Origin of the sequence: Streptomyces sp. NPDC018019, from assembly GCF_044327805.1 — a bacterium.
Lineage (GTDB): Bacteria > Actinomycetota > Actinomycetes > Streptomycetales > Streptomycetaceae > Streptomyces.
This window is the reverse complement of record NZ_JBIRGD010000015.1, coordinates 113,490-168,693: the sequence shown is the minus strand read 5'-3', so window position 1 is coordinate 168,693 and position 55,204 is coordinate 113,490. Positions and strand designations below refer to the sequence as shown.

The 55,204-nt window shown below is 72.5% G+C and carries 56 protein-coding genes and 1 pseudogene (2 of these 57 only partly in view); 25 read left to right on the top strand and 32 right to left on the bottom strand.

Annotated features, from left to right (window positions below; genetic code table 11):
- Window positions 1-1,606, bottom strand: the 5' portion of a protein-coding gene (gene dacB, locus ACH4FX_RS24705; RefSeq protein WP_398482338.1) for a D-alanyl-D-alanine carboxypeptidase/D-alanyl-D-alanine-endopeptidase. It extends 35 nt beyond the left edge of the window; 1,606 of the gene's 1,641 nt are visible here — the first part of the coding sequence; its start codon is at window positions 1,604-1,606; the stop codon falls past the left edge of the window.
- Window positions 1,607-1,692: 86 nt separating this feature from the next.
- Here dacB and ACH4FX_RS24700 point away from each other — a divergent pair, with 86 nt between their 5' ends.
- Entirely contained in the window at window positions 1,693-2,190 is a 498-nt protein-coding gene (locus ACH4FX_RS24700) for an inorganic diphosphatase (RefSeq protein ID WP_242587483.1), read from the top strand.
- 108 nt (window positions 2,191-2,298) lie between these two features.
- Here ACH4FX_RS24700 and ACH4FX_RS24695 read toward each other — a convergent pair whose 3' ends face one another.
- Both ACH4FX_RS24695 and ACH4FX_RS24690 read right to left on the bottom strand, forming a co-directional pair.
- The gene (locus ACH4FX_RS24695) at window positions 2,299-4,026 is read right to left on the bottom strand and encodes a threonine/serine exporter ThrE family protein (protein WP_398482464.1); all 1,728 of its coding nucleotides are present in this window, start codon (window positions 4,024-4,026) and stop codon (window positions 2,299-2,301) included.
- Window positions 4,027-4,325: 299 nt separating this feature from the next.
- The gene (locus ACH4FX_RS24690; RefSeq protein ID WP_398482336.1) at window positions 4,326-5,045 is read right to left on the bottom strand and encodes a DedA family protein; all 720 of its coding nucleotides are present in this window, start codon (window positions 5,043-5,045) and stop codon (window positions 4,326-4,328) included.
- Window positions 5,046-5,348: 303 nt separating this feature from the next.
- Here ACH4FX_RS24690 and ACH4FX_RS24685 point away from each other — a divergent pair, with 303 nt between their 5' ends.
- Window positions 5,349-5,720 carry a YbjQ family protein gene (locus ACH4FX_RS24685; RefSeq protein ID WP_398482462.1) on the top strand — a complete coding sequence of 124 codons (372 nt, stop codon included), beginning with the start codon at window positions 5,349-5,351 and terminating at the stop codon, window positions 5,718-5,720.
- Between the two features lie 78 nt (window positions 5,721-5,798).
- Here the strand turns inward: ACH4FX_RS24685 and ACH4FX_RS24680 are convergent, their stop codons facing one another.
- Complete coding sequence (locus ACH4FX_RS24680; protein ID WP_398482334.1) at window positions 5,799-6,557, bottom strand: MerR family transcriptional regulator; 759 nt, start codon at window positions 6,555-6,557, stop codon at window positions 5,799-5,801.
- Between the two features lie 117 nt (window positions 6,558-6,674).
- On the opposite strand from ACH4FX_RS24680, the gene leuE reads away from it, so the two are divergent.
- The 4 genes and pseudogenes from leuE to ACH4FX_RS24660 all read left to right on the top strand — a co-directional run bounded on the left by leuE (window position 6,675) and on the right by ACH4FX_RS24660 (window position 9,743).
- Window positions 6,675-7,346, top strand: a complete 672-nt coding sequence (leuE, locus tag ACH4FX_RS24675; RefSeq protein WP_398482332.1) for a leucine efflux protein LeuE — start codon at window positions 6,675-6,677, stop codon at window positions 7,344-7,346.
- 366 nt (window positions 7,347-7,712) lie between these two features.
- Window positions 7,713-8,561, top strand: a pseudogene (locus ACH4FX_RS24670) (DUF5753 domain-containing protein).
- Between the two features lie 412 nt (window positions 8,562-8,973).
- Window positions 8,974-9,231: an ATP-binding protein gene (locus ACH4FX_RS24665; protein WP_398482330.1), complete on the top strand. Its 258-nt coding sequence runs from the start codon at window positions 8,974-8,976 to the stop codon at window positions 9,229-9,231.
- Between the two features lie 383 nt (window positions 9,232-9,614).
- A complete protein-coding gene (locus ACH4FX_RS24660) occupies window positions 9,615-9,743 on the top strand; it encodes a hypothetical protein (RefSeq protein WP_398482328.1) in 129 nt (42 codons plus the stop codon).
- Window positions 9,744-9,828: 85 nt separating this feature from the next.
- Here the strand turns inward: ACH4FX_RS24660 and ACH4FX_RS24655 are convergent, their stop codons facing one another.
- Complete coding sequence (locus ACH4FX_RS24655; protein ID WP_398482327.1) at window positions 9,829-10,878, bottom strand: methyltransferase; 1,050 nt, start codon at window positions 10,876-10,878, stop codon at window positions 9,829-9,831.
- Between the two features lie 329 nt (window positions 10,879-11,207).
- On the opposite strand from ACH4FX_RS24655, the gene wrbA reads away from it, so the two are divergent.
- From wrbA to ACH4FX_RS24640, 3 genes are all read left to right on the top strand, one after another.
- Window positions 11,208-11,876 carry an NAD(P)H:quinone oxidoreductase gene (gene wrbA / locus ACH4FX_RS24650; RefSeq protein WP_398482325.1) on the top strand — a complete coding sequence of 223 codons (669 nt, stop codon included), beginning with the start codon at window positions 11,208-11,210 and terminating at the stop codon, window positions 11,874-11,876.
- Between the two features lie 15 nt (window positions 11,877-11,891).
- Window positions 11,892-13,307 (top strand): glutamate decarboxylase, encoded by a 1,416-nt coding sequence (locus ACH4FX_RS24645; RefSeq protein ID WP_398482323.1) that lies wholly within the window; start codon window positions 11,892-11,894, stop codon window positions 13,305-13,307.
- 113 nt (window positions 13,308-13,420) lie between these two features.
- A complete protein-coding gene (locus ACH4FX_RS24640) occupies window positions 13,421-14,047 on the top strand; it encodes a Uma2 family endonuclease (protein ID WP_398482321.1) in 627 nt (208 codons plus the stop codon).
- 52 nt (window positions 14,048-14,099) lie between these two features.
- On the opposite strand, the gene ACH4FX_RS24635 is transcribed toward ACH4FX_RS24640, so the two are convergent.
- On the bottom strand, window positions 14,100-14,762 hold the full coding sequence (locus tag ACH4FX_RS24635; protein ID WP_398482320.1) for a PadR family transcriptional regulator: 663 nt from the start codon (window positions 14,760-14,762) through the stop codon (window positions 14,100-14,102).
- A gap of 95 nt (window positions 14,763-14,857) precedes the next feature.
- Between ACH4FX_RS24635 and ACH4FX_RS24630 the strand changes: the two genes are divergently transcribed.
- Both ACH4FX_RS24630 and ACH4FX_RS24625 read left to right on the top strand, forming a co-directional pair.
- Window positions 14,858-15,574 (top strand): bleomycin resistance protein, encoded by a 717-nt coding sequence (locus ACH4FX_RS24630; RefSeq protein ID WP_398482318.1) that lies wholly within the window; start codon window positions 14,858-14,860, stop codon window positions 15,572-15,574.
- A 241-nt stretch (window positions 15,575-15,815) separates the two neighbouring features.
- Window positions 15,816-16,178, top strand: coding sequence for a hypothetical protein (locus ACH4FX_RS24625; protein WP_398482316.1), 363 nt, complete (start codon window positions 15,816-15,818; stop codon window positions 16,176-16,178).
- A gap of 148 nt (window positions 16,179-16,326) precedes the next feature.
- Here ACH4FX_RS24625 and ACH4FX_RS24620 read toward each other — a convergent pair whose 3' ends face one another.
- The 3 genes from ACH4FX_RS24620 to ACH4FX_RS24610 form a co-directional block, all read right to left on the bottom strand.
- Window positions 16,327-16,875 (bottom strand): DinB family protein, encoded by a 549-nt coding sequence (locus ACH4FX_RS24620; protein WP_398482314.1) that lies wholly within the window; start codon window positions 16,873-16,875, stop codon window positions 16,327-16,329.
- 179 nt (window positions 16,876-17,054) lie between these two features.
- On the bottom strand, window positions 17,055-18,512 hold the full coding sequence (locus ACH4FX_RS24615; RefSeq protein WP_398482313.1) for an aldehyde dehydrogenase family protein: 1,458 nt from the start codon (window positions 18,510-18,512) through the stop codon (window positions 17,055-17,057).
- A 91-nt stretch (window positions 18,513-18,603) separates the two neighbouring features.
- Entirely contained in the window at window positions 18,604-19,467 is an 864-nt protein-coding gene (locus ACH4FX_RS24610; protein WP_398482311.1) for a helix-turn-helix domain-containing protein, read from the bottom strand.
- A gap of 320 nt (window positions 19,468-19,787) precedes the next feature.
- On the opposite strand from ACH4FX_RS24610, the gene ACH4FX_RS24605 reads away from it, so the two are divergent.
- Window positions 19,788-20,288 carry an ATP-binding protein gene (locus tag ACH4FX_RS24605; RefSeq protein ID WP_398482309.1) on the top strand — a complete coding sequence of 167 codons (501 nt, stop codon included), beginning with the start codon at window positions 19,788-19,790 and terminating at the stop codon, window positions 20,286-20,288.
- A 114-nt stretch (window positions 20,289-20,402) separates the two neighbouring features.
- On the opposite strand, the gene ACH4FX_RS24600 is transcribed toward ACH4FX_RS24605, so the two are convergent.
- The 5 genes from ACH4FX_RS24600 to rpmG all read right to left on the bottom strand — a co-directional run bounded on the left by ACH4FX_RS24600 (window position 20,403) and on the right by rpmG (window position 22,995).
- Window positions 20,403-20,642 (bottom strand): DUF397 domain-containing protein, encoded by a 240-nt coding sequence (locus ACH4FX_RS24600; RefSeq protein WP_398482307.1) that lies wholly within the window; start codon window positions 20,640-20,642, stop codon window positions 20,403-20,405.
- A 354-nt stretch (window positions 20,643-20,996) separates the two neighbouring features.
- A complete protein-coding gene (rpsR, locus tag ACH4FX_RS24595; protein WP_398482305.1) occupies window positions 20,997-21,233 on the bottom strand; it encodes a 30S ribosomal protein S18 in 237 nt (78 codons plus the stop codon).
- Between the two features lie 135 nt (window positions 21,234-21,368).
- Window positions 21,369-22,568 carry a GTP-binding protein gene (locus ACH4FX_RS24590; RefSeq protein WP_398482303.1) on the bottom strand — a complete coding sequence of 400 codons (1,200 nt, stop codon included), beginning with the start codon at window positions 22,566-22,568 and terminating at the stop codon, window positions 21,369-21,371.
- The gene (locus ACH4FX_RS24585; protein ID WP_003984634.1) at window positions 22,568-22,822 is read right to left on the bottom strand and encodes a type B 50S ribosomal protein L31; all 255 of its coding nucleotides are present in this window, start codon (window positions 22,820-22,822) and stop codon (window positions 22,568-22,570) included. Before ACH4FX_RS24585 ends, ACH4FX_RS24590 begins: the two co-directional genes overlap by 1 nt.
- Before the next feature lie 8 nt (window positions 22,823-22,830).
- A complete protein-coding gene (gene rpmG, locus ACH4FX_RS24580) occupies window positions 22,831-22,995 on the bottom strand; it encodes a 50S ribosomal protein L33 (RefSeq protein ID WP_398482301.1) in 165 nt (54 codons plus the stop codon).
- Between the two features lie 50 nt (window positions 22,996-23,045).
- On the opposite strand from rpmG, the gene rpmB reads away from it, so the two are divergent.
- A complete protein-coding gene (gene rpmB / locus ACH4FX_RS24575) occupies window positions 23,046-23,282 on the top strand; it encodes a 50S ribosomal protein L28 (protein WP_398482299.1) in 237 nt (78 codons plus the stop codon).
- Window positions 23,282-23,587, top strand: coding sequence for a 30S ribosomal protein S14 (gene rpsN / locus ACH4FX_RS24570; RefSeq protein ID WP_398482297.1), 306 nt, complete (start codon window positions 23,282-23,284; stop codon window positions 23,585-23,587). Before rpmB ends, rpsN begins: the two co-directional genes overlap by 1 nt.
- A gap of 53 nt (window positions 23,588-23,640) precedes the next feature.
- Here the strand turns inward: rpsN and ACH4FX_RS24565 are convergent, their stop codons facing one another.
- The 3 genes from ACH4FX_RS24565 to ACH4FX_RS24555 form a co-directional block, all read right to left on the bottom strand.
- A complete protein-coding gene (locus tag ACH4FX_RS24565) occupies window positions 23,641-24,237 on the bottom strand; it encodes a Uma2 family endonuclease (RefSeq protein ID WP_398482295.1) in 597 nt (198 codons plus the stop codon).
- Window positions 24,238-24,340: 103 nt separating this feature from the next.
- Window positions 24,341-25,186: a nitrilase-related carbon-nitrogen hydrolase gene (locus ACH4FX_RS24560; protein WP_398482294.1), complete on the bottom strand. Its 846-nt coding sequence runs from the start codon at window positions 25,184-25,186 to the stop codon at window positions 24,341-24,343.
- Between the two features lie 173 nt (window positions 25,187-25,359).
- Window positions 25,360-26,127 carry an alpha/beta fold hydrolase gene (locus ACH4FX_RS24555; RefSeq protein WP_398482292.1) on the bottom strand — a complete coding sequence of 256 codons (768 nt, stop codon included), beginning with the start codon at window positions 26,125-26,127 and terminating at the stop codon, window positions 25,360-25,362.
- 272 nt (window positions 26,128-26,399) lie between these two features.
- Between ACH4FX_RS24555 and ACH4FX_RS24550 the strand changes: the two genes are divergently transcribed.
- A complete protein-coding gene (locus tag ACH4FX_RS24550) occupies window positions 26,400-28,028 on the top strand; it encodes a bifunctional 3'-5' exonuclease/DNA polymerase (protein WP_398482290.1) in 1,629 nt (542 codons plus the stop codon).
- 122 nt (window positions 28,029-28,150) lie between these two features.
- Window positions 28,151-29,086 carry an alpha/beta hydrolase gene (locus ACH4FX_RS24545; protein ID WP_398482289.1) on the top strand — a complete coding sequence of 312 codons (936 nt, stop codon included), beginning with the start codon at window positions 28,151-28,153 and terminating at the stop codon, window positions 29,084-29,086.
- Between the two features lie 28 nt (window positions 29,087-29,114).
- On the opposite strand, the gene ACH4FX_RS24540 is transcribed toward ACH4FX_RS24545, so the two are convergent.
- A complete protein-coding gene (locus tag ACH4FX_RS24540; RefSeq protein ID WP_398482287.1) occupies window positions 29,115-29,495 on the bottom strand; it encodes a hypothetical protein in 381 nt (126 codons plus the stop codon).
- Between the two features lie 42 nt (window positions 29,496-29,537).
- Here ACH4FX_RS24540 and ACH4FX_RS24535 point away from each other — a divergent pair, with 42 nt between their 5' ends.
- Window positions 29,538-30,419 (top strand): DeoR/GlpR family DNA-binding transcription regulator, encoded by an 882-nt coding sequence (locus ACH4FX_RS24535; protein ID WP_398482285.1) that lies wholly within the window; start codon window positions 29,538-29,540, stop codon window positions 30,417-30,419.
- A gap of 214 nt (window positions 30,420-30,633) precedes the next feature.
- Complete coding sequence (locus ACH4FX_RS24530; RefSeq protein ID WP_398482460.1) at window positions 30,634-31,017, top strand: RidA family protein; 384 nt, start codon at window positions 30,634-30,636, stop codon at window positions 31,015-31,017.
- 54 nt (window positions 31,018-31,071) lie between these two features.
- On the opposite strand, the gene ACH4FX_RS24525 is transcribed toward ACH4FX_RS24530, so the two are convergent.
- From ACH4FX_RS24525 to ACH4FX_RS24475, 11 genes are all read right to left on the bottom strand, one after another.
- A complete protein-coding gene (locus ACH4FX_RS24525) occupies window positions 31,072-31,911 on the bottom strand; it encodes an arylamine N-acetyltransferase (RefSeq protein ID WP_398482283.1) in 840 nt (279 codons plus the stop codon).
- Between the two features lie 74 nt (window positions 31,912-31,985).
- Window positions 31,986-33,608 (bottom strand): hypothetical protein, encoded by a 1,623-nt coding sequence (locus ACH4FX_RS24520; protein ID WP_398482281.1) that lies wholly within the window; start codon window positions 33,606-33,608, stop codon window positions 31,986-31,988.
- Window positions 33,605-34,483 carry an ABC transporter ATP-binding protein gene (locus ACH4FX_RS24515; RefSeq protein WP_398482279.1) on the bottom strand — a complete coding sequence of 293 codons (879 nt, stop codon included), beginning with the start codon at window positions 34,481-34,483 and terminating at the stop codon, window positions 33,605-33,607. Before ACH4FX_RS24515 ends, ACH4FX_RS24520 begins: the two co-directional genes overlap by 4 nt.
- A complete protein-coding gene (locus ACH4FX_RS24510) occupies window positions 34,480-35,019 on the bottom strand; it encodes a hypothetical protein (protein WP_398482278.1) in 540 nt (179 codons plus the stop codon). The genes ACH4FX_RS24515 and ACH4FX_RS24510 overlap by 4 nt, the downstream gene beginning before the upstream one ends.
- A 217-nt stretch (window positions 35,020-35,236) precedes the next feature.
- Window positions 35,237-36,655 carry a sensor histidine kinase gene (locus tag ACH4FX_RS24505; protein ID WP_398482276.1) on the bottom strand — a complete coding sequence of 473 codons (1,419 nt, stop codon included), beginning with the start codon at window positions 36,653-36,655 and terminating at the stop codon, window positions 35,237-35,239.
- Window positions 36,649-37,335, bottom strand: coding sequence for a response regulator (locus ACH4FX_RS24500; protein ID WP_398482274.1), 687 nt, complete (start codon window positions 37,333-37,335; stop codon window positions 36,649-36,651). The genes ACH4FX_RS24505 and ACH4FX_RS24500 overlap by 7 nt, the downstream gene beginning before the upstream one ends.
- 76 nt (window positions 37,336-37,411) lie before the next feature.
- The gene (locus ACH4FX_RS24495) at window positions 37,412-38,305 is read right to left on the bottom strand and encodes a glycerophosphodiester phosphodiesterase (RefSeq protein ID WP_398482272.1); all 894 of its coding nucleotides are present in this window, start codon (window positions 38,303-38,305) and stop codon (window positions 37,412-37,414) included.
- A gap of 152 nt (window positions 38,306-38,457) precedes the next feature.
- The gene (locus tag ACH4FX_RS24490) at window positions 38,458-39,024 is read right to left on the bottom strand and encodes a GNAT family N-acetyltransferase (protein ID WP_398482270.1); all 567 of its coding nucleotides are present in this window, start codon (window positions 39,022-39,024) and stop codon (window positions 38,458-38,460) included.
- Between the two features lie 23 nt (window positions 39,025-39,047).
- Window positions 39,048-40,214 (bottom strand): alpha-hydroxy-acid oxidizing protein, encoded by a 1,167-nt coding sequence (locus tag ACH4FX_RS24485; RefSeq protein WP_398482268.1) that lies wholly within the window; start codon window positions 40,212-40,214, stop codon window positions 39,048-39,050.
- A complete protein-coding gene (locus ACH4FX_RS24480) occupies window positions 40,211-41,488 on the bottom strand; it encodes a serine hydrolase domain-containing protein (RefSeq protein ID WP_398482266.1) in 1,278 nt (425 codons plus the stop codon). Before ACH4FX_RS24480 ends, ACH4FX_RS24485 begins: the two co-directional genes overlap by 4 nt.
- Window positions 41,489-41,504: 16 nt before the next feature.
- A complete protein-coding gene (locus tag ACH4FX_RS24475) occupies window positions 41,505-42,461 on the bottom strand; it encodes an MBL fold metallo-hydrolase (RefSeq protein ID WP_398482264.1) in 957 nt (318 codons plus the stop codon).
- Between the two features lie 186 nt (window positions 42,462-42,647).
- Between ACH4FX_RS24475 and ACH4FX_RS24470 the strand changes: the two genes are divergently transcribed.
- Window positions 42,648-42,872 (top strand): hypothetical protein, encoded by a 225-nt coding sequence (locus ACH4FX_RS24470; RefSeq protein ID WP_398482263.1) that lies wholly within the window; start codon window positions 42,648-42,650, stop codon window positions 42,870-42,872.
- The gene (locus ACH4FX_RS24465; RefSeq protein ID WP_398482261.1) at window positions 42,869-44,311 is read left to right on the top strand and encodes an amidase; all 1,443 of its coding nucleotides are present in this window, start codon (window positions 42,869-42,871) and stop codon (window positions 44,309-44,311) included. The genes ACH4FX_RS24470 and ACH4FX_RS24465 overlap by 4 nt, the downstream gene beginning before the upstream one ends.
- A gap of 3 nt (window positions 44,312-44,314) precedes the next feature.
- On the opposite strand, the gene ACH4FX_RS24460 is transcribed toward ACH4FX_RS24465, so the two are convergent.
- From ACH4FX_RS24460 to ACH4FX_RS24450, 3 genes are all read right to left on the bottom strand, one after another.
- Window positions 44,315-44,839: a TetR/AcrR family transcriptional regulator gene (locus tag ACH4FX_RS24460; protein ID WP_398482259.1), complete on the bottom strand. Its 525-nt coding sequence runs from the start codon at window positions 44,837-44,839 to the stop codon at window positions 44,315-44,317.
- 161 nt (window positions 44,840-45,000) lie between these two features.
- Window positions 45,001-46,488 carry an L-lactate permease gene (locus ACH4FX_RS24455; RefSeq protein WP_398482257.1) on the bottom strand — a complete coding sequence of 496 codons (1,488 nt, stop codon included), beginning with the start codon at window positions 46,486-46,488 and terminating at the stop codon, window positions 45,001-45,003.
- A 96-nt stretch (window positions 46,489-46,584) separates the two neighbouring features.
- Complete coding sequence (locus ACH4FX_RS24450) at window positions 46,585-47,400, bottom strand: AraC family ligand binding domain-containing protein (RefSeq protein ID WP_398482255.1); 816 nt, start codon at window positions 47,398-47,400, stop codon at window positions 46,585-46,587.
- Window positions 47,401-47,745: 345 nt separating this feature from the next.
- Here ACH4FX_RS24450 and ACH4FX_RS24445 point away from each other — a divergent pair, with 345 nt between their 5' ends.
- The 5 genes from ACH4FX_RS24445 to ACH4FX_RS24425 all read left to right on the top strand — a co-directional run.
- The gene (locus ACH4FX_RS24445; protein WP_398482253.1) at window positions 47,746-48,033 is read left to right on the top strand and encodes a hypothetical protein; all 288 of its coding nucleotides are present in this window, start codon (window positions 47,746-47,748) and stop codon (window positions 48,031-48,033) included.
- Window positions 48,034-48,231: 198 nt separating this feature from the next.
- Window positions 48,232-49,587, top strand: coding sequence for a type VII secretion integral membrane protein EccD (gene eccD / locus ACH4FX_RS24440; RefSeq protein WP_398482251.1), 1,356 nt, complete (start codon window positions 48,232-48,234; stop codon window positions 49,585-49,587).
- Window positions 49,588-49,642: 55 nt separating this feature from the next.
- The gene (locus ACH4FX_RS24435; RefSeq protein ID WP_398482249.1) at window positions 49,643-50,815 is read left to right on the top strand and encodes a MinD/ParA family protein; all 1,173 of its coding nucleotides are present in this window, start codon (window positions 49,643-49,645) and stop codon (window positions 50,813-50,815) included.
- 38 nt (window positions 50,816-50,853) lie between these two features.
- Window positions 50,854-54,894: a type VII secretion protein EccCa gene (eccCa, locus tag ACH4FX_RS24430; RefSeq protein ID WP_398482247.1), complete on the top strand. Its 4,041-nt coding sequence runs from the start codon at window positions 50,854-50,856 to the stop codon at window positions 54,892-54,894.
- An 82-nt stretch (window positions 54,895-54,976) separates the two neighbouring features.
- Window positions 54,977-55,204, top strand: the 5' portion of a protein-coding gene (locus ACH4FX_RS24425; protein ID WP_398482246.1) for a DUF6177 family protein. It continues 1,191 nt past the right edge of the window; 228 of the gene's 1,419 nt are visible here — the first part of the coding sequence; its start codon is at window positions 54,977-54,979; its stop codon lies off the right edge, out of view.

Here is a 55,204-nt window from a genome sequence, read left to right as displayed (position 1 = left end):
GGCGGTCCAAGGCCTGTTGGGCCGCTTGTGGGTCGGTGGTGTCGTTTGTCATGAAGGCGAAGACCAGGAGGCGGCCGTCGGTGTCGACGACCGTGCCGGCCAGGGTGTTCACGCCGGTGAGGGTGCCCGTCTTGGCCCGTACGGTGCCCGCGCCCGCCTTCTCGCCCGCGTAGCGGCCGCTGAGGGTGCCGGTGAAGCCGGCTACCGGGAGGCCGGTGGTGACCGGGCGCAGTTCGGGGTGGTCGGCGGAGGTGGCCAGGGCGAGGATGCGGGCGAGCAGGCCGGCCGAGACCTTGTCGTCGCGGTCCAGGCCGCTGCCGTCCTCGAAGACGGCACCGTTCAGGGGCAGCCCCAGCTTCGTCAGTGTCTTGCTCACGGCCCGGCCCGCGCCCTCGAAACCGGCCGGTTCGCCGGCGGCCAGGGCCGTCTGGCGGGCCAGCGCTTCCGCGATGTCGTTGTCGCTGTGGGTGAGCATGCGTTCGACGAGTGCGGCGAGGGGCAGCGAGCGGGTGGTGGCGAGGCGGCGGGCCTCGGCGGGGGCGGTGGTCCTGGCGGGGGTGCCGTCGACCGTGATGCCGCGGTCCTTGAGGAGCCGGGCGAAGGTACGGGCAGCGGCGGCGGCCGGGTCGCCGTCGCGGGGCGCGGGCCCGTACTCGCTCTCGTCGAGGCGGCCCTCGTCGGCCATGAGGGGCGTGACGGGGGCGATGTTCTCGTTGGGGCTTATGGGGTGCAGGACCGGTCCGGTGTAGGCCGAGGTGTCGTAACCGAGCCGTACGGTGCCGGTGCCACGCTTCTTGAGCGCGCGGGCCGTGTCGTCGGCCAGCGCGCGCAGGTTGGCTGGCTGGTCCTGCGCGTCCTGCTTCGGCGCGCGGGCGGTGAGGGTGGGGTCGCCGCCGCCTACGAGGACGATGCCGCCGTCCCCGGCTTCGACGACCGTGGTGTCGATGCGGTGCTCGGGGCCGAGGGCGGAGAGCGCCGCGGTGGCGATGGCCAGCTTGACCGTCGAGGCGGGCGTCGCGCTGCGCGCCGGTTCGGCGCCGAAGAGCTCACGGCCGGTGGCGGCGTCCACGACGGAGGCGGTGCGCAGCGGGCCGAGCGCCGGGTCCTTCATCAGGGGCGCGAGCACGTCGGCCAGGGCCTTGGTGCCGGGCGCGGGCGGCGTCCCGTCGTCCCCGCCGCGCGCGGGCGCGCCGACCGCGGCCAGCACGGGCGGTGCGCTGGGCACGGTCGCGGCACCGTCCGGGGCGTGACGCTCGCCACCCCTGCCGTCGGCCGCCGCGGCGCGGGCCCGCTCGGCCGTACGCTGCCCGGAGTCCCAGGGACCGGCCACCGTCACCGCCCCGGCCGCGACCACCAGGCCCAGGACGGTGGAGCTGGCCGTCAGCCGTACGGTCTGCCGCTGCTGCTTGGAGGCGGACCACCAGGCGGTACGGGTGGTGTCCACGGCGGACCGGTAGGCCGTACGCGCCGATCCCGCCGCCGAACGGGTCACGGCCGCGGCGGTGGACCCCGCCGACCGGGCCGAGCCCGCCGCCCGCCGGGCGGAACGTTGCGCCAACCGCTGCGCGGCCTGCCACCTGACCTGCCACGACCTGGTCTCCGGCACTTACGACCAGCCCCTTTCGCCACCACACACCTGCGTGGGGGACACTTAATCACCAGACGTATGTGTTGATCATGGAGGAGCCACCCGTGGAGTTCGACGTCACCATCGAGATCCCGAAGGGTTCGCGGAACAAGTACGAGGTGGACCACGAGACCGGACGGATCCGTCTGGACCGTCGACTCTTCACCTCGACCAGCTACCCGGCCGACTACGGCTTCGTCGAGAACACCCTCGGCGAGGACGGCGACCCGCTGGACGCGCTGGTCATCCTGGACGAGCCGACGTTCCCCGGATGCCTGATCAAGTGCCGCGCCATCGGCATGTTCCGGATGACGGACGAGGCCGGCGGCGACGACAAGCTGCTGTGCGTCCCGGCGTCCGACCCGCGCGTGGAGCACCTGCGCGACATCCACCACGTGTCGGAGTTCGACCGCCTGGAGATCCAGCACTTCTTCGAGGTCTACAAGGACCTGGAGCCGGGCAAGTCCGTCGAGGGTGCGAACTGGGTCGGCCGCGCCGAGGCCGAGGCCGAGATCGAGGCGTCCTTCAAGCGCCTGGAGGCGCAGGGCGGCGCCCACCACTGAGCCTGCGGCTCGTAGGTCCATGACAGGGGCGGCATCCGGTTGGCCGGGTGCCGCCCCTGTGCTGTCCGGGGGCGGCCCGCACGGCCGCGTGCCCCGGAGGAGGCCGGGTCAGAAGCCCCGCGTCCGCTTCGCCGCCCGCCGGTCCCCCGGCTCCTCCTGCGCCGCGCCCGGCGCCTTCATGAAGAGGCGGGCGACCTCGCCGCCGAGGTTCACGCCGACCGCGATGGCCAGCGCCAGGGAAGCGGCCTTGATCAGGGACGAGACGCCGGGGCCGATGTCGCCCTGGGCGAAGTTGAGCAGGCCGAAGTAGGTGGCGCTACCGGGCAGCAGCGGCCCGATCGCGGCCGTGACGTACGGCAGCGCGGAGGCGTACCGGTAGCGGCTCAGGAGCTGGCCGAAGAGGCCGACGAGACCGGCCGCGATGGCCGTGGCGGGCACCGCGTTCATGCCGCTGACGTTGGCGAGCGCGCCGTACACGACCCAGGCGACGCCGCCGTTGAGCGTGGCGAACAGCACGGTGTGACGTTCCTGCTGGAGTAGTACGCAGAAGGCCAGCGCCAGCAGCATGGCGGCCACGATCTGCACCGGCGGGTCGTTGAACAGCGCGAACCCGGCCGCCGGGTAGAGGTACTCCGGGTTGAGCTGGAGCCCGATGTAGAGCGCGGCGAGCACGCCGATGACGATGCCGACGATGAGGTAGCCGACCTCCAGCAGGCGCGCCGAGGCGGTGATGTAGTAGCCCGTCAGGCCGTCCTGCACGGCGGCCACCAGTGCCCGTCCCGGGATCAGCGCGAAGAGGCCACCGGTGATCACCGCGGACGCCTGTACGGCCACGTGCGAGAAGCTCAGGGCCACCCCTATGGCGGCCGGCGGCATCGCCGCGACCACGAACTGGTAGAACTCCGGCAGCCCGCGGCTGGAGGCGAGCCAGGCCAGCCGGTCGCCGAGCATCGAGCCGACCGCCGCCGCGATGAAGACGATCAGCCCGCCGCCGACCAGCATGCTCGCCGCGCCGGACAGCAGCCCGGAGGCCAGGGTGAGCGCCCAGCTCGGGTACGGGTGGCGGTTGCGGCGTATCTCGGCCAGGCCGCGGTACGCCTCCTCCAGGGTGATGCCCTCGGAGGTGATGTCGTCGACGAGGCGGAAGACCGCGGAGAGCCGGGTGTAGTCCACACCGCGCCGCCGCACCGTGCGGCTGGCCGTGACCGGGTCGTCGACCAGCGACGGCTGGTAGGAGATCGACAGCAGGGTGAAGGTGACGGTGGGCTCGACCCGCTCCAGCCCGTACGCGTGGGCGACGCCGAACATCGCGGCTTCCACGTCCTCCGCGCCCTCGCCGCCCGCCAGCAGGATCTCGCCGATACGCAGCGTCAGGTCCAGGACGCGCGGTACGGCGGGCCCGCTCTCCTCGGCGCGCTCCGCCCGCTCGGGCACCGGCCGCTCGCCGACCGGCATGCGCAGCATCGTGCGCATCCGGTCCTGCCAGGGCGTCTGCTTGGTGAGGTTGATGACGGGAATGCCGTGCGGCGGCGTGAAGGCGGGCCAGCCCGCCGGGGTCCGGTCGGGCAGCTGGTGCTGGCCGGTGGTGCTGCCGGTGCCGCCGGGCGGCGTGAAGGCGGAGCCCTCCGGTTCGGCCGGCGCCTCGGTCTTCAGGCCGTCCGGGAGGGCGAACTCGGAGGTGGGGTGCTCCTCCTCGGGCACCGGCGGGTACGGCACGCCGAGCGGCGGGGTGAAGGCGCTGCGCGCCTCGTCCGACTGGGGCTTGCGGTCCTCAGCTGAATCGTTTCCGCCATTCGTACCATTGCTGGCGCCGTGCGCGCCTTTGACGCCGTTCACGCCGTTCTTCCCGTTCGTGCCGTTGGTTCCGCGCCGGCCCCGCTGTGCATCCGACGCCACGTCTCTTCGCTCCTCGTACGCCTCCTGCCGACCATCAAGGACACGATGCCTGATGGTCGGCAGGGGCGCGCGGGGCGGGGCCCTTACCGAGGTTCTTCTGGGCTGCGAGTTTCCCCTGCGCAGCGAGAGAAACCCGGGACTTTTGGTACGAGGATCACCGTGGCGGGGCTGTGCGGCGGGCGTCCCCAGGGCGAGGCCCGTCCGCGAGGCGGGGCGCCCCCGGTGCCCGGAGGTGCCGGCTAGCGCTTGGCGTGCCGGCCGCGACGGCCGTCGTTGCCCGGCTGGCGGGGCGGCTGCACGGCACCGACCGGGTCGTACCCCGCCTGGGCCGCCGCCTTCTTGTTCTTGCCGCGGGCGCGCAGGTACTCGATGACGATCGGGACCACGGAGATCAGCACGATCGCGACGAGGATCAGCTCGATGTGCTTGTGCACGAACTCGACCTTGCCGAGCGAGGCGCCGAGCAGGGTCACGCCCGCGCCCCACAGGGTGCCGCCGATCACGTTGAAGGTGATGAACGAGCGGTAGTTCATCCGGCTCACGCCCGCGATGATGGGGGTGAACGTCCGCACGATCGGCACGAAGCGGGCCAGGATCAGCGACTTCGGGCCGTGCTTCTCGAAGAACTCGTGCGCCTTCTCCACGTTCTCCTGCTTGAACAGCTTGGAGTCCGGGCGCTTGAAGAGCGCGGGCCCGACCTTGCGGCCGAAGAGATAGCCGGCCTGGTCGCCGAGGACCGCCGCGAGCACGATCAGCAGGCACACCAGCCACAGCGGCTTGTCCAGCTTGTCGGTCGTCACCAGCAGGCCGGTGGTGAACAGGAGCGAGTCGCCCGGCAGGAAGAAGCCGATCAGCAGGCCGGACTCCGCGAAGACGATGATCAGCACGCCGATCAGCCCGAACGTGCCGATCAGGTAGTCCGGGTCCAGCCACTGGGGGCCGAGCGCGAGAGTATTCACGGGGTGAAGGCTCCTGGGTCGAGGGCGCCGGATCGTGCGGTGCGACGGGGATGAAGGCGCAGTGTGCGGCCCAAAGCTATCAACGCCGGACGACGTGCCTTGGTTCCAGCCGCCTGCTACGGCCTCCGGCGGCCCGCGCCACCCTCCTCCGGACGCCCCCGCCCGCGCCCCGTCCGCGCGCCGACGGCCACCCGCCGGCCGGACACCGGCGGCCGCCTCCCCCGGAACCACCCCGCCCCCGTGAGACGCTCCCGCGAGGAGCCGGCCTCCCGGCGGGCTCACCGTACGGAGGGACAGGACACGATGGGCATCGAGGAGTTCGGCGGCGGCCAGACCGCGCAGGCCGACGTGCTGGTGGTGACGACCAACGACGTACCCGGATACGAGGTGCAACGGGTCATCGGCGAGGTCTTCGGCCTGACGGTGCGCTCGCGCCACCTGGGCAGCCAGATCGGGGCCGGGCTGAAGTCGATGATCGGCGGCGAGCTGAAGGGCCTGACCAAGACGCTCGTGGAGACCCGTAACCAGGCGATGGAGCGGCTGGTGGAACAGGCGCGGGTGCGCGGCGCGAACGCGGTGCTGATGTTCCGCTTCGACGTGACGGAGGCGGCGGACGTGGGCACGGAGGTCTGCGCGTACGGCACCGCCGTCGTGCTCGCCCCGAAGGCCGGCTGAGCCTGCCGGGCCGCCCGGAGGACGCGTACAGAGCACGGCCGTACGGGCCAGGGGGCGCGCTCCCCTGCCCGTACGGACTCAGCTGTTGCGGACCGCGTTGGCCAGCATCGCGTCCCGCATGTAGACGGCCAGTCCGGGCCGGATGGCCTCATAGGTGGCGGTGAAGCGCTCGTCCGCGACGTACATCTCCCCGAGACCGGAGTGCATCTCGTACGAGCAGTCGTAGTAACCGGACGAGATGAACCGGCGGTGCTCCTCGGCCACGTCCATCGCCTCGGCCGAGTCGGCGGGCAGCCCGCGCTCCATCACCCCGGCCATCTTCCGGTGCACGGCGTCGAACTCCGCCGTCAGCCGCTTCCAGTCCTCCTTGGTGTACGCGGCCGTGCGGCGCTGCGACTCCTTGTACGCGTCGGTGCCGCCCCACCGCTCGCGCGCCTCATCGGCGTGGTCGTCCGGGTCGAAGTCCCCGAAGACCTCGAACTTCTCCTCCGGGGTCAGATTGACGCCCATCTTGCGTGCCTCCATCGCGTGTTCGACGGCGGCGGCCATGGCCCGGAGCTTGTCGATCCGGGCGCTCAGCAGCGCGTGCTGCCGCCGCAGGTGCTCCCGCGGGTCGGCGTCCGGGTCGTCCAGGAGGGCCGCCACCTCGTCGAGCGGGAAGCCCAGCTCCCGGTAGAACATGATCTGCTGGAGCCGGTCGAGATCGGCGTCGCCGTAGCGCCGGTGGCCGGCGTGGCTGCGCCCGCCCGGCACCAGCAGCCCGATCTCGTCGTAATGGTGCAGGGTGCGCACCGTCACACCGGCGAATCCGGCGACCTGTCCCACGGAGTAGCCCACGGTTCCCGCCCTCCTTCTCGGTACGCGCTCCACGATGGGTCCTCACGCCACGTGAGGTGCAAGTCCGGATACCGGAAACCTGTGGGGCGGACGGGACACCAGTGGCATCCTGCCGCCATGCTGGGCATAACCGATCTCCCGACCTACCTGGCGGGTCTCGCACTCATCATCCTGCTGCCGGGTCCGAACTCGCTGTACGTCGTCTCCGTCGCGGCCCGCCGCGGCCCGCGCACCGCCTACCGGGCGGCGGCGGGGGTGCTGTGCGGCGACACGGTGCTGATGACCCTGTCGGCGGGCGGCGTGGCCTCCCTCCTCCAGGCCAGCCCCGTCCTCTTCGCCATCGTGAAGTTCGCGGGCGCGGGCTATCTGACGTGGCTCGCGGTCGGCATGCTGCGCGGCGCCTGGTCACTGTGGCGCAACCGCGAGGCCGCCAAGTCCCTCCGCAAGAAGGCCACGGCCGACGGACCGGACCCCAAGGCGGCCCGCGAACGCCCGTACCGCCGGGCCCTGGTGATCAGCCTCCTCAACCCGAAGGCGATCCTCTTCTTCATCTCCTTCTTCGTCCAGTTCGTCGACCCCCACTACGCCCACCCCGTCCTGTCCTTCCTCACCCTCGGCGCCTGGGCCCAGCTCTTCAGCCTCACCTACCTCTCGGTCCTCATCTTCAGCGGCACCTACCTGGCCGCCACCTTCCGCCGCCGCAAGCGCCTGACGGCGGGCCTGTCGGCGGGGGCGGGGGCCGCGTTCCTCGGGTTCGCGGCAAAGCTGTCGCTGGCGAGCGCGGGGTGACGGACGGGCCGAGGGCCACGCATCCACGCGACCTGGCACTGGGCACTGGGCCGTACGGCTCAGCGCCCAGCCCTCACCGTTGTCGTCACCGGGCCCGCCCCGCTGGTCCCGCGTAGCGCCCTTCGGGCAGACGTCATCGCCCGGCATACCAGGCATGCACGACCGCATCGGCCGTCCCGCCGTCCGGCTCGGCCACCATCATGCGGACGCCATCGAGCACCACCGTGGCTACCTCTCCGCACTCGCGTAGTCGAGGTGAAGAACGCTGCCGGGCTAGGGCAGTTGTACGTATTTGTACAACGCGTGAGACCTGGTAGACCCCCGTAGGTACACGGGCCACACTGAGACCCGAGAAAAGGGGAGCGGATGCCACCCAGGAAGGCGCCGACAGCGCGCCAGCGCCGTGTAAGCACCGAGTTGCGCAAGATGCGCGAGCACGCCGGCCTCGCGCTGGCCGAGGCCGCAGCCCTGCTCAGCACCGACCGGACCACCATCAGCAACACCGAGTCGGGGCGCTTCGGAGTGAGCAGGGAGCGCGTGCGCGCATGGCCGACGCAATATGCCTGCCCCGACAACGTCTACAACGACGCCCTGGCCACCATGGCGGAAGAGCGTGTCAGCGGCTGATGGGAGGACTACCGGGGAGACCTGTCCAGCGGCGCGCTCGACCTCTCCGAGCTGGAACATCACGCCGTTGCGCTGCGCACGGTGCAAATCATGCACATGCCCGGCCTGCTCCAGTGCGAGAAGTACGCCCGGGCCGTCTTCGCGGAAGCCGTGCCGCCCCTCGATCCCACCGCCCTCCGCCGCCGGTTGTCCCACCGGCTGAAGCGTCGTGACGTGCTCGACCGCCCAACACCCCCGGCCTGTACCTTCCTGATCCACGAGGCCGCGCTGCGCATGGAGTTCGGCGTCCGGTCGGTCACCCGGACGCAGCTCGGACACCTGCTCAAAGAGATGGAGCGGGACAACGTCGAGGTGCGCGTCATTCCCTTCGGAGCCGGGTTCCCGAATGCCGGAAGCTCGACGCTCTACGCGCACGGCCCCGTGCCGCAGCTCGACACCGTGCAGACGGACACGCCAACAGGGCCGGCATTTCTGGACGCCGAAACCCGGCTGGCCAACTACCGGGCCGTTCTCGACCGCACCCAGGAAAGAACCCGCACCCCCGCAAAGTCGTTCGACTTGATACATGAAATGGCACAACAAGCATGAAGGCTGAAGAGAGTGGACATTGAGTGGAAAAAATCAACGAAATCGACCGACGCGGAGGGAAACTGCGTAGAAATCGCGTCTCATGGCTCGTATCACTCTTTAGACGTACAACAGTTGATACGCACTGCTGCCGGGCGCTACGTTCCTCAGGCACCACCGTCCTCCGACCATAACCCGCGCGATTCAACGCGCCCCTGCCTGCCGCCGGAGACAGGGAAGCCGTTAGAACCGTCGATTGCTTCCCCTGGCAGCGTGGCGACGTGATTCACAACACCGCCCATCTCAATGCCGAGCGAACGGTGATGCGCAGACGAACATCACCGAGCTCGCCCTTTCCTGAGCGCCTACGTAGCGAAATCCGGTCATAGTCACCGAATTGCCGGAATGACAGGAAGGCGAAGGCGACGAAAGGTTGCCGAACCATGCGGCACATCGCGCACGGGCCGTCCGACCCCAGAAAGTACTTGCGCCCGCCCCACCGCGCACATGGCCCAGTACGTCCAGAACCGCAGGACAGGCCCGTGCGTACGCCCGGAAAATCGTCGAGCAAGCCACTCCCGGTATCACTGAGGAACGGCTCGCCGACGTCGAACTCATCGTCAGCGAACTCGTCATCAACGCCTGCCGTTACGGGGCCGAGCCAGGCGACTTGGCGGCTGTGGCCGTGTAAGCCGGAGTCGGCGGGGCGCGGATCGAGGTTCATGATCCGTTCCGGCGTCGCCCCCGTCGCAAACCCGCGAATCCGGATCGCCAAAGAGGACGCGGCCTGCTCATCGTTGAGGCCCTGGCGAGCAGTTGGGACGTGGCCGACCGGCCGCTCGGGAAGGTCGTGTGGGTGGAGCTGACGTGGTGATCCGCGCCCGGCCGCTCCCGGGGCCCGGTTTTCTCGCGGGGCTCGTGATCAGTACACCTTCGGGACGCGTTCCCGTTGTCCGCGACCGGCTGTCCGTCCGAGGCCCGCACCTCGTTCTGGACTACGGCCACCCGGCCTTCTGTTTGCGGGTGCCAAGGCCGTCGGTCCGGTGGATCGCGCACGTCCTGGGTGGTGGGCACGTGTGTCTCGTGCTCGGCCTCGACGCGACAGCGCCCGGAGCGGGCCCTGATGTGATCGAGCGGTACCTGCGCCGCGCCACCTCCCGTGGCCGCACCCTCCTGGGCGCCACGGCCGTACGCCACCGGTAACGGCACCCCGGCGCCGCCCGGCCGGGCAGGTTGCCGGGCGGCGCCTGGGGGCCCGGCCGGGTGGAGCCGGCCGGGCCGTACCGGCTCAGACCGCGGCGGCCTCGATGAGGACGAAGGGGTCCGGGGCCGGCAGTGGGGTGAGGCCGGTGATGGTGAAGCCGGCCTGGGCGCACAGGGCTTCGAAGTCGGCGCGGGTGCGCTCCCGGCCGCCGACGTTGACCAGCATGTTCAGGTCGCTCATGTAGATCACGGCGGGCGCGTCGGGCCGCACCGCGTCGGCGAGCACCGGCTCGATGATCAGGACGCGGCCGTCCGCGGGCAGCACCTGCCGGATGTGGCGCAGGATGCCCGCGCACTGCTCGTCGTTCCAGTCGTGGATGACGCTCTTGAGGAGGTACAGGTCGCCGCCCGCGGGGGCGGCGGCGAAGAAGTCGCCGGTCTCCAGGGTGACGCGGTCGGCGACCCCTTCGGCGGCCAGCCTGGCACCGGCCTGGGCGAGGCCCTCAGCGGTGTCGTAGATCATGCCGCGCGGCGCGGGGTGGGCGCGCAGAATGGCGGCGAGCAGCGTGCCGTCGCCGCCGCCCACGTCCACGATGGTGGTGAAGCGCCCGAAGTCGTAATGGGCCGGTACGTCCTGGGCGGCGGTCCGGGTGCCCTGGCTCATCGCGGTGTTGAACTCCTGCGACAGCTCGGGGTCGCCCTTGAGGTGACTGAAGAAGTCCGTACCGAAGACCGCGTCGAAGGCGGGTTCGCCGCTGCGGACGCTGTCCTCCAGGCGCTCCCAGGCGCGGGTCATGACCGGCGAGCTGAACATGCGGGCCAACGCGGCCATGGAGTCCTGGGTGTCGTTGCGCAGCAGCGCCCCGGCGGCGGTGACCTCGAAGGTCCCCGGTTCGTGTTCGGTCAGCAGGCCCAGCGCGGCCAGCGCGCGCAGCAGGCGCAGGGTGGCCTGCGGCTGGGTGCCGCAGGCGGTCGCCACGTCGTCCGCCGTACGGGTGCCGGCACCGATGCGGTCCAGCACACCGAGCCGGACGGCGGCGGCCACGACGTGCGTGGACAGCTGCCCGAACAGCAGTTGGGTGACGGTGCCGCGGGCCGCGCGTGCGGGGGTCGCCCGTTCCTCGTTCGCTTCCACGTCCGCTCCTTCGGGTCGCCTGGACCGTCTCGGCCGTCCCGACCGTTCCGATCGCCTCGGGCACCGTTCCCGCGCCGGGCGGGCGGCCCGGGACGACGGCACGGCGGGTCCGGCGGACCGTGCCCCCGTCCCGCGCAAGTTAGGCAAGCCTAAGTTCCTCGCACGGAGGGCGCAACACCCGCGCGCGGGTCGGTCGTTGGCATTTCACCCAACGGGCGCCACACCGGCGGGGGATGCCACTCCCGCCCCGAGGTCCGCGCCGGACGCGGCAACGGGCGCGCCGAATGTCGCGTATGCCCGTATCGTCGCCTCCGTAGGAGGTGCATCCCATGACCCAGCCCAGCGACCGGGCCGACACCGGCAGCGGCTCCCCCGGCGACCGGACCGCCGTCCGCCTCGCCGTCATCTACTACTCCTCGACCGGGACCGTCACCGAGCTGGCCAAGGCCGTCGCGGACGCCGCCGGGCAGGCCGGCGCCGAGGTACGGCTGCGCAGGGCCGCCGAGCTGGCCCCGCGGGCCGCCGTCGACTCCAATCCCGCCTGGGCCGAGAACGTCCGGGCCACCGCGGACATCGCCGAGGCCACACCCGACGACATGATCTGGGCGGACGCCGTGATCTTCGGCTCGCCCACCCGGTACGGCAACATCGCCTCGCAGCTCAAGCAGTTCATCGACACGCTCGGCGGGCTGTGGCAGCAGGGCCGGCTGGCGGACAAGGTCTACAGCGGCTTCACCGCCTCCGCGACCAAGCACGGCGGCCAGGAGACCACCCTGCTCGCCCTCTACACCACGATCCACCACTTCGGCGGCATCGTCGTGACGCCCGGATACACCGACCCCTCGAAGTTCGCCGACGGCAACCCGTACGGCACCTCGCACGTCGGCGGCCCCGAAACCCCGCTCGACGACGAGGCACGCACCGCCGCCGGCGTCCAGGCGCGCCGCGTCGTGAAGTTCACCCGCGCCCTGAAGGCAGGGCTTTCCGCGGCCGGCTGAGGGTACCCGGGCGCCATGGCACTCCATGAGGGCACCTCCGCCGGGGCCGGCAAGCGGGACGGCCTGTCGGTCAACCCCTTCTACGGCGAGGCCGACCCGGTCGCCGGGATGACCGGGGCCCCGCCCCGGCACACCCTGCCGGACGAGCCCGTCGCCCCGCGCGCGGCCTACCAGCTCGTCCACGACGAACTGATGCTGGACGGCAACGCCCGGCTGAACCTGGCGACCTTCGTCACCACCTGGATGGAGCCGCAGGCCGACGTGCTGATGGCGGAGTGCCGCGACAAGAACATGATCGACAAGGACGAGTACCCGCGCACCGCCGAACTGGAGCAGCGGTGCGTGGCCATGCTCGCCGACCTGTGGCACGCGCCCGACCCGGCCGCCGCCGTCGGCTGCTCGACGACCGGCTCCAGCGAGGCGTGCATGCTCGCCGGGATGGCCCTCAAGCGCCGCTGGTCGCGCGCGAACGCCGACCGCTACCCGGCCACCGCCCGGCCCAACCTGGTCATGGGCGCGAACGTGCAGGTGTGCTGGGAGAAGTTCGCCGCGTTCTGGGAGGTCGAGGCGCGGCAGGTGCCCATGCGGGGCGACCGCTTCCACCTGGACGGGGAGTCCGCCGCCGCGCTCTGCGACGAGAACACCATCGGCGTCGTCGCCGTCCTCGGCTCGACGTTCGACGGGTCGTACGAGCCGGTGGCGGAGATCTGCGCGGCGCTGGACGCCCTCCAGGAGCGCTCCGGGCTGGACATCCCCGTCCACGTGGACGGCGCGTCCGGCGCCATGATCGCGCCGTTCCTGGACGAGGACCTAGTCTGGGACTTCCGGCTGCCGCGCGTCGCCTCCATCAACACCTCCGGCCACAAGTACGGGCTCGTCTACCCCGGCGTGGGCTGGGCCCTGTGGCGCGACAAGCAGGCGCTGCCCGAGGAACTGGTCTTCCGCGTCGACTACCTGGGCGGCGACATGCCGACCTTCGCCCTCAACTTCTCCCGGCCCGGCGCCCAGGTCGCCGCCCAGTACTACACGTTCCTGCGGCTGGGCCGGGCGGGCTACCGCGCCGTACAGCAGAACACCCGTGACGTGGCGCGCTCACTGGCCGGCCGCATCGGCGCGCTGGGCGACTTCCGCCTGCTCACGCACGGCGACGAGCTGCCGGTCTTCGCCTTCACCACGGCCGACGGCGTGACGGACTTCGACGTCTTCGACGTCTCCCGCCGCATGCGCGAACGCGGCTGGCTCGTCCCCGCGTACACCTTCCCGCCCGACCGCGACGACCTCTCCGTCCTCCGCATCGTCTGCCGCAACGGGTTCTCGCACGACCTCGGCGACCTGTTCATGGCCGACCTGGAACGCCTGCTGCCGGAACTTCGCAAGCAGGGCGGCCCGCTGGGAAACCGGTCGGGTACGGACACGGCGTTCCACCACTGAGCACACAGCCGCCGATGAAGCCGGTGGGAGCGCGTCGTCCGGCGCCACTCGTGCGGGTGGCGCTACGGTCACTCGAAGGACGCGGGGCCACGAACACGGAGACGATTCGGTGCATGGGAGCAGCCATGGCCGCGGAAGCCGAGCAGGAGCGGGGAGAGCGGGCCACCCCGGAGAACTGGATGTACCGGCCGTCGGGCGGCTGGACGTACGGCCAGGTGAAGGAGTTGGTGCTGCCGTTCGACTGGCATCTTGTGGACGGGAACATCGTAGTTCGAGCAATGGCCGTGTGGTGGCACAACCGCGTGCGGAACCGGCTGTACTACCAGCTGGAGAGCGCCAGGCAGGCGCCCTACGCAGTCGACTCCAAACAGTGCATTGTGCTCGATGACCACAACGCCCCCCAGCCCGACGTGGTGGTCTTCGACGAGACGGGACTCGATATCCGCACGGTGGACCAGATCCCGGTGGAGAAGGTCGTACTCGCCGTGGAGGTCGTCTCCGCCGGCTCACGGCTCGATGACCGCTTCAGCAAGCCCGCCCTGTACGCCGAAGCCGGCATCGCCTCCTACTGGCGCGTGGAGCGCGACGAGGACGGCCTGCCCGTGGTGCACGAGTTCTGGCTGCACCATGAGACCGGCGTCTACGCGCCGAGCCCCGAGCGCCCCGTGCACGCGGGGAAGCTGGTGACCGGCGTTCCCTTTCCCATCGAGGTCGAGCTCGGGACACTCACCGGCGCGTGAGCGCCACGCCTTGTCGCAGGCAGATGTCCGAAGACCTGCCGGCCGGGTCCGGCTACTCGGCGGACGGTGGTGTTCCGGCGTCGTTCTCCGCGTCGGAGCCGCCCGTCGCATACGGGTTCCGCTGCCCCTCCGCCAGTACGCCCACGAACGGCTCGCCCTCGCCCGCGAAGACGTACGCACCGCCCTCGATCCGCTCGATCAGCCCGCGCGTCCACTCCGCGCCGCCGTCCGCCGAGTGCACCCACATGTTCATGATCTCGCCGATGTGGCCGAACTGCTCCGGGCCGTCCTCCGGCATGTAGTACTCGGTGACCGAGGCCCGCCACTCCTCCAGGCCCCGCACGCGCTCCTTCAGCAGGGCCACGGCCTCCTCGCGGGGCAGGTCGACGATGAAGCCGATCGCCGCGCTCAGCTCGTCCACCTTGCGGTCGTACTGGGACAGGGACTCCCGCAGCAGCTTGAAGAACTCCGCCGCGCCCGCCTCGGTCAGCTCGTACTCCGTACGCGGCGGGCCGCCGGCCGGGCTGGGCGCGATGTCGTGCGCGCGCAGCAGTCCCTGCTTCGCCATCTGTTTGAGCGCGTGGTAGATCGACCCCGGTTTGGCGTTGGACCACTCGTGGGCGCCCCAGTATTCGAGGTCGTTGCGCACCTGGTACCCGTGCGCCCGCCCGTGCTGCCGCACGGCCCCCAGAACCAACAGCCGGATCGCCGACATCGTTTCCTCGCATCCTTCACGCTCGCTGCGGCCAGCCTAGACGGCTCCACTATTCAAGTTTGAATACCCTCCGCGCGCGCTCTACGCTCGCCCGTATGGCCGAGACCGTGATTGCGATCCTCCCGTGCCCTTCCATCGACGAACTCCTGGACTTCTACCGGGCCCTCGGTTTCGAGGTGATCGCGTACCAGAAGAGCCCGAACCCATACTGCGGCGTCCGTCTGCGCGGCATCGAGCTCCACTTCTTCGGGATGAAGGGGTACGACCCGAGCACCTCGTACAGCACCTGCTACGTCCTGACCGACGACGTGGACGGGCTCCACGCGTCCTTCCGCAAGGGCCTGAAGGACGCGCTCGGCAAGGTGCCGACGCGCGGTCTGCCGCGGATCGGTGCGCTGAAGGACATGTCGTACGGCGTGCGGCAGTTCCTGATGACCGACCCCGGCGGCAACTGCATACGCATCGGGCAGCCGATCGCGGACAGCTTCGAGCACTCGGCCGTCCCGAAGGAACGGTACGCGCGCGCCCTGCACCAGGCGACCCTGCTCGGCGAGTCCAAGGGCGACCACGCCGCGGCGGCCCGCATCATCGACCGGGCCCTGGAGGCCGGTACGGCGCAGGCCGGGCCGACCGCGCCGCAGCTCCTCCAGCTTCTCGTCCTGCGCGCCGAGACGGCTGCTCAGTTGGACGGCTTGGCAGCGGCCGCGCCCTGGCTCGACCGCGCCGACGCGGTGGAACTCGGCGCCGCGGAGCGGGAGTCGGTGCGGGACGCCCTGCGCCGGGCGGCGGAGCTGCGCGCCGCCGCGGACTGAGGGCAGAGCGGGCCGAAGACGGGTCGGGCATCGGGCCGCTGTCCGGGACAGCGGCCGGGCAGCCGCCTGACCTCGCCGGACACCCGGCCGCCTGTCCGGGACGGGCCGATCTCGTTGTCCCGGCGTTCCGGCCGCGCCCAGACTCCTGACCCGTCAGCCGGAACCGGGGCGCTCCCCGTGGTCGCGCCGTCGGCCGCACGGCCGCGTCCTGTCCGGATGGTTTCTGCGAAGGGATACCGACATGCGTACGTCGAAGAAGCTGGTGGCAACAGCCGGGCTGATGGCCGGGAGCGGGCTGATCTGGGCGGCTCCGGCGACCGCGCAGAGCGTCACGCCGACGGCGGCGGCCGTCCGGGCGCTCCCGGCGGGCACGGCGCTCTCCCCCGCCCAGGCCGTCGCGGCGGGCTGTTCCAAGGGCGGCCACGGCCAGTCGGTGGGATTCGCCAACTGCCCGTCGTCGTTCGGCAAGTTCAAGGTGCGGGTGTGGTGCACCTGGGCCGGCAGCGGGCTGAGCGAGTCGTGGCGCACCAAGTACAACGCCGCGAGCTGCAGCCGGGGCAGCGTGCACACCGAGTCCAACGGCATCGAGATCATCAAGTACTGAGCGGCGCGTATGAAGCGCTGAGCGGCCCGTACGAAGTACGGGGCAGCACGTCCGAGGCACCGAGCAGCGCGGACCGCGGCTCGCGGGCCCGGCACCGGCACGGGGCCGGTGCCGGCACGGGGCGGCCGGTGCCGGGCCCGCCGGATCCTCAGCCCTGCGCCGCCCGCCGCTCCTCGTCGACCAGGGGAAAGGCGGTCTTGCCGTCCAGCGACTCGCGGATGATGTCCGCGTGGCCGGCGTGCCGGGCGACCTCCTCGATCAGGTGGAGCAGGAGCCAGCGCATCGACTGCTCCGCCTTCGGCGGGAACCAGGGCGCCTCGGGCAGCGGGAACGTGGCGTTCAGGTCCGGCAGCGACCGGATGTACTCCTCGGTCGCGCGCGCCGTCCCGGCCCACTCGGCGAGCACGCTCGCGACCGTCTCCGACTCCTCCAGCTGGAAGCTCAGGTGGTAGGTGTCCATGTCGCGCTCGACGGTGTGCGGTATCTGCCGGGCGGTCTCCAGCCAGTCGCGCTCCACCTCGGCGACGTGCTTGAGCAGACCGGCCAGGGACAGCTCGCTGGCGGACGGCTTGCTGGTGGCCTGCTCGTCGGTCAGCCCGAGGACGGACCGGCGCAGGCCGCCGCGCTGCGCCTCCAGGAAGGCCAGGAGCGCGCCGCGCTCGTCGCCGTGGGCTTCGGCCGGGACATGAGTGGGCATGGGGTCCGCCTTTCGTGGGGGCCGCGGCGCTGCTGCCGCGGCCCGACAGGAAGAAAGCTATGGACCGTTGAGGACAGCTTCCGTCCTCAACTCCGATCTCGTCCGGAAAATCTTCGGGCGGGCCCGGGAAGCCTGCGCTTCAGGAGCCCGCCCGGAGACCCGGCGGCGATGCCCGCCGGTCAGAACGGGAACCGCGACCGGCCGTGCTGGATGGAGATCCACTTGGTGGTGGTGAAGGCCTCCACCATCGCGTCGCCGTTCAGCCGCCCCAGGCCGGAGCCCTTCTCGCCGCCGAAGGGCACGATCGGCTCGTCGTGCACCGTGCCGTCGTTGATGTGGATCATCCCGGTCTCGATGCGCTTCGCGAACCGCACGCCCCGCTCGATGTCCGCGGTGTGCACGGCCCCGCTGAGCCCGTACGGCGAGGCGTTGGTGATCCGTACGGCCTCCTCGTCCCCGTCGAACGGGACCAGCGCCACGACCGGGCCGAAGATCTCCTGGGTGAGCGCGCAGGAGTCCTCCGGCAGCCCGGTCAGGACGGTCGGTTCGACCAGGGTGCCGCGGGTCGTGCCGTGCACGAGCGCGGTGCCGCCCTCGGTGACGGCGCGCTCCACCACCGCGGTCACCGCCTCCGCCTGGCCCTCGTTGATCAGCGGGCCGATGTGGGTGGCCGGATCGGTCGGATCGCCCACCTTCAGGGACTTCACCTTGGCGACGAACTTCTCGGTGAACTCCCGCTCCACCGCGCGGTCCACCAGGACCCGGTTGGCGGCCATGCAGACCTGCCCCTGGTGGACGAAACGGCTGAAGACGGCGGCGTCCACCGCGTAGTCGACGTCCGCGTCGTCCAGGACGACCAGTGCGCTGTTGCCGCCCAGCTCCAGGACCGTGCGCTTGAAGTGCGAGGCGGCGACGGTCGCGACGTGGCGGCCGACCTTCTCCGAGCCGGTGAAGGAGATGACCTTCGGCACCGGGTGCTCGATGAGCGCGTCGCCGATCTCCGCGATGTCGGTCACCACGACGTTCAGCAGCCCGGCCGGCAGCCCGGCCTCCTCGAAGACCTTGGCGACCAGTCCGCCGCCGCAGACCGGGGTGTTCTGGTGCGGCTTGAGCACGACGGCGTTGCCGAGCGCGAGCGCCGGCGCCACCGACTTGACCGACAGCAGGAAGGGGAAGTTGAAGGGGCTGATGACGCCCACGACACCGACCGGGAGACGGTAGAGCCGGTTCTCCTTGCCGTCCACCGGCGACGGCAGGATGCGTCCCTCGGCCCGCAGCGACAGCTGGATCGCCTCGCGCAGGAATTCCCGTACGAGGTGCAGCTCGAAGGCCACCTTGGCCTGCGTGCCGCCGACCTCCGCGGTGATCGCCGCGCCGAGTTCCCGCTCCCGGTCGTCGATGATCCGCAGGGCGCGCTCGAAGACCAGCCTGCGGGTGTACGGGTTGGTCGCTCCCCACTCCCCCTGTGCGCGTTCGGCGGCGCGGTAGGCCTGGTCGATCTCGTCGACCGTGGCCACGGTTATGGACGCCAGCTTCTCCCCGTCATAGGGATTGAAATCGACGATGTCCCACGAGCCGCTTCCGGCCCGCCATTCGCCGTCGATGTACTGGTACGCCAACTCGTCGAAGTAGGACATGCGAAATTCCCAATCTGGAGGACAGGACGCCGGACGCGGCGCCCTAGCCGGGGGGTGCTGGCTCCTGATTGGCACTCATGCTACCTACGAGTTAAGTCAGTTGGAGTAGACCACGTATCAAGTCTCTGGTCTCGGCCGGATTCGGACTGTCCTCCTGGAGGCGGTCCATGACCCGGGCGTACTGCGCGACCTCGTCGCGCTTGTCGAGATAGAGCGCGCTGGTCAGCTGCTCCAGGTAGACGACGTCGGGCAGCCCGGGCTCCGGGAAGCCGAGCGTGGTGAAGGCACCGCTCTCGCCCGCGTGCCCGCCGAAGCTGAACGGCATGACCTGCAGCCGCACGTTCGGCCGCTCGGAGAGTTCGATCAGGTGCCGCAGCTGCCCGCGCATCACCTCGCGGTCACCGTACGGGCGGCGTAGCGCTGCCTCGTCGAGTACGCAGTGGAACTCCGGCGGGCGCTCGGCCAGCAACAACTTCTGCCGCTCCAGGCGCAGCGCGACACGGCGGTCGATCTCCGCCGCCGTCGCGTCGGGCATGCCACGGCGGACGACGGCGTGCGCGTACTCCTGCGTCTGCAGAAGCCCGTGCACGAACTGGACCTCGTAGGCGCGGATGAGGGAAGCGGCCCCTTCCAGCCCCACATATGTCTGGAACCAGCCGGGCAGCACATCGCCGTAACTGTGCCACCAGCCCGCGACATTGGCCTCGCGGGCCAGGACGAGCAGCGCCTCGCGCTCCTGCGGATCGGTCACGCCGTACAGCGTGAGCAGGTCCTCGACGTCCCGGGCCTTGAAACTGACCCGGCCCAGTTCCATCCGGCTGATCTTCGACTCGGAGGCGCGGATGGAGTAGCCGGCCGCTTCGCGGGTGATCCCGCGCGACTCCCGCAGCCTGCGCAGTTGTGCCCCCAGCAGGATGCGCCGCACCACGGACCCGCTCGATTCACTTGCGGACACCTCTGTGACCCTCCCATGGCCCACCCCGTCCAACAGTGGCCCGCAGTCTGCCACGTCCGGGCTTCGTTGCGTGCTCATCCGGTTACCGATGTGGGAGGTCCGGGCGACCGCTCCACAAGAACACGTAGGAAGAAATACGCGTGAAGCGGCATGCCCACCCCCAAACGGGGCGCGTGCACGTGCATCTGCCCTTGCATCTGGCGTACGCATTGGGAACCATGGGCAGCGCACGCATGCACGTTCGTGAAAGATCCGCCAGACCGCCAGATCCGGGTGCCCGGCCAGGATCATGACGTCCGCGAATGCCAGGAGTGCCTCGCATGGGGACCAAGGTTTTGACCATGCTCCAGCCGTTATGGCAGGGCTTTCCTCCCGTCGACCCCCTGGCCGTCTCCGGTTCCGTCTCCTACTCGCTGCCACCTCGGTACGAATCGGTGCGCGGCGCCCGGCAGTTCACCCGCGAGACGCTGGACCGGTGGGAGCTGGAGGAGCTCTTCGACGGCGTCGCCCTGGTCGTCTCCGAACTGGTCACCAACGCCCTGCGGCACACCGCACCGGCCGGCGGAACCGCACCGTGCGAGCCTTCCCCCGACCCGGCCACACTGCCCGCCCGGCTGCACCTCATGCGCTGGTCGTCCCGGCTGGTGTGCGCGGTACGGGACTCCAGCGACGCGTCACCCGAGGCCGGGGCGGCCGACGCGGACGCGGAATCGGGCCGCGGCCTGCACCTGGTGGACGCCTTCAGCGACGGCTGGGGCTGGCATCCGCTGGCCGACGCACCGCACGGCAAGATCGTGTGGGCACAGTTCAGACTGCCCTGAGCGGCGGATGTCCCGGGGCCGCGGGGGCACGGGGCCCGGGGGCCCCGGAACATCCGCCGGCCTGCCCGGACGGCCGGAACCGTCCGGGCAGGCGCGCGGGCGGCGCGGTGCCGGTCAGTCCCGGACCAGGTGGTCGAACTCGCCGTCCTTGACTCCCAGGATCATCGCCTCGACCTCGGCCGGCGTGTAGACGAGCGCCGGCCCGTCCGGGAAACGGGAGTTGCGTACGGCGATCTCGCCGCCCGGCAGCCGCGCGAACTCCACGCAGGACCCCTGCGAGTTGCTGTGCCGGCTCTTCTGCCAGGTCACGCCGCGGAGATCCGTCGCGGCCATGCCGTTGTATGCGTCGGGCACAGGTGTCTCCCCCGGTGGATGCGGCGGTCAGCGGCGGTGGAGCCGGGCGCGCTGAGCGGTAGGCGTTCGATGATGGTCTGTCAGTGGCAGTGCGGACAACAGGAAACGGTGTCAACTGCAACTGGTTGGGATCATAGCTGCGTTCACATGCCGATGCATGGTCGGATGCACGTGCACGACGGCCCGTGGCAACCCGGTCACAGCTCGTCGAACGCCCCTGCCCCGGGAACCCGACGAGCCTCCCGCAGCACCTTCAGGTACTCCGAGAGGCTCGGGCGATATGCGGCGAAGCGGACCGGCGAACGGCCGCCGTTCTCCACCGCGAACAGCGGCGGCCCGGCGCCGCCGGGCCGCTCACCTCGACGTGTACGGCAGCAGCGCCATCTCCCGGGCGTTCTTGATCGCGCGGGCCAGCTGCCGCTGCTGCTGCGCGCTCACCCGCGTGACCCGGCGACTGCGGATCTTGCCGCGGTCGGAGATGAACTTCCGCAGCAGGTCGGTGTCCTTGTAGTCGATGTAGGTGATCCCCGCCGCGTCCAGGGGGTTGGGGCGCGGCGCGGACTTCTTGCGGGGGTCGTGGCGGCGGGGCATCGGGGCTCCTGAGGGTGGTACGGGCCGGTTACGGAACAGGCGGGGGGATACGGCGGGTCACGGAACAGGCGGGGGATACGGCGGGTCACGGGACCAGCGGGGTCACGGGACCAGCGGGGTCACGGGACCGGCGGGTCAGGGAACGGGGTCGAGGAGTTCGTCGAACGCGGGGGCCAGCCGCTTCCACGCCTCGGGCCCGCCCGCGTACTCCTCGTCCGTCAGCAGGCAGGACTCCAGGAGCGACGTCAGTCCGTCGCGGTCCAGCCCCGGCGAGGTGAAGACCAGGTGCTGCGCGCGGTCGCCGTGCTCGGGGTGCCAGTCCAGGGCGGCTGCGGCACGGCGTACCGGCGGTACCAGTTCCCAGGCGGCGTCCGGCAGCGCGGCCAGCCACGGCCCGGCGTTCTCGACGCACAGCGCGCCACCCGCCGCATCCCAGGACAGCAGCGTGTCCGGCCGGTCGGCCAGCCAGAACCGGCCACGGCTGCGGGCCGCCACACAGGTCAGGTCCTCCAGCGCCGCGTACAGGCGCGCCGGATGGAAGGGCCGGGTGCGGTGCCAGACGAGCGTGCCGACACCGTCCGCGTCGGCCTCCTGCGGCAGCAGCGCGCACGCCGGGTGCTGCCGCGCCGCGGCCGCTTCCACGTCGAAGCCGGCGAGGGCCGCGGCGGCCAGCTCGCCCGGGGAGTCCACGGCCACCTGGCGTGCGGTGGGGTGCAGTTGGGCGAGCAGCGCCAGGTCGGCCGCGTCGCTCTCCTCCTCACCGGGCGCGAGGGCGAGCACGGGCGGATATTCCAGCTGCCGCGCCCAGGTGTCCGCGACGGTCCGCTGGTCGGAGGCCGCCGCGGCGAGCCCGGCCTCGGCCAGGTCGTCGCCGCAGCCCAGATACGGCAGCAGCAGCGCCGGATCGACGGCGGTGAGGACGCCGGTCAGCGCGAGCGCCTCGCCGCCGCAGGCGGTGACCACCTCGGCCATGGCCTTCGGCTCCACGGAGTCCCACAGCTCGACGACGGCCAGTCGGCAGGTCCGCCCGGCGGCCAGCCGCTCCAGCTCGGGCACCAGGTCCTCGCGCAGCGCGCAGCAGGCGCAGTCGTTGACCAGCGGCGCCTCACCCGTGTCCAGCACGCCCCCGGCGTCCCGCACGGTACGGCGAACCGTTCCTTCAGCGGCCGTGGCGAGGTCGTGGTGGAGCGCGACGCTGCCGGGCACGGCGCGCAGCAGCCGCTCCACGGTGGTGCGGCGGGCGTCCGAGTGCAGCCCGCCGACGATCACCACGGGCAGCCGGTCCCCGTGGCCACCGGCGCGGCCGGGCGCGCCCTCCTGCGACGGGCCGCCCATCAGCGGGCCCCGCGCTTGCCGTAACGGCGCTCGAACCGCTCGACGCGCCCCGCGGTGTCCAGGACGCGTGCCGTCCCTGTGTAGAAGGGGTGGCTGGCGGACGAGATCTCGACGTCGATGACCGGGTACGTGTTGCCGTCCTCCCACTCGATCGTCTTGTCGCTGGTCGCCGTCGACCGGGTCAGGAAGGCGAAGTCGGCGGCCCGGTCCCGGAAGACGACGGGCCCGTACGCGGGGTGGATGCCAGGCTTCATGGCGCTGCTCAGCGCTCCTCTCGGAAGTCGACGTGACGGCGGGCGACCGGGTCGTACTTCTTCAGCACCAGCCGGTCGGGGTTGTTCCGGCGGTTCTTGCGGGTCACGTACGTGTAGCCGGTCCCGGCGGTGGACCGGAGCTTGATCACGGGTCGTAGTTCGTTGCGGGCCATGGGGGCTACTATACAGAAATGGTTTCCATTTTCATTAGGAGGTCCTGACCTTGTCCGCCCACTGCCAGCTCACCGGCCGCCGGCCCGGCTTCGGCAAGTCCGTCTCGCACTCCCACCGCCGTACGTCCCGGCGTTTCGACCCCAACATCCAGCGCAAGCGCTACTGGCTGCCGAGCGAGGGCCGGCACGTCCGGCTGACGCTGAGCGCCAAGGGCATCAAGACGGTCGACACGATCGGGATCGAGGCGGCCGTCGCCCGCATCCGCGCACGAGGGGAAAAGGTCTGATGGCGAAGCAGAGCAAGATCGCGAAGAACGAGAAGCGGCGCGCGACGGTGGCCCGCTACGCCGCCCGGCGGGCCCTGCTGAAGGCCGTCATCCGCAGCCCGCAGACCCCCGAGGAGGAACGGCTGGCTGCCCGGCGCGAACTGTCCCGCCAGCCGCGCGACGCGAGCGCCACGCGCGTACGCAACCGCGACAGCGTCGACGGCCGCCCGCGCGGCTACTTCCGCGCCTTCGGCCTCTCCCGCGTCCGCCTGCGCGAACAGGCGCACGCGGGGTTCCTGCCGGGGGTGCGGAAGTCGAGCTGGTAGTGCGGACACGCGCCACGGGCCCGCTCCGGAGCGGGCCCGTGGCGCGGCGCGGCTCAGAACTCCCCGGTGTCGATCTCGAAGTCGAACGGCGCGGGAAGGGCGATCGTCTTGGAGAGGACGACCGCCACCTCACGGGTGTACTTGTCCCCCACGGGTTCGGAGTAGAGGCTCACCCGGTCCGCCTCCCTGTCCACCAGGAGGTAGAAGGGGATGCCGGCGCGGGCGTAGCCGCGCATCTTGGGACCGCGGTCGTTCTGGGCGGTGGACTGCGAGGTCACCTCGCCGACCAGCAACACCGGCGACGGGTCGTGGTACTCCAGCGTGTCGCTGAAGCTGCCCTTGGGGGCGATCACCAGATCGGGGACGACCATTCCGGTGACGGAGGCCCCGGGCACCTTCAGGCCGAGCCCGGTGCGGGTGCGGAGTTTCGCGTCTTTGCGGCGGCCGGCCACCTGGTCCGCGACTTCCGCCACGATCTCCTCGTGCTCGCCGTTGGCGGGTGGTACCACGTGGATTTCCCCTTCGATCAGCTCCACGCGCCATCCCTCGGGGGCTGCCGCGTTCAACGCTTCGAAGGCTTCCTCGGCCGATGCGGCCGCGGCTTCGTCACCGGGTGCATGCGGACTGCGCTCTGGGGCTGCCAATGCCACGGGACCTCCTTCGTGCGGAGCGACACTGCCACTTTAGGCGAGCACAAGCAGGCGTTCGGGTGACTCTTCACCCGAACGTGCGTGGGGGTGGTGCCTGTGTCCGTCAGCTGTCGCCGCCCTCCTCGATCAGGCGGCGCACCTCCCGGTCGATCAGCCCCAGGCGGGCCTCGGCGACCAGCGGGACGGCGCGGCGCTGGCGGCGGGCCTCGGAGGGGTCGATGTCCACCGTGACCAGCGCGGGCTCCCACTTCGGCGCCTGCGCCACCACCGTGCCGCGCGGGTCCACCACGCGCGAGCCGCCCCAGAAGGTGGCACCGTGCTCGTTGCCGACCCGGTTGACGAAGACGATCCAGCACTGGAGCATCCGCGCCGTGTAGGAGAGCAGGGTGTCCCAGTACGAGCCGGTGTCCATGGCCTCCGGGTCGAGGCTTGCCGCGCTGTTGGTGGGGACGAACAGCACCTCGGCACCGTCCTGCACGGCCAGCCAGGGCAGCACCGGCTGCCAGGCGTCGTTGCAGACCAGGGTCGCGCCCCGGCCGCCGCTGGGCGACTTCGTCAGGCTGTACGCGCGCAGCGACTGGCCGGGGCTGACGTGCTTGCGCTCCTCCCAGGAGAGGTAGTTGGGGAGGTACAGCTTGCGGTGGGCGTGCAGCAGTGCGCCGTCCGTGTAGTGGGCGGCGGTGTTGTACGCGCGCAGCACCGTGTGCTCGTGGAACCCCACGAGCACGTCCGGGCCGAGCGTGCTCAGGTCGCACAGCCGCGGGTCCTGCGCCTCGACCGAGGTGTCCCGCGGCAGCGCGCCGAGGTGGTATCCGTGCAGGCTCAGCTCGGGGAAGACGACGAGGTCGGCGCCCTGTTCCGCCGACTTCTCGACCTCCTCGCGCGCGGTGGCGATGTTCGCGTCGACCTCGCCCAGCTCGCAGTCCGTCTGGGCCAGCGCCACCCGCATGCCCGCACCTTCCTCCGTCGGCCGCCAGGCCCGCCGTAGCGCCGCGCCGCGCACCGGAGCGACGGCGAGTCCGCTTCCTTGCGTTTTGCGGCGTTACAGGCGGTTCGTAGCCATGCTGACAGAGGTTGCCGGGGTGGGCGCGTTCGCGGCGAGGGGGCGGTGCTCCCGGCGCCTCAGCCGCGCAGGAACTCCTCCATGACGGTGGCCAGCGCCACTGGGGTCTCGTGCATCGGGTAGTGGCCCGATCCCTCGATCGTGACGATCTCCACCTGCGGGAACCAGCGCTGCCAGGTCTCCCGCATGAGGTCGGCGGTGACCGCCAGGTCGTACGCGCCGACGACCACCCGTACCGGCACCGGGTGCCGCTTGGCCGCCTCGGCGACCTCCTCCGAGATGTCGAGCTGCTGCCAGCTGGCGAGATAGGCGGCGTGCGCCTCGGCGCGGGAGATGTCCAGGGAGTGCCGGACCATGCGGTCCAGCCAGACGCGGCCGACGCGGTGCCCGGTGACCAGATCGATGATCGTGCGGCGCTTGTCCGGGTCCGTCGGGGCCCCGTAGAAGAGCTCGCGCGTCGCGTCGTCCATCAGGTACGTGGCGGCGGGCACCGGCGCGAGGCCGAGGAGACGATTCACCCGATGGGGCGCCCCGACCAGCACCTGCTGCGCGGCCTTGGCACCCATCGAGTGCCCCACCAGGGAGAACCGTTCCCACCCGAGCTGGTCGGCGAGGGCCAGCGCGTCACCGGCGACCTCCGGCAGGTCGTAGCGGCCCGGGACGTACTTGCGGTCGCCGTAGCCCCGGCAGTCCAGGAAGGCGTACGTGAAGGTCTCCCGGTCGAGGAAGTCCAGGACGGAGCCCCAGTTGGCCGAGGTGCCGAACCAGTCGTGAAGAACGATCACCGGGTGCGGTCCTGAACCGATGACACGGTGCGCGATGGCCATACGGGCGACTCCCTTGTCTGCCGCGGGCGGGGTTGCGATACGGGATGTGACGGGCGGGGGCCGGGGCCTGGAGGTGGCTCGGCGGGCGCATTCTCCCCCCGCCCGGACGGGGCGGGTAGGGGACGGAACCGGCCAACGCGGGGTTGACGCCGTGGGTGGTCGGAAGGTGCTGCGGGTGTGTCGGCCGCAGTGCGCGCCGGGTCGTTGTCAGTGGTGGGTGGGAAGGTGGGGGTATGCGGTGGGTGGTTGGGGGGTTCGGGGGTGGTGGGGTGATGGCTGGTGCTGTCGATGCCGGGGGGCGTCTGGTGGGGGCGCCGGTTCGGGCGGGGAGCGTGGCCGAGGCGGTGCGGGCGTGTCCGCAGGCGGAGCGGTGGGTGTGGCGGTCGACCTCGGAGACGTACCGGAAGCTGCTCGCGGCGGGGGTGCGCGTCGAGCGGTGCTACGACGTGGAGGCGGCCGAGGCGCTGCTGATCGGGCACGAGGAGGGGCAGTCCGGCCAGCCGCGGTCGCTGGCCGCGGCGTGGGCGCGGCGGCATGGGCTGCCGGTGCCCGACGACCCGCCGGTGCGCGGCGCGGAGACGCAGCCGTCGCTGTTCGAGCCGGGTCCGGTGCCGCTGCCGCCCGGTGTGGACGAGTTCACGGCGCTGCTGGAGGTGTACGCGGGGCAGCTGGAGCGTACGGAGCGGGCCGAGCACCCGGGCCGGATGCGGCTGCTGATCGCCGCGGAGTCGGCCGGAATGCTGGTCGCCGCGGAGATGACGCGGGCCGGGCTGCCGTGGCGGGCGGACGTGCACCGGGAGTTGCTGGACGAGCTGCTCGGCGAGCGGTACCCCGGCGGGCTGGAGCCGCGGCGGATGGCGGAGCTGGCGGAGGAGGTGTCGCGGGCGTTCGGGGAGGGCGTGCGGGTGCGGCCGGATCTGCCCGCCGAGATCATCAAGGCGTTCGCCGGCGCGGGCATCACGCTGCGTTCGACCCGTAAGTGGGAGTTGCGGGAGGTACGGCATCCGGCGGTCGCGCCGTTGCTGGAGTACAAGCGGCTGTACCGCCTGCACACGGCGCACGGCTGGGCGTGGTTGCAGCAGTGGGTGCACGAGGGCCGGTTCCGGCCGGAGTACCTGCCCGGGGGCACGGTCTCGGGGCGCTGGACCACCAACGGCGGTGGCGCGTTGCAGATCCCGAAGGTGATCCGCAGGGCCGTGGTGGCCGATCCGGGCTGGCGCCTGGTGGTCGCCGACGCCGAGCAGATGGAGCCGCGGGTGCTCGCGGCGGTCTCGCGGGACCGCGGGCTGATGGAGGTGGCGGGCAGCGGGCGCGACCTGTACGCGGACCTCGCGGCGCGGGCGTTCGGGGGCGACCGCGCGCAGGCCAAGCTGGCGCTGCTGGGGGCGATCTACGGCCAGACGTCCGGGGACGCGCTCAAACACATGGCGGACCTGCGCCGGCGCTACCCGGCCGCGGTGGAGTACGTGGACGTGGCCGCGCGTGCGGGCGAGGAGGGCCGCCTCGTACGGACGTGGCTGGGGCGTACGTGCCCGCCCGCCTCCGTCACGCCGCCCGACGAGGCGGGGCTGCCGCAGGAGGAGGCACCGGCGTACGGGAGCACGGCGGGAGCCCGGGCCCGCGGCCGGTTCACCCGCAACTTCGTGGTGCAGGGCAGCGCCGCCGACTGGGCGCTGCTGATGCTGGCCGCGCTGCGCCGTTCGCTGGCTCCGCTCCGGGCGGAGCTGGTCTTCTTCCAGCACGACGAGGTGATCGTGCACGCCCCCGAGGAGGAGGCCGGGACGGTCGCCGGGGCCATCGCGGAGGCCGCCGAGCTGGCGGGGCGGACCGCGTTCGGCGAGACGCCGGTGCGGTTCCCGTTCAGTACGGCGGTGGTGGAGTGCTATGCCGATGCGAAGTGAGGGGGCGGTGGGCACGGTGACGGGGCAGGCGGAGAAGGCGGGCGGGTGACCGGATGCCGCGTCCGCCGGTCCGAGTGGTGGGAGTGAGTGGTGTGAGCGAGTGGGGGAGGTGAGCGCCTGCTGTGGAGGTACATCCTGAGCTGGTGCCCGTGCTGGAGCGGTTGCCGCCGATGCTCGATCCGTATGCCGACATCGCGGGCACCCGCGCCGGTCTGCACACGCTGGCCCGCCAGTTCCCGGCGGACCGCGACGGGGTGGTGAGCGAGCGGTTCGCGGTACCGCGGCCGGGCGGGCCGGGGCCGGCGGTGGAGATCTACCGGCCGGCGGACGTGCCGGGGCCGTTGCCGGGGGTGCTCCAGTTCCACGGCGGCGGCTACACGTTCGGGCAGGCGCCGCCGGGTGAGGACCGTACGGCGATCGGGCTGGTCCGTGAGGTGGGCGCCGCGGTGGTGTCCGTGGAGTACCGCCTCGCCCCGGAGCACCCGTGTCCGGCTGCGGTCGAGGACTGTTACCTCGCCCTGGAGTGGACGGCCCGAGAGGCCGCGGCGCTCGGCATCGATCCGGCGCGCCTCGCGGTCAGCGGGCAGTCCGCCGGGGGCGGCCTGGCCGCCGCCGTGGCGCTGATGGCCCGCGACCGCGGCGGCCCGGCCCTCGTCCACCAGGCGCTGGTCGTGCCCGACCTGGACGATTCGGCCGGTACGGGCCCGACGCCCGCGGACGGCGACCCGCGGCTGCCGGACGGCGCGTTCGTGCAGCGGGGCTGGCGGCACTACACGCCCCAGGGCGCCGGTGCCCATCCGTACGCAGCCGCGGCCCGCGCCGCCGACCTGCGCGGACTGCCGCCGGCGTGCGTCGTCGTCTGCGGCCTCGACCCGCTGCGCGACACCGGGCTCGCCTACGCCCGCCGGCTGCTGGACGCCGATGTGGAGGTCACGCTGCATTACGTACCGGGGGCCTGGCACGGCTTCGAGATGTACGCGCCGGACACCCGGCTCGCACGGGAGACGACGGCCGTCTGGACGGGACGGCTGCGGGCCGCCCTCCGGCACCGGCCGTGACGGCCGGCCCCCGCGTGATCCGCACCCGTCAGTCACCGGCCGTGGCGGCCAGCCCCCGCGTGATCCGCACCATCGCCCTCACCAGCACCTCTCGCGGCTGCTCGGGACGGTCCAGCCACCACAGCGCGAGCCCGTAGAGGGAGCTGCGGATCGCCTCGCCCAGCGGTTCCAGTTCCGCTTCCGGCAGACCGGGGACGTACTCGCGCAGCAGCGCGACGTCGGTGGCCCGCTGGCGGCGTTGCAGTTCCCGGTGCCCGGCCTTCCGAGCACCGGGACACGATCTACGGCGCACCGGGCGCAGCCGTTCCACCACGAGGCGGCGTTCATCCGCTTCCGCCCGTACGCGGCTGCCGGAACGCTCGACGGCCGGGCCCTGTGCGAGACGGCGACCCCGGCGTGACCACGCCATAGACTCGGCGGACAGCCGAGCACGTACGGAAAGGGAACAGCGTTGGCCGACACCGGAGCAACTCCAGACGCCTCGGCACCGGCCACGGGAGCGGACCGGTCCGCCAAGGCCGCCCAGGCCCCGGCGGCGGCCCCCGAGGGCAAGCTGAGCCCCAAGGACCGGCGCAAGCGGATCGCGGACCGGGTGCTGGCCGAGGGGCAGGTCAGCATCGAGGACCTGGTCCAGGAACTGGGCGTCAGCCAGATGACGGTCCACCGCGATCTGGACTCGCTGGAGCACCAGGGCTGGCTGCGCAAGGTGCGCGGCGGGGCGACCGCCGCGCCCAACGCCCTGTTCGAGTCCAACGCGCGCTGGCGCGGCAACGAGCAGGTGGCGGCGAAGGAGGCGATCTGCGCGGCGGCGCTGGCCATCGCCGAGCCCGGCCAGGCCGTGATCATCGACGATTCCAGTACGGCGCTGCCGCTGGCCCGCTCGCTCGCCTCGCGCGGCGCGTACACGGTCATCACCAACTCGCTCCAGGTGATCAACGAGCTGGCCGAGGAGCCGGACATCCGGGTGATCGCGCTGGGCGGCGAGTACCACGCCGCCTTCAACGCCTTCCTCGGCATGTCCACGGCCGACATCGCGCGCAGCTTCCGCGCCGATGTCGCCTTCCTGTCCACCTCCGCCGTCGACAACGGCCACTGCTACCACCAGGCGCAGGAGAACGTCCTGGTCAAGCGGGCGTTGATGGCGGCGGCCCGGCGCAAGGTGCTGCTGGTGGACCACTCCAAGTTCGGCCGGCAGGCGCTGTACGAGCTGGCGCCGCTGGCCGATTTCGACCTCGTCATCTCCGACGAAAGGCTTCCGCAGGAAGAGCGGGACGCGTTGCAATCGCTGGGTGTGCGCTACGAGTTGGCCACGGAGGGAGCACACCGGCCGTGACGGCCACGACGGCGGTGACGGCGGTGACGGCCAAGATGTCCATGGCGGCCATGACGGAGGGGACACCACGTACATGAGCGGACGACCGGCACGGGAAGCGGAAGCAGCGGAAGCGAAGAGCGAGGCGGAAGCGGCGGAAGCAACGGGCGAGGCGGAAACAGCGGACGTAGCGGATGCAGCGGAAGCGGCGGATGCAGCGGGCGGCTTCGAGCGGGTGAATCCGCCCGGGCTGTCGCCGCCGACCGGTTTCAGCCACGCCGTGCGGGCCGCGCCCGGGACGATCGTGTTCCTGGCCGGGCAGACCGCGCTGGACGGCGCGGGCCGCATCGTCGGTGACGGCATCGTCGAGCAGTTCGAACGCGCGCTGTCCAACCTGCTGACCGCTGCCGAGGCCGCCGGCGCCGGTCCCGGGGACCTGGCCAAGCTGACCGTCTTCGCCGTGGACGTGGCCGACTACCGCGGCAACGCGGCGGCCATCGGGCAGGTGTGGAAGCGGCTGGTCGGCGGCGACTACCCGGCGATGGCGGTCATCGGCGCGACCCGGCTGTGGGACGAGGCGGCGCTGGTGGAGATCGAGGGGTTCGCGGTCGTCCGGTGAGGCCGGGGCCGACCGGTCCCGCCTCGGTGGACGGCTCCACGTCCCCGCCCGGCCTCACGCCACCGGCTCCTCCCGGTGCAGTGCCACCAGCTCGGCCGCGTCCCGCTCGTCCAGGACGAGTCCGAAGTCCGTCTCCAGTACGGCCGGCAGTTCCTCGGCCGGGACGTGGCGCACCACCCGGGACCAGTCGGGGCGGGTCAGCGTCAGCTCCGTACCGATCAGGGTGCGCCGCAGGTCGGGGCCGGGCTGCTGGACCACCATGCGGCCGGTGAACGGCGAGCGCGGGTGGGTGGAGATGTAGTAGTTGAAGACGGCGTAGTCGGCCGGGTACCGCGCTTCCGGGCCGAAGGCGTACAGGTCGAACCAGCCGTCCTCGTGCCGCGACCGCAGCACCCAGGTGCCGTCCGCGCCTTCCCGCACCAGGCCGAACGTCCAGCCGCCCTGCTGCACCTCGATGCCCTCGCGCAGCGGAACCGGCGCCAGCAGCGCCTCGCCGCCGAAGCCGACGTCGGTGATCCAGTCCGCGCCGTCCAGCCGCACCTTGAGCAGCGCGTGGGTGACCGGGCGGATCTTGGTCTCGCCCATCCGGATGCGGGCGCCCAGCCCGGTGACCTCGAAGCCGAGCCGGTCCAGCGCGGCGGCGAACAGCAGGTTCTGCTCGTAGCAGTAGCCGCCGCGGCGGCGGCCGACCATCTTCTCCTGGAGGGACTTCAGGTCCAGCAGGACCGGCCGGCCCAGGACGATCTCCAGGTTCTCGAAGCCGAAGGTGGCCGCGTGCCGGGCGTGCAGGTCCCGCAGGGTGGCCTCGGTCGGCGTGCGCTCGCCCGCGTACCCGACGCGTGCGAGGTACGCGTCGAGGTCCAGCTGGGCCCCGCCCCAGACGGTGTCGCTCATGGTCGGTTCCTGCTCCTTCGGTGCCCTGGGGGCGGCTGCTCCCGTACGGTCGGCAGCATGCCGCCCCTGCGACCCTACGAGACCGCCGGGGCCCGGCGCCGCAACGGGCCCGTCGCTGTCACCACTCCGGCCAGCAGCAGGGCGGCGAACGCGGTGATGATCAGGGGGGAGAGCGCGGCCGGCTGCCCTTCGGGGCGGGTTGCGCCCATGTAGTCGAGCAGCGGCAGTCCGTTGAAGACGCTGTACCAGAGCGGCAGGTACAGAGCCTGGAAGAGCCGGTGGGTATGGGAGAGCGAGCCCAGCGCCAGGGCGAGCGAAGGAATGAAGAGCGCACCGCCCGTCCAGGACGCTATGCCGTGCCAGTCCCCCGCCATCGCCAGTCGCAGCAGCGGTACGCAGCCGGCTGCCGCGGTGAGGACGAAGCCCGCGGACCATTCGGCCAGCGCGCGGCGGCGGGCCGCCGGGTAGCTGCCGAGCAGGGCCTGCACGCCGTGTTCGTGGCGCTGGCTACCGAGCCGGGACCAGATCAGTACGGGCCATATCCAGGCCAGCGGGAGAACCACTCGGGCCGCACCGGCGGTGGGCACGCACAGCCCCACGAGGGAGATGAGGGCGGCGCCGGTCCACCACCACCAGGCGACGCCTTGCAGAAGGATGCGCAGTTCTCCCACGAGGAGCCGGTGGTAGCCGGTTCCAGGGCGCGCTGTGGTGGCGAGGTTCAGGGGCTGGAGGGGCCGGTGGGTGGTGGGGGCAGGTGCCGTGGATCGGCTGGGGGCCGGGAGCGTCCCCGGGATGTCTCCCGGGACCGCCGCCTGCGCCGTCCGGCCGGCCGTCGAGCCGCGCGCTCCCCCGCGCGCCGGATCGAAACGGCCGAACCAGAGGGCGGGCAGGAGGGCCAGCACCATCGCGGCGAGGACGAGGGCCACGCGGCCCAGAACGAAGTCCGGGTCCGGGGTGAAGCCATGCCACACGAACGTGCGCAGCGGCTGCTCCAGGTAGGTGAACCCGAGGCTGAACTCGCCGGTCACCGAGGTGTGTTGCGCGGCCAGGTCGCGCGCCATCGAGGCGACGGCACCGTGCACGCCGATGCCGCCCAGCGGCGCGTCCGGCCGCTGGCCGCCCAGCACCAGCGCCATCCAGACGAAGAACCACACGACGTTGCCCACACCGCCGCGCAGCACCGGCACCGACTCGAACAGCAGCGCCGCGGCCCCGGTGACGACCATCAGCGGCAGCGCGACCAGCACGAACGGCTTCAGCAGCGCCACCGGATCGACACGGTGGGACTCGCCGCGCGCCAGCTGCATGACCACCGCGGTGACCGCCAGCACGCCGAGCATCGAGACCAGCACCAGCACGTTGCTCAGCAGCTTGGCCGCGAAGTAGCCGGTGGTGCGCAGCGGGGTCGCCGCGAGCAGCCGGCCCACCCCCGAACGCTCGTCCCTGGCCAGCGCGTTGCGGACGACGTAGAAGCCGGCCAGCGGCAGCCAGAGCGCCGCGGCGAGGGCGGTCGCGACACCGACGTACGCGCTGTTGTACGTGCCCCGGAAGTCGCCTATCTGGAGGATGACCCAGTGCGCGGCGGGCTGCGGTACGGCGAGGTAGCCCAGGCCGACGGCGGCCAGCAGCGTGACGGCGTACGCGGGCCGGCGCACCCGGTCGCGGAAGTCGCCCAGCGCGAGGCCCGCGGTGCTCATCGGGTGCCTCCCGCGCCGACCGTCGCCAGGTACGCGTCCTCCAGGCCGGGCGTCTGCCGCACCGCGCCCTCGTACGGCCGGACCGGCGACAGCAGCCGTACCCGTACCCCTTCGGGTGTCCGGACCATCCGGCTGACGACGTGGCGCGCCTGCACCCCCGGCACGTCCTGGGGAGCGACCAGCACCTCCCACACCTGCCCGGTCACCTCGGCGAGCAGTTCCTCCGGTGTGCCCCGGCGCAGCAGCCGGCCGCCCGCGACGACGGCGATGTCCCCGGCCACCGACTCGATGTCGGAGACGATGTGGGTGGAGAGCAGCACGATGCGCTCCATGGCCAGTTCGGCGAGCAGGTTGCGCAGCCGGGCCCGCTCCTCGGGGTCCAGGCCCGCGGTCGGCTCGTCCACGACGATCACCTTCGGGTCGGCGAGCAGCGCCTGCGCGATGCCGACCCGGCGCAGCATGCCGCCCGAGTACGTGCCCAGGGGGCGGCGCGCCGCCTCGGTCAGGTTGAGCCGTTCCAGCAGCTCGCCGATGCGGGTTCGGGCCGGACCGGCGGGCACGCCCTTGGCGGCGGCCAGATAGGCCAGGAACTCACGGGCCGTCAGGTTCGGGTAGACGCCGAAGTCCTGCGGGAGGTAGCCCAGCGCGGCACGCAGGGGTCCGGGGCGCCGGACCGCGTCCTCGCCGTCGTAGCGGAGCTGCCCGGCGGTGGGGCGGGTGAGGGTGGCGGCGATGCGCATCAGGGAGGACTTGCCCGCGCCGTTGGGACCCAGCAGGCCCAGCAGCCCGGGGCCCATGCGGAGCGTCAGACCGTCCACGGCCCGCTTGCCGCCCCGGTAGACCTTGCTGACGCCGAGGAGTTCGAGGGTGGTCATGCCGGGGTGTGGTCCTTGCCGTGCGGTCGGGGCTGGTTCTGGTCTGCGGGCCGGTCCTGGGCTCCGGACTGGTCCTGGCCTCCGGGCCGGCCTTGCTCTCCAGCCCGGTCCTGGGACTGTTCACGGTCGCGGTCCCGTTCCGGTCCCCGCAGGTCCGTCTTGGCGCCGTCGCGCAGGACGGCCACGTCGCGCGGCACCTCCACCTTGAAGCGGGCGTCGCAGATGGCCAGGCCGGTGCACCCGGCCTCCAGATCGAGCGTGTCCCCCTTCAGCTCCCACCGCAGCCGCTGGGTGCCGCTCTTCGCGTCGAACCAGCGGGTGACCCGGATGTCCTTGCGGTCGGTGGCGACCAGGTCCGCCGGTATCTCGTGGGTCTTCACGTTCAGCGTCCGGCCGGTGAAGGGGAAGGTCTTCACCGCGGGCTCGGCGCTCTTGGCGTCCACGGAGCAGCCGGTCATGCCGAGGGCGGCCAGCGGGACGACGGCACAGACCGCCGCGATGCGCGGGCCGGTCGTACGGGGGCTGCGTGGGACCACCGGAATCATTCCTCCGAAGTGCGGGGCTGGATGCACTTTCGAGGATGGGCGGCAACGGCCCGGCCCACATCTGCCGTTCGGCAGATATTGCGGAGCCGCCGGGTGCCGGAGCGGGGACGACCGGTTCGGACCGCCGGTGCCGGTCCCGGTGACCAGGCGTACGGACCGCCCGCACCGGGTCCCGGCCACCAGGCGTACGGACCGCCCGGCGCCCGGCTCAGGCCGCCGGGAGTACGGCGTGGACCCGCCAGCCCGATGCGTGCCGGCCGCAGGTCAGCGTGCCGCCGAGGGCCTCGACGCGCCCGGTGAGGGCGGCCAGGCCGGTGCCGCCGCTGTGCCGGGGCAGGCCCAGCGGTCCCCCCGGACGGCCGCCGCCGTCGTCGGTGACCGTCACCGCCACTCCGGGACCGTTCCCCGGGCCGCCACCGGCCGGGACGCGGGCGACCGCCACGGTCACCAGGCCCGCGCCGGCCGCGTGCCGCCGGATGTTGGTCAGCGCTTCCAGCACGACCCGGTGCACGGCGTCCTCGGTGGCGCGCGACAGGGTGCCGGTCAGGCCGTCATCCAGGTCGAGCAGGACCTGTACGCCGCCTTCCGAACCACCGGTGCCTCCCGTGCCACCGGCGCCTCCCGAGCCACCCGACCCGTCGCCGGACCCGTCACCACCGCGACCGTTCCGGCGCATATGTCCGCCCCCGGTCGCGGCGAACCGTTCGACCATCTCGGACAGGTCCGCCAGCCCGTGCGGGCGGGTCGGCGGCAGCTCGCCCTCGTCGGCCGCGGGCGGCTGCCGGTGGTGCCGGTGCGCGTCCGCGGTCCGCCCGGCACCGGCCGTCGCATGGCCCTCCGGGTCGCGCAGCGTCCGCACCGTACGGTCCATCGACTCCAGGGCGCGCAGGCCCGCGTCCTCCAGCCGCGCCAGCAGCTCCGCCGTCTGTTCCCGGTCGTACGCGGCGACGCGCGCGGCCTGTACTTCCAGCACGATGCCGGTCACCTCGTGCGCCACGAAGTCGTGCAGGTCACCGGCGACTTCGAGGCGCTGGGCGCGGCGGGCCCGGGCCACCGCGCGGCGCCGGCGGTCCTCCTGGACCCGCAGGTACAGGGCGACGCCGGCCGGGGGCAGGGCGAAGCAGAGCGCCAGCACGCCGAGCAGGACGACGGCCGAGCCCTTGGCGGGCGGATCGGCGTACAGGAACCGCAGCGGCAGCAGGGCGAACGCGGCCACCGCCAGGGCCCCGCCCACGGCGGCCTGCCGGGCCGGTGCCCGGCGGATCTGCCGTACGGCCAGTACGAGCAGCGCCGGGGCCTCGGCGAACTCCCACAGGGCCGCGTAGTCCTTCGGCCCCCGGTAGCCGATGTCCACGGCCAGGGACAGGACGGCGGCGGCGAGCACGGCGGTGGCCGGGGTGATCCGGCCCCAGGGCCGGCGCATCGGCGCGGCGAACGCGGCCACGACGGCGGGCAGCGCCGCGAGGCACGCGTCGAACAGCAACCCGGCCCGGACGAACGGCAGTGGCAGGAGCAGGCACAGCGCCGCGGCGGCGGACCACGTCAGCCGCCGTTTCCGCGCCGCGTCGCCGTCCGGCGCCCCGGCATCCGGCGCCCCGCCGTCCCGCGTCCCGGCACCCGTCACCACTGCGGACGCTCCCGTCCGGCGTACCCCATCTCCCAGGCGTGCACCGCGATGCCGACCCGGTTCCGTACGCCCAGCTTGCGCTGGATGCTGGCGACGTGGGTCTTGACCGTGCCCGGCGAGATGAACAGGTCACGGGCGATGTCGGCGTTGGTCAGGCCGGCGGCCACCTGTCCCGCGATCTCGGTCTCGCGCTCGGTCAGCGCCTCCAGGGCGCGCGGCGCGGCGGGCCGGGAACCGGTGACGTGCTTGAGCAGCCGGACCGTGATCGAGGGGCTGATCAGGCTGTCCCCGGCGACCGCCGCGCGCACGGCCTCGACGAGCAGCGCCGGGCCCGAACGTTTCAGCAGGAAGCCGCAGGCGCCGTGCCGCAGCGCGGGATACACGTACTCGTCCAGATCGAAGGTGGTCACGACGACGACCCTGACCTTGGGCAGCGGCTCGGCCCCGGGCTCCGCCGGGCCCGTGCCGGCCAGTCTGCGGGTGACCTCCAGGCCGTCCATGCGGGGCATCCGGATATCCACGAGGGCCACGTCGGGCCGCAGGGCGCGGGCGGCCTCCAGGGCCGCCACGCCGTCCGCCGCCTCGCCCACGACCTCGATGTCCGGCTGGTTCTCCAGTATCCGCCGCAGCCCCCGGCGGACCATTTCCTGATCGTCCGCGATCAGCACCCGAATCGTCACGACCGGCCATCCTGTCATGACGACGGCGGGCGGACCGGGGCAGCGCCCGGCCCGCCCGCGAACCGGGGCGTCCGCCTCAGACGATGACCCCGTCGAGACCGTAAGCGGACGCGATCCGGGGATAGTTCCGCAGCGGCACGTCCCAGGCGAACACCTCCATCCGGTGGCCGTGCACACCGCGCAGCCGGTGGACGGCGGCCACGTACTGCGCGTTCACCTTGGACAGCTGGGGGTTGATCTGGTCCACGTAACGCGTGTACGAGGGGAGGGTGTTCACCGGCGGGTTGCCCAGGAAGCCCGTCTTCACCTGGGGGACGAGGCCGTGCACCGTGCGTACGCTGTTCGCGCTGAAGCTCTGCACCACCAGGCGGCGGCGTACGTGTCCCCGGTCGAGCCAGCCCGCACCCGCGAGTTCCCGGACGATCCGGGCCTCGATGCCGGGGTAGAGCTGCGGGTTCTTGATCTCCAGCAGCAGGCGCAGGTCGTGGTCCTCCATGCGCCGCAGGAACTCCTGGAGGGTCGGCACCCGTTCGCGCGCGAAGCGCTTGCCGAACCAGCTGCCGGCGTCCAGCCGCGCGATCTCGGCGGCCGTGAAGTCGCGTACCCGCCAGGGCGAGCGCCGGGGGAACAGCCGCTCGACGTCGGTGGTGCGGGCCAGCGTGGCGTCGTGCATGACCACCAGCTTCCCGTCGCGGGTCTGCTGCACGTCGTTCTCCACCCACCGGAAGCCCTGGCGCTCCGCCGCGTCCACCGCGGCGAGGGTGTTCTCCGGCGCCACCTGGGAGGCACCGCGGTGCGCCACGACGACCGGACTGTCGAGCCAGGGGATCCGCACGGCACCGGCCAGGGGCGCCGTCACCCGGCCCGCCATCGAACTGGCGTTCGCCGTTCCGGTGCAGACGGGTGCCAGGGCCGCGAGCAGCAGTACGCATCCGGTGGCCGCCACGGCGCGGAACGGTCTCTGGTTCATCGAGGGGCCTCCCGGGCAGGCAACCACAGACAGCAACGACTGCGACAGCCTTGCCCCGATATGACCTTAAGCATTCAGAAGTGCCGCCATGCGGGGCGCGCACTCCGGGGAGCGCGCGCCCCGGCGCGCGGGGGGGGGGGGGGAGCCGCGAACTACCGGACCGTCAGCCACCGCCGGAAGTACACCCGGTCCTGACCCGGGCCGTCGTAGTCGCGGTGGACCGGCAGGCGGTCACCGCCCCCGTCCCCGTGCGACGCGCCGTCCCCGTCCTCCGGCCCCAGCGGCTCGAACCCCATCGCCCGGTGGAACGCGATCGACCCGGTGTTCCCGGGCGAGACGACCGCCCGTACCTCCCGGCGGCCCGCGGCGGCGGCCCGCTCGAAGAAGGCGGTGTAGAGGCGTCGGGCGACGCCCTGCTTGCGCAGCCGCGGGTCCACGCCGACGAAGTGGATGTACGCCTGCTCCGGGTGGTCGGCCGAGTCGAAGCCCACCAGGAAGGCCCGGATTCCCGTGCCGTCCTCCAGCACCAGGCTGGTCGCCGCGAAGTGCTGGAGGAACAGCCGCGGCAGCAGCAGCGACAGCTCCCGCGCCTGCTCCGGTGTCCGCGTGTCCCCCCACCACTGCCGGATGCCCGCCACCAGGGCGGGGTGGTCGGCCGTACGGGCCGTACGCAGTTCCTGCATGTCCGTCCTTTCCGGTGCCCGGCGGCCGTCCCCCACGGCGCCCGGTGGCCGCTCACTCGTCAGTGCAGCAGTTCCGGTCCGACCTCCGAGAGGCTCGCGCACCCGGCCAGCCCCATCGTCAGGTCGAGGTCAGCGAGCAGGCCGCGCACGACGTGCCGTACCCCGGCCTCGCCGCCGAGGGCCAGGCCGTAGACGTACGGACGGCCGAGCAGCACCGCCCGCGCGCCCAGGGCCAGCGCTTTCAGCACGTCGGCGCCGCTGCGCACCCCGGAGTCGAACAGGATCTCCGTCTCGCCGCCGACCTCGGCCACCACGTCGGCCAGCGCGTCCAGGGCCGCCACCGCGCCGTCCACCTGGCGGCCGCCGTGGTTGGAGACCACGATGCCGTCCATGCCCGCCTCGACGGCCCGGCGCGCGTCCTGTGGGTGCACGATGCCCTTGAGGGCGATCGGGCCGTCCCAGTGCTCGCGCAGGAAGCCCAGCCGGTCCCAGGTGTGCGCCCGTCCGCTGAACATCGGCAGCCACTTCAGGACGGCGGCCCGCGGATCGTCCTCGGGCGACCGCTCCAGGCGGGCGCGGAAGACCGGGTCGGAGAACGGCACGGCCACGCCGTTGCCGCGGATGAACGGCAGGTACGCCTGGTCCAGGTCGCGCGGGCGCCAGGCCAGCTGCCAGGTGTCGAGCGTGACGACCAGGGCGGTGTAGCCCGCCGCGCGGGCCCGCCGGAGGAGGCTCGCGGTGACCTCGTCGTCGTGCGGCCGGTACAGCTGGAACCATCGCTGCCCGTCGCCGTTGGCCTCGGCCACCTCCTCGATGGTGTGCGAGGCGGCGGTGCTCAGCACCATCGGCACACCGGTCGAGGCGGCGGCGCGGGCGGTGGCCCTTTCGCCGTCCGGGTGGACGATGGTCTGCACGCCGACGGGGGCGAGCAGCACCGGCGCGGCCAGTTCGCTGCCCAGCACGGTGGTGCGCAGATCGCGGTCGGTGGCGTCGCGCAGCATCCGGGGGACGATGCGACGGGTGTCGAACGCGGCGCGGTTGGCCCGTGCGGTGGCGCCGGTGCCGGCCGCGCCCGCCACGTACCCGTACAGCTGCGGCTCCATCCGCTCGCGGGCGGCGTCCTCCAGGGCGGCGAGGTCGGTGGTGAACGGCGGCGCCTCGCCTTCCAGGCCCTTCAGGTAGATCTCGTGCTGGTAGTCCGCGAACCGGGGCCGGGGCGCCGTCATGAGCCCTCCTGTCCGGCCGCCGCCGGGATGCCGGTGCGCCTGCGGGCCGTCACCGCCCGGTGCACGGCGTCCGCCAGCCGCGCGTTCTCCGGCGCCGGCCCGCCCGGGAAGGCGTAGCGGCGACGGGCGTACCCGTACGTGAACCCGCTGCGCGGGTCGGCGAACGCCTGCGAACCGCCCGCCCCGTCGTGCCCGAAGGCGCCCTGCCCGAGTGCCGGGTAGAGGGCCCCCACCGCGTGGAACCCGGCGCCGAACGCCAGCGGGAACCGGGCCACCAGGTCCTCGCCGTGGGACCGGATCTGCGCGAACTCCGCCATCACGGACGGCTTGAGCAGCGGCCCCTTGCCGTCCACCCCGCTGACGGCCGCCGCGTACAGCTTCGCCAGCCCGCGCGCGGAGGCGACGCCGCCCACCGAAGCGGGCCCGGCGGCGCGTACGGCCCGGGAGTTGGGCAGCGACTCCAGATCGGTCGGCTGCGGATGGTTGCGGTTGAAGGCGATGCCGGTCAGGCTCTCCGGGCCGGTCTCCGCGGCGGCCAGCTCGGCCTGCTGTTCCGGGGTCGGCAGCATGGGCTGGATGTCCTGGACGCGGGGCTCGTGCTCCTCCGGCAGGCCGAGGTGGAAGTCGATGTCGTACGGGGCCCGGATGCGCTCCTCGTAGACCGCCTGCAACGGCTGCCCGGTGACCCGCCGTACGACTTCGCCGGCGAGCGCCCCGATGACGAGCGCGTGGTAGCCGAACGCGCTGCCCGGCCGCCAGTACGGTCGCTGCGCGGCCAGCCGCTCGGCGATGTACGGCTCGTCCAGCAGCTCTTCGGGCGACAGCCCGCCGTCCACCCCGGGGACACCGGCCCGGTGCGCGAGCAGGTCCCCGAGGGTGACATCCGTTTTGCCCTCGGCGCCGAACTCCGGCCAGTAGTGGCTGACCGCCGTGTCCAGGGCCAGTACGCCTTCTTGTACGAGCAGGGCGACCGTGAGGTAGGCGGCGCCCTTGGTGGACGAGTAGACGCCGAGCAGGCTGTCGGGGCCGAAGCCGGGCCCGGCCCAGAGGTCGACCACCTTCTCCTGGCCCGCGTAGACCACCAACTGGCCCGAGTAGTCCGGGCGTTCTTCCTCCAGGAAGGCCGCGAACTCGGCGCGTACGGACGCGAAGCCGTCGGCCACGTGGCCCTGGGGGACCTGTGGGGCCGCGGCCGGTACGGCGTCCGGGTCCGGTCCGCCCTCCCTTAAGCCGTCGATCTGAGGGTCGTCTTGCTGTATGCCGTCATATGTCATTCAGCCCATCATTCCCTCACGCCCCGTCAGTAACCAGACGGTATCCACCCTCCTCCGCGCCGTCCCGCCGCACCAGGCCACCGGTCGGCGCGGAGAAGTGGCTGCCGAGCAGCAGGGCTCCGGTCCGTGCCACCTCATCGAGGAGGCGGCGGCGGGTCCGTACGGCTTCCTCCGGGTCGATGTCCACGCTGCTGCACAGGCCGGGGTGCGCCAGCTGTACGGGGTGGTGCACGCAGTCACCGGTGATGAGCGCCGACCGGCCCTGGCTGTGCAGGGCGACCGCACTCTGGCCAGGTGTATGGCCGGGCGCCGGTACGAGGGTGAGCCCCGGGACGATCTCGGTGCCGGGCGCGGCGACGTCGATCAGGTCCAACTGGCCGTGCTCCCGTACGGGCTCGACCGAGTCGCGGAACATCTGACGGCGGCTCTCCTCCATGTCGACGCCGGACCAGTAGGCGTATTCGGCGCGCGCGGTCAGGTACCGGGCACGCGGGAACGTCGGCCGCCAGCTGCCGTCCGGGGCGAGGCGGGTGTTCCAGCCGACGTGGTCCGCGTGCAGGTGCGTGAGGATCACGTAGTCGATGCCGTCCGGAGGGAAACCGGCGGCGGTCAGCCGGTCGAGGTACGGCGTGTCGAGCTGGTGCCAGGCGGGGTTGGCGCGCGTCTTGCCGTTGCCGATGCCGGTGTCGACCAGGACGCGCAGTCCGCCGATCTCCAGGGCGAAGGTCTGCACGGTGGCCAGGAGGGTGCCGTCGGCGTGCGCGAACGACGGCGCGAGCCAGGGCACTTCGGTGACGAGTCCGGGCGTCGCGTCCGGGAGCAGCCAGGCACCGGTCTCGGGCGGCAGCGCGACCTCGTCGATGCGGTGCACGACGATGTCGCCGATGCGCCAGGGGGGTTGAGGGTGGTCGGACCGGGATTCGGAGCGGGGGGAAGCGGATGCGGTCCGGACGGACTCGGGGTGGGGGGACATGGGACCTCCGGAAGGGTGGGGTCGGAGCGGGAGCGGCACGACAGGGCCGAGGGACCCGCACCGCAAAAGCTAACTATTTGCGTTTGGTGAGCCTAGCCCTCTACGCTCGCCAAACGCAAAGCTTTCGCTTTAACGCGTTTCCGCAGGCGTGCCGCCACCGCCCCTCCCCTACGTACGGAGGCCCCCGTGCTCCCTCCCGCACACCCCCCACTCCCGCCCGAACACCTCGCTCACCTGGCACGACGTGCCGGTCTGCCGCTTCCGTCCGGCCGGCTGGCCGATGTCGCGGCCACCGTGCACGCCATCGACACGGTCCTCGGCTCGCTGCGCGGCGTCCCGCTGGGCGAGACACCGCCCGCCCCCTCCTTCACCGCCGTCCCCAGCGACTCCCTCTCCCGGAAGACCTCATGAACCACGACTCCCCCGAGCCCTACCGGCTCCCGCTGACCGAAGCCGCCCGCCTCATCGCGGACGGCTCCCTCTCCCCCGTCGAACTCACCGCCTCCGTCCTCGACCGGATCGAGGCCGTCGAACCCAAGCTCGGCGCCTACGTGTCGGTGGCCGGCGAGGCCGCGCTGCGGTCCGCCGCCGAAGCCGGCCGGGAGATCGCCGCCGGACGGTACCGGGGGCCGCTGCACGGCGTCCCCGTGGCGCTGAAGGACCTGATCGACGTCGCCGGCGTACCGACGACGGCCAGCTCCCGCGTACGGGCGGACCACGTCGCGGACGCGGACGCCGCCGTGACGGAGCGGCTGCGCGCCGCCGGCGCGGTGCTGATCGGCAAGACCCACACCCACGAGTTCGCGTACGGACTGACCACCCCGCAGACCCGCAACGCCTGGTCGCCCGAGCACGTCCCCGGCGGCTCCAGCGGCGGTTCCGCGGCCGCCGTCGCCGCCGGTACGGCCACCTTCGCCCTCGGTACGGACACCGGCGGCTCGATCCGCGTCCCCGCCGCCCTCAACCACGTCGTCGGCCTGAAACCGACGTACGGCCTGGTCCCCCGGCACGGCGTGACGTCGCTGTCCTGGTCGCTGGACCACGTGGGCCCGCTCACCCGCACGGCGGCCGACGCGGCCCTGGTCCTCCAGGCCCTCGCCGGACACGACCCGCGCGACCCGGCGTCCCTCGACCACCCCCGCGAGGACTACACACGCGCCCTCGGCACACCGGTCGCCGGGCTGCGCATCGGCATCCCCGCCAACTACTACTTCGACCGGGTGCAGCCCCAGGTGGCGGACGCGGTCCGCGCCGCCGTCGAGGCGCTCACCGCGCTCGGCGCCACCGCCGTACCGGTGCACGTCCCGATGACGGAGTACGTGCACGCCGCCCAGTGGGGCCTGATGGTCCCCGAGGCCACCGCGTACCACCAGGACATGCTGCGGGCCGCCCCCGACCTGTACGCCGACGATGTGCGCGTCCTCCTGGAGGCGGGCGAATTCGTTCCGGCGACCGACTACATCCGCGCCCAGCGCACCCGGACGCTCATGCACCAGCGGTGGCTGGAACTCTTCGACGGGACCGGCGAGGCGGGCCGCGCCGACGGCTCCGGCGGCATCGACGCGATCGCGGCCCCGGCCGTCCCGGCCACCGCCGCCCGCGCCGGGCAGTCGGAGTTCACCTGGCCCGACGGCTCGGCCGAGGCGGTCTCCGACGCGTACGTACGCCTCTCCGCACCCGCCAACCTCACCGGCTTCCCCGCCCTCTCCGTCCCCGTCGGCCGCGACGACCGGGGACTGCCGATCGGCATGCAGCTGATCGGCCGCCCACTGGCCGAAGCGACGCTGCTCCGGCTGGCGCACGCCTACGAGAGCGCCCACCGGCCGGTGCCGGAACTGGCGCCGGTGTAGCCGTCAGGCGGACAGCTGCCGGTCCACCAGGCTCCGGGCGTACTCCGCCGCGCCCGGACCGGTCTCCGGCCCCGGCCGGAACAGGATGCGGTACATCATCGGCGCCACCAAGCGGTCCATGACCTCCTCCAGCTCCGGTACCGCCTCACCGCGCGCGAGCGCCCGGTCCAGGACGGTCCGTACCTGCTCGGCAGCATAGGCGGAGCACTGCCCGGCGTTGCTGCCGTCCGGGTCACCGGCCAGGGCGTCGCGGATGTACACGCGGCCGGCCGCGGACGCCATCTCCTCCAGGAACTGCTCGGCCCAGGCACCGAGATCGGCCCGCAGCGAACCGTGGTCCTCCGGCGGGCTCTCCGGACGCAGCCGCTCCACCGCCACGTCGGACAACAGCTCCTGGAGGTCGCCCCACCGCCGGTACACGGTCGACGGCGTCACCCCGGCCCGGGCCGCGATGACCGGCACCGTCAGCCCGTCCCGCCCACGCTCGGCGATCAGCTCCCGCACGGCCCGGTGCACCGACTCCTGCACCCGCGCACTACGCCCACCAGGCCGAACCGCCTTCCGGCCACCCTTGGCGCCCGACGGCCCGGCCCCTGCACTCCTGCTGGCACTCACCACCCCACCTTAACGCGAAATCTTTGCGTCAAGGGCGGCCGGCGGGGCGACGCCGATCCGTGCTCCGGCCGGAATCAGGCGGTCGCGACCAGGGTCACCGCCGTCACCGCCAGGGCCGCGTACACCCCGGCCGCCACCCGCAGGCCGAAGCGCAGCAGAACGTGTTCCGCGAGGCCCGCGGTCTTCGCCCGGTCGCCGGCCACCGCGAGGATGAGCATGATCATCGGCAGCGAGGTGAAGACGGCATGCCCCGCCGCGCTGTTCTGGAGAGCCGCGAACCAGGTGTCGAGACCGGCGCCGACCGGTGCGAGGCGTTCCTGAAGGGGCATCATCAGTGCGTTGCCGCCGACGTTCGAGCCGGTGATGAAGCCGCTGAGCATGCCGAGCGCGGGCGCGGCGAGGGCGGTGACCAGCGGCGGCGCCGCGGCGACCGCCGCGCCCAGCGCCCCGATCATGCCGCTGTCCACCATCAGCCGGCCGAGCACCACGAATCCGGCCAGCGCGAGCAGCGGCCGGCCGGCCCGGGCCAGCGCGGCACGGGCGTCCGGGAGGTGCGGCCGGCCGCGGTCCAGCAGCAGGGCGGCGGCCAGCAGGGGAAGCCCGGGGGAGGTCAGCAGCGCGAAACTCGTGGTGCCCACGTGAAGCGCCAGAGGGGGCACGCCCACCGCCGCCGCCAGGCGCGCCAGCGCGATGCCGCCGAGGACCAGGCCGTACGCCTGGAGGACGGAGCGCGGTGGGAGCAGACGACCGGTCGGACCGGGGCCGGTCCCGGAGCGGGAGCCGGCGACACGGTCGGCGCGAGCCCGGCGTACGGCGCACAGCGTCAGCCCGATCGCCGTGGTGAGCAGCCCCGCCAGGACGCCCGCCGGCTGCACCACGCCCGCCCGGTTCAGCGCCAGCAGCCCGAGCGAGAGCGCCGCGCCCGCGGCCAGCGCCACTGCGGCGGTGCGCAGCCGGCGCCGTGGCCGGGCCAGCAGCGCCGCCCATACGGTCACCAGCGGGAAGACCAGGCCGCTGGTGACCGCGGTGGCGCTGCCGAGGGCGGCCGGGTCGGTCGCCGTGAGCGCGGCGCCGATGACGGTGGCGAGGCCGAGGGTGCCCCACGGCATGATGTTCATGCCGAGCATGGCTTGGCGCAGCGCGGTCGCGGGCGGCCCGAGGGCGAGCAGCACCGGCACGGTGACCAGAAGCGACACCCCGAATCCGGTGAGCGCCTCGACCGTGGGGGCGATTCCCGCCACCACCAGCGCGATCTTCGCGGGGCCGGGCAGCGGCAGTCCGCGTACCCACTCCTGCACCGACCGGTGCACCTCCCGGCGGGTGAGCACCTGGCTGAGGTAGACACCGGGCAGCATCACCGCGGCGGCGTTGAGCACCAGCAGTCCGGCTTCCCCGGCGCCCGCGGCCAGTGCGTCGCCGGGCAGCGAGAAGTCCGGCAGCCACCAGATCAGCAGCAGTGCCAGCGCGGCACCCGCGGCCGCCGCCCAGTGCGCCGGCCGGCGCAGCCCCGTGATCATTCCCAGCACCATGACGAGCGGTGACACCGCTATCGCCCACACCATCGTTCCGTCGCCTTCCGTCGCTCGTGGACCGGCGGCCCAGCTTCGCGGCGCGACCGGTGATCGTCTTGAACGAAAGTCCGGGGGCGCAGGCCCGCTTCAGGGGCGGATGGCGCCCGGTGTGACCCCGAAGTACCGCTTGCAGACGCGGGTCAGGTGCGCCTGGTCGGCGAAGCCCGTGGCGGCCGCCACGTCCGCCGGCCGCTGTCCCGCCAGCAGCAGGCGGCGCGCGCGGTTGGCGCGCAGCCGCAGCAGGTAGGCATGCGGCGGCAGCCCGTAGGCGTGGCGGAAAGCGGCGATGAGCGAGGCCCGCGGCATGCCCGCGGCAGCGCTCAGCTCCGCCACGGTGACGGGTTCGGTCCACCGGTCGTGCAGCAACTGCCGCGCCAGGTCCGGGCCGTGGCGGCCACCGCCCGGCTCCCCGGCGGCCACCCGGCCGGTACGGGCGTGCCGCCGCAGCACCGCCGCCAGGCCGTCGAGCAGCAGCGACTCCGCGGCGAGCGGATCGCCGGCGTGCTCCTGCTCCCGGTGGACGCGGCGCAGCCGGGCGAACAGGCCGGCGTCCCGTACGGCCGTGTCGGGGAACCAGACGTCCTCGGTGCCCAGATGCGTCCGGGCCAGTTCGGCGACCAGCGCCGTGTCGAAGTAGAACATCCGGTACCGCCAGCCGGCCTCCTCCGCGGCGAAGCCGGTGTGCACCTGCCCCGGGTTGAGGACGACCAGCTGCCCGGCCGGGATCACCACCGTGCCGCCGGACGTGCGCAGCCCCTCCGCGCCCTGCTCGATGACTCCGACGGAGAGCTGTTCGTGACAGTGCCGGTCGAAGGCGAACCGCCGGAAACGCGCGGCCAGCAGCTCCACCTGCCCACTCCCGACCGCGGTCCACAACCGGGCGTGCTCACCTTCCGCGGCCATCCACTCATGATCACAGAGGCGCGGACCGGCGTGTAGGGCTTGGCTCACAGCTCTTCGGCAGCCCGCGTGGCGGTTGCGGATGTCCGTCCACTCGGAGGCGGACCCCAGTTGAGTGCTGGCTCTCCGCGTCGACGAGGACGTCCACCGCTCCCGCCTCCGCCCACTCCCTGGCGTACGCCGCGCCCCCGTCCATGCTTTATGTTGCAGAGGCGCAGTAGGGGGTTCGAATGTCACAGGCAGCGCAGCCGAAGTCCCGGCCGACGGCCTCGACCAGGCGGAGGGCGACGTCCCGAAGCACGTCGACCATGACCGACGCGACCGACGGCCGAGGCGGCGGATAGCGACATGGTGCGCGATTACGACAGCCAACTGCTGGAATCGGTGGCGGTGCGCCGACGCAGGATGCGCGATGCCCTGCTGTTCGGCACTCAAAGGGTGCGGCGCACGGCCGACGAGCGGCTCGGGAAATTGTTCGCGGGCATCGTCATCACGGCCGTGTTGTGTGCGGGGTGCGTCGCGTGGTCATTCCTCCAGCACACTTTGGCACAGCAGAAGGCCGAACAGGAGAAACAGCAGCGCCAGGTGCAGCAGTACGAGCCGCCGGCGAAGGCGACCAAGTCAGCGAATCCCTAGAAATCCACCGACCCTCTTTCGGCCAGCCTTTGCCGTTTTCCGGGAAAGACGCAAAGGGGTCCCGGTCGCAAAGGGAAGAAACCCCGAAGTGAGGCCGGGTGGAGGCCGAATGGAGGCCGGAAGGACTGATGTGCCAGGCCCCCGGGAGCCCGTCCCGATACCAGATGCCGTCAGTGGCGCGATGATAGGTTCCCGTAAGTGGTGAGCAGAGCAACGACTTCCCAGGCGCAGTTGAGCCGCGTGACGTTGGTCGGCGAACGGCGCCGCGCCGACCTCGTCCTGCTCTCCGACACACCGGTCGGGCAGCTGATTCCGGACATCCTGAAGTTGCTGGACGACCGGCCCGCGGCGCGCCCGATGTCCCGGCAGTTGATCACGTCCGACGGAGCCGTCGTACCGCACGACAGCACGCTGGCTTCGGCCGGGATCACCGACGGCGCCGTGCTCCGGCTCGTCAGGACCCATGCCGCACCACCCGCTCCGGTCGTGCACGACGTCACCGACCAGGTGGCCGACGACCTCGACCTGCGGGCCTGGCGCTGGCGACCGGCCGCGCGCCGGGCCGGTGCGGGCGTGGCGTCCGTCGCCTTCGCGGTGGCCGCGGCGCTGCTCGCCCGCCATGTGGTCGCGCTCGGCACCTTGGTCGGCGTGCTTTCGGCCGTCACGCTCGTGCTGCTGCCGGCCGGTGTGCTGGTCGCCAGGGTCGGGCGGGGGAACCGGGGCCTGGCCACCGCACTCCTGGTCACCGGGGGCGGGCTCGGCGTACTCGCCGCGTGGACGGCAGCCGACGCGTACGGCTGGCCGGGCACGGCGCGGCTCGCCGCCGTGGCCGGCACGTCGGTCCTGACGCTCGTGTTCCTCGGATACTTCTCCCCGCTCGGCAAGGGCGGGCTCGTCGGTGCCGTGACCACCGCCGCGCTCACCGCCGTATGGGAGGCGGTCGCCGCCGTGCAAGGCGATCCGGCCCGGCTCGGCGCCGTCATGGCCGTCCTCTCCCTGGTGCTGCTCGGCCTGCTGCCGCGGCTCGCCCTGATGGCGTCGGGGCTCACCGCACTGGACGACCGGCGCTCGGGTGGCGCCTCCGTCAGCCGCCATGAGGTGCGGACCGCGCTCGCGGTGACACACCGCGGCCTCGCCCTGTCCACGACGGTCACCGCGTGCTCGGCAGCCGCCGCCGGCTGGCTACTCACCCTGGCTCCCGTGCCCCCCGTGTGGACCGTGGTGCTCGCAGCGCTCGTCATCGTGGTGCTGGTGTCGAAGGCGCGGGCCTTTCCGCTGGTCGCCGAGGTTGTCGCGCTCTTCGTGGCCGCGTCGTGCCTCATCGTGCGCCTCGTCATCATGTGGATGCAGCATGCCGGCGGTGCCGGGCCGCTCGCCGTCCTGTGTGTGGCCGCGGTACTGCCGCTGCTCGTTCTGGCGGTGCAGTTGCCCGAGCACGTACAGGTGCGGTTGCGGCGCATGGCGGATCTGGTCGAGTCCGTGGGCATGGTGGGGCTCTTCCCGCTCGCCTTCGGTGTGTTCGGTGTGTACGGACAGTTGCTCAACCAGTTCTGAGTTGTTTCGCCGGCGCTCCAGGGCGGGGCAGCACGTTGGGGGGAGAAGGTGGGGAATGCCGAACGCGGGTGACTGGCAGAGCGATGTACTGCGCGACTTGAGGGGCGATCCCCAGCAGGATGCGCAGTCTCGCGGTGGGCAGGTCCGCCACAGTGTTCCGACGGGCCGGGAACTCCCCGTACAGAGCGCTCAAGAGCCGGACACCGCACGGAGCGTCAGCACTTCCCCAAGGACCGAAGACCAGCACAGCGGGCCGAAGAAACAGGCGTCGCTCGGGCACGCTCCGAATCCCGCCCCCCGCACGGCCCCCGACCCCCGCCCCGTGGTCGACGAGCGGATGGCCGGCCTGCTGCGCCGTAAGCCGCAGCACGGCGAGCCCTTCGCTACGCGTGCCACACGTGCCCTGCGTCGCGTGCTCTGCTCGTCGGCCGCGCGCGAGGTCGCCGAGACGACCCGTACCGCCGAAGTGCTTCAGCGCCCCGTGACGACGGGCCGGCAGATCGCTGTCACCTCCATCCGGGGCGGGTCCGGCAAGACCACGGTCGCCGCCCTGCTCGGCACCACGTATGCGCACTACCGGCACGACCCGGTCCTGTTCCTGGAGGCCGACCCGGCCCTCGGCTCGCTGCCGCTGCGCCTCGGCGCCGAAACGCTGCGCTGGACCACCGGCGACCTGGCGGAGATCGTCCAACCGGACATGTCGCTGTCCGACGTCACCGGGTACCTCGTCCAGCTCCCCGGCAACGCCTGGCTGCTGCCCGCCAGCCAGGGCCGGATCGGCGCGAGCCTGGACAGCCGGGCGTACGAGCGGGCCGTGGTCGCGCTGCGCCGCCACTTCGGCGTGATGGTCATCGACTGCGAGACGCTGCCCGCCGAGGTCGGCCGCGTCGCACTCGCCGCCGCCCACGGCCGCGTGCTGACCGCCCCCGCCACACCGGAAGGCGTCACCAGTACGTACGCGGTACTCCGATGGATGCGGGAGCTGCCCCACCGCCTGATCACCGGCACCGTCGTCGTCCTCACCGAAACGGCGCCCGGCCCGGGAATCGACCTCGGTGCGGCGGTCCGGCAGCTGACGTCGACCGGGGCCGGCGCCCACGTCCTGCCGTACGACCGGCACCTGGCGTCCGGCGGCCCGGTCGACACCGCGTTGCTCGCCCGCCCGACCAGGGAAGCGGCCGCCCGCATCGCCGCGGATGTCTTCCACCTCGCCCAGACCCGCCACTGACCCCGGACACCGATCCCGACCGTGATGGACGGACGACGATGAGCACCCGACTGATCCACCGGCCGGCCAGGACCTGCAAGCTGCCGGCCGCCTCCGAGGCACGCCTCGTCGAGGCCCCGCCCAACCTTCCCGAGGGGAAGTCGGGCAACATCGCCATGTCGCTGCTGCCCGTCGCGGGCGTCATGTCGTCCGTGGTCATGATGACGGTCGTACGCAACAGCCAGTTCGCCGTGCTCGGCGCGATCATCCTGGTCGTCACCGTCGTCGGCTCCCTCGTGCTCGTCCTCTCGCAGCGCGGCAAGGCCCAGCGGACCCGGCGCACCCAACGGGAGGCGTACCTCGCCTACCTGGAAGACCTGCGCGAGGAGCTCTTCGCCGAGGAGCGCGAGCGGCGCCGGCGCGCCGACGTCCTCAATCCGCCGCCGACCGCCCTGTACGACCTGGTCCGCGATCCGGCCCGCCTGTGGGAGCGCCGCCGTACCGACGGCGACTTCCTGCGGGTGCGCGTCGGCACCGGCGAGATGCCCGTCCGCGATCTGAAGATCGCCCAACAGGGTTCCTCGGTGCTCACCCCGCCGGACCGGTTCATGCTCAACGAGGCGTCGGCCTTGATGGCCCGCTTCCGCACCGGCACCGATCTGCCGCTCACGGTCCCGCTCGACCGGGTCGGCAACGTCAGCGTCATCGGTCCCCGGGAGGACTGTCTGCGGGTCGCACGCGCCCTTCTGGTCCAGACCGCGGCGCTGCACGCCCCCGACGACGTGGCACTGGCCCTGGCCGTGCCCGGCGACCGGCTCGGCGACTGGGAGTGGGCCAAGTGGCTGCCGCATCTGCTCGACACCGAGCAGTTCGACGGCCCCGTCGCGGCCCGGCGCATCGCTCCCTCCCCGTCCCGGCTCGCTCGGCAACTCGGCCCCGAGCTGCACCGCCGTGCCTCCTACGCGGCAGAGGTGCGGCGCGGCCTCTCCGGCCACGACGCCCTGTCCATGACGTCCCGGCTGCTCGTCGTCGCCGACGGTCACGGACAGGACGCCGTCGAGCTGCCGCGTCCCGACGAGGCGGTCGGCCTGCGGGAGATGGCCGTCACCGTCCTGCACCTGCTGGAGCGGCGGGTGCAGGAACCCGGACAGGTCAGCGTCCGCATCACCGTCGACGGCGACCGGGTGGTCATCGAGGACCTGCGCGAACAGGAACCGGTACACGCCCACGGCACGGCGGACGAGGCCGGCATCCCGTTCGCCGAGGGCCTGGCCCGGATGCTGGCGCCGCTGCGCCTGTCCGCCGAATCCCTCGTCGACGCCCCCCTGAGCGGGCCGGTCGGCTTCGCGGACCTCCTCGGCATCGACGATGTGGCGCGGCTCGACCTGTCACGCCTGTGGGCGCCACGCGGCGAGCGCGCCTTCCTGCGGGTGCCGATCGGCGTCAACGACTCCCACCAGCCGGTGCTCCTGGACCTCAAGGAATCGTCGGAACTCGGCATGGGCCCGCACGGCCTGTGCGTCGGCGCCACCGGCTCCGGCAAGTCCGAGCTCCTGCGCACGCTCGTCCTCGCCCTGGTGACCACGCATCCGCCGGAAGACCTCGCCCTGGTCCTCGTCGACTACAAGGGCGGCGCGACCTTCGCGCCGTTCGCGGGCCTGCCGCACGTCGCCGGTGTCATCACCAACCTGGAGAACCAGGCCGGGCTCGTCGAGCGGGTCCACGCCTCGCTCGCCGGTGAGGTCAAGCGCCGCCAGCAGGTCCTCAAGGACGCCGGGAACATCGCCGACATCGGCGCCTACGCCGCGCTGCGCGGCAGCCGGCGGCCCGACCTGGAGCCGCTGCCGCACCTGTGCGTCGTCATCGACGAGTTCGGCGAACTGCTCACCGCGAAGCCGGACTTCATCGACCTGTTCCTGTCCGTCGGCCGCATCGGCCGCTCCATCGGCGTACACCTGCTGCTGTCCAGTCAGCGCATCGAGGGCGGCAACCTGAAGGGACTGGACACCTACCTCTCGTACCGCCTCGGCCTGCGGACCTTCTCCGCCGACGAGTCGCGTACGGTCCTGGACACCACGGACGCCTTCCACCTGCCGCCGCTGCCCGGCTTCGGTTACCTCAAGGTCGACACCAGCCACTACGACCGGTTCAAGGCCGGTTACGTCTCGGGCGCCTACCGAGGCCCCGCACAGCGCGCGGACGAGCAGGACGCCGGTCCCCGCGCTCTTCCCTACGAAACGTTCAACGCCCCTACGAGCGCCGCGGACCCGGAGACACCGGAACCGGCGGCGCGACGCCGCGAGACCGGGCCGACCGAACTGGACGTCATGGTCGGGCAGCTGGCGGAGGCCCCCGGTGCGGTGCGCCGCATCTGGCTGCCGCCGCTGCCCGGCGCGGTCACCCTGGACACGGTCGCCGGACCGCTGGGCGTCGGGCCGCGCGGTCTGCGGCTTCTCAATGCGCGAGGGCGTACGACAGGAGAAGCCCGGGATAGCGCGGCGGCGGGCGGCCGGACGGCGGGACCGAACCGCACCCCGCTCCAGGTACCGCTCGGTCTGCTCGACGACCCGGCCAGGCAGTGGCAGGGCCAGTGGTACCTGGACCTCACGCTGGCGGGCGGCCACGTGGCGCTCATCGGCGGCCCGCAGTCCGGGAAGACGACGCTCCTGCGCACCCTCGTCCTCTCGCTCGCGCTGACCCACACCCCGCGGGAGGTCGGCGTCTACGGCCTCGACCTGGTCGGCGGAGGCCTCCAGGCCCTCGCCGGCCTGCCACACGTCGGCGGGATCGCGGGCCGGGCCGACCGCGAACGCGCCGCACGCACCGTCGAGGAGGTACGGAACATGCTTGCGGCCCGGGAGGACCTCTTCCGCGAGCACGGCATCGACTCCCTCGACCAGCTGCGTGACCTGCACGCGGCGGGCCGGCTGCCCGAGCTGACCTCCGCCGAGATCGTGCTCGTCATCGACGGCTTCGGCGCGCTGCGGGACGACTTCGAGGAGCTGGACGACGACGTCACCGACATCCTCAAGCGCGGCGGAGGTTACGGCGTGCACGTCGTCGCGGCGATGCTCCGCTGGAACGACGCGCGCATCGCCGTCCAGTCGAACTTCGGTACCCGCATCGAACTGCGGCTGAACGACCCGGGCGAGTCCTGCATCGACCACAAGCTCGCCGCGACCCTCTCGCCCGACGAGCCCGGCCGCGTCCTGACCGACGGAAAGCTGTTCGCGCAGGTGGCGCTTCCCCGTACGGACGGTCTCGCCGACACCGCGGACCTGGGTGCGGTGCTGGAGCGTACGGCCCGCACGGTCCGTGCGGCCTGGAGCGGGGAGGTGGCCCAGCCGGTACGGGTGCTGCCGCACCTCCTGGAGCCCCGGCTCCTGCCGGGCCCGGTCGCCGAGCCCGGGAGGGTACCCATCGGACTGGACCAGACGGCGCTCGACCCCGTACTGCTCGACCTGTTCGCGCATGACCAGCACCTGCTGGTCATGGGGGACAGCGAGTGCGGGAAGACGAACCTCCTGAAGGTCATCGCCAACGGCCTCATCGAGCGCTACAGCGAGGACGAGCTGGTCTTCGCCGTCATGGACCCGCGTCGCGGTCTGCGCGGCGCGATCCCCGAGGAGTTCAACGGCGGTTACGCGTACAACGCGAAGTTGTGCGCGGGTCTCGCCACCGGTATCGCCACCGTGCTGGAACAGCGGCTGCCCGATGACAGCGCGCGCTTGGAGGACCTCGAACCCGGCAGCTGGGGCGGCGGCCCGCGGATCGTGGTCCTCGTCGACGACTACGACGTCCTCACCACCGCCGGCCAGGAGCCGCTGGCCCCGTTCCTGCCGTACGTCCCGGCTGCGGCGGACATCGGGCTCCACTTCGTCCTGACGCGCCGGGTCGCAGGCGCCTCCCGCGGCATCTACGAGCCCCTGGTGCAGGGCCTGCGCGAATCGGGTTCCTCGGCGCTCCTGATGGCCGGAGACCGCGGCGAGGGCCAGCTGTTCCCCGGCGTGTACGCCTCCCGGCAACCGCCGGGCCGCGGCGTCTTCCTCCGCAGGGGCCAGGCCAACCGCCTCATCCAGACCGTGCACTCCCCCGGGTGACCCGCCCGGGAACTCCCCCGCACACGCGGGCCACCCCACGTACGGCAGCCACGCCACGGACGACGAAGGACCGGACGAACCCATGACCAAGGACGTCATCGCCCTCACGCACCGCATGCCCGACCCCTGGAGCCTGCTCGCGGGCCTGCTCTCCGGAGGGCCCGACACGCTGGTCGACACGGCGGGAGAGGACGCCGTGGTGCGGCTCTGCGACGGTGCGGGACGCCCCCTCGTCTCCGTCGAGGCACCCCTGCTGGTGCAGGTCGAGGGGGAGGCCGAGCGGCTGCTCGGCGCGACCGCGCCGCCGGTC

Coding starts and splice junctions, on each gene's coding strand:
- ACH4FX_RS24685 (WP_398482462.1), top strand. CDS start 5,349: ATGGGCATCGAGGAGTTCGGCGGCGGCCAGACCGCGCAGGCCGACGTG.
- leuE (WP_398482332.1), top strand. CDS start 6,675: ATGCTGGGCATAACCGATCTCCCGACCTACCTGGCGGGTCTCGCACTC.
- wrbA (WP_398482325.1), top strand. CDS start 11,208: ATGACCCAGCCCAGCGACCGGGCCGACACCGGCAGCGGCTCCCCCGGC.
- ACH4FX_RS24645 (WP_398482323.1), top strand. CDS start 11,892: ATGGCACTCCATGAGGGCACCTCCGCCGGGGCCGGCAAGCGGGACGGC.
- ACH4FX_RS24640 (WP_398482321.1), top strand. CDS start 13,421: ATGGGAGCAGCCATGGCCGCGGAAGCCGAGCAGGAGCGGGGAGAGCGG.
- ACH4FX_RS24635 (WP_398482320.1), bottom strand. CDS start 14,762: ATGTCGGCGATCCGGCTGTTGGTTCTGGGGGCCGTGCGGCAGCACGGG.
- ACH4FX_RS24630 (WP_398482318.1), top strand. CDS start 14,858: ATGGCCGAGACCGTGATTGCGATCCTCCCGTGCCCTTCCATCGACGAA.
- ACH4FX_RS24625 (WP_398482316.1), top strand. CDS start 15,816: ATGCGTACGTCGAAGAAGCTGGTGGCAACAGCCGGGCTGATGGCCGGG.
- ACH4FX_RS24620 (WP_398482314.1), bottom strand. CDS start 16,875: ATGCCCACTCATGTCCCGGCCGAAGCCCACGGCGACGAGCGCGGCGCG.
- ACH4FX_RS24615 (WP_398482313.1), bottom strand. CDS start 18,512: ATGTCCTACTTCGACGAGTTGGCGTACCAGTACATCGACGGCGAATGG.
- ACH4FX_RS24605 (WP_398482309.1), top strand. CDS start 19,788: ATGGGGACCAAGGTTTTGACCATGCTCCAGCCGTTATGGCAGGGCTTT.
- rpsR (WP_398482305.1), bottom strand. CDS start 21,233: ATGCCCCGCCGCCACGACCCCCGCAAGAAGTCCGCGCCGCGCCCCAAC.
- ACH4FX_RS24590 (WP_398482303.1), bottom strand. CDS start 22,568: ATGGGCGGCCCGTCGCAGGAGGGCGCGCCCGGCCGCGCCGGTGGCCAC.
- ACH4FX_RS24585 (WP_003984634.1), bottom strand. CDS start 22,822: ATGAAGCCTGGCATCCACCCCGCGTACGGGCCCGTCGTCTTCCGGGAC.
- rpmG (WP_398482301.1), bottom strand. CDS start 22,995: ATGGCCCGCAACGAACTACGACCCGTGATCAAGCTCCGGTCCACCGCC.
- rpsN (WP_398482297.1), top strand. CDS start 23,282: ATGGCGAAGCAGAGCAAGATCGCGAAGAACGAGAAGCGGCGCGCGACG.
- ACH4FX_RS24560 (WP_398482294.1), bottom strand. CDS start 25,186: ATGCGGGTGGCGCTGGCCCAGACGGACTGCGAGCTGGGCGAGGTCGAC.
- ACH4FX_RS24555 (WP_398482292.1), bottom strand. CDS start 26,127: ATGGCCATCGCGCACCGTGTCATCGGTTCAGGACCGCACCCGGTGATC.
- ACH4FX_RS24550 (WP_398482290.1), top strand. CDS start 26,400: ATGGCTGGTGCTGTCGATGCCGGGGGGCGTCTGGTGGGGGCGCCGGTT.
- ACH4FX_RS24540 (WP_398482287.1), bottom strand. CDS start 29,495: ATGGCGTGGTCACGCCGGGGTCGCCGTCTCGCACAGGGCCCGGCCGTC.
- ACH4FX_RS24525 (WP_398482283.1), bottom strand. CDS start 31,911: ATGAGCGACACCGTCTGGGGCGGGGCCCAGCTGGACCTCGACGCGTAC.
- ACH4FX_RS24520 (WP_398482281.1), bottom strand. CDS start 33,608: ATGAGCACCGCGGGCCTCGCGCTGGGCGACTTCCGCGACCGGGTGCGC.
- ACH4FX_RS24515 (WP_398482279.1), bottom strand. CDS start 34,483: ATGACCACCCTCGAACTCCTCGGCGTCAGCAAGGTCTACCGGGGCGGC.
- ACH4FX_RS24495 (WP_398482272.1), bottom strand. CDS start 38,305: ATGAACCAGAGACCGTTCCGCGCCGTGGCGGCCACCGGATGCGTACTG.
- ACH4FX_RS24485 (WP_398482268.1), bottom strand. CDS start 40,214: ATGACGGCGCCCCGGCCCCGGTTCGCGGACTACCAGCACGAGATCTAC.
- ACH4FX_RS24480 (WP_398482266.1), bottom strand. CDS start 41,488: ATGACATATGACGGCATACAGCAAGACGACCCTCAGATCGACGGCTTA.
- ACH4FX_RS24475 (WP_398482264.1), bottom strand. CDS start 42,461: ATGTCCCCCCACCCCGAGTCCGTCCGGACCGCATCCGCTTCCCCCCGC.
- ACH4FX_RS24465 (WP_398482261.1), top strand. CDS start 42,869: ATGAACCACGACTCCCCCGAGCCCTACCGGCTCCCGCTGACCGAAGCC.
- ACH4FX_RS24455 (WP_398482257.1), bottom strand. CDS start 46,488: ATGGTGTGGGCGATAGCGGTGTCACCGCTCGTCATGGTGCTGGGAATG.
- ACH4FX_RS24450 (WP_398482255.1), bottom strand. CDS start 47,400: ATGGCCGCGGAAGGTGAGCACGCCCGGTTGTGGACCGCGGTCGGGAGT.
- ACH4FX_RS24445 (WP_398482253.1), top strand. CDS start 47,746: ATGGTGCGCGATTACGACAGCCAACTGCTGGAATCGGTGGCGGTGCGC.
- ACH4FX_RS24435 (WP_398482249.1), top strand. CDS start 49,643: ATGCCGAACGCGGGTGACTGGCAGAGCGATGTACTGCGCGACTTGAGG.
- eccCa (WP_398482247.1), top strand. CDS start 50,854: ATGAGCACCCGACTGATCCACCGGCCGGCCAGGACCTGCAAGCTGCCG.